At 64.5% G+C, this 56299-nt stretch carries 57 protein-coding genes and 1 pseudogene (2 of these 58 cut by a window edge); 27 read left to right on the top strand and 31 right to left on the bottom strand.

The features are described 5' to 3' along the window. The 12 genes from flgI to motA all read right to left on the bottom strand — a co-directional run. Positions 1 to 119, bottom strand: partial view of a flagellar basal body P-ring protein FlgI gene (flgI, locus tag GPL20_RS03760; protein WP_157327832.1) — the 5' end (the start) only. 1012 nt of this gene lie to the left of the window's left edge; the window shows 119 of its 1131 coding nt (coding positions 1-119); the start codon lies at positions 117 to 119; its stop codon lies off the left edge, out of view. Next, positions 116 to 592 carry a flagellar basal body P-ring formation chaperone FlgA gene (gene flgA, locus GPL20_RS03765; RefSeq protein WP_167532875.1) on the bottom strand — a complete coding sequence of 159 codons (477 nt, stop codon included), beginning with the start codon at positions 590 to 592 and terminating at the stop codon, positions 116 to 118. Before flgA ends, flgI begins: the two co-directional genes overlap by 4 nt. A 13-nt stretch (positions 593 to 605) precedes the next feature. Beyond that, a complete protein-coding gene (gene flgG / locus GPL20_RS03770; RefSeq protein ID WP_212473421.1) occupies positions 606 to 1394 on the bottom strand; it encodes a flagellar basal-body rod protein FlgG in 789 nt (262 codons plus the stop codon). 18 nt (positions 1395 to 1412) lie between these two features. Further along, the gene (gene fliE, locus GPL20_RS03775) at positions 1413 to 1739 is read right to left on the bottom strand and encodes a flagellar hook-basal body complex protein FliE (RefSeq protein ID WP_157327836.1); all 327 of its coding nucleotides are present in this window, start codon (positions 1737 to 1739) and stop codon (positions 1413 to 1415) included. 2 nt (positions 1740 to 1741) lie between these two features. After that, positions 1742 to 2158, bottom strand: coding sequence for a flagellar basal body rod protein FlgC (gene flgC, locus GPL20_RS03780; RefSeq protein ID WP_060735083.1), 417 nt, complete (start codon positions 2156 to 2158; stop codon positions 1742 to 1744). An 11-nt stretch (positions 2159 to 2169) separates the two neighbouring features. Then, positions 2170 to 2571, bottom strand: a complete 402-nt coding sequence (gene flgB / locus GPL20_RS03785) for a flagellar basal body rod protein FlgB (RefSeq protein WP_157327837.1) — start codon at positions 2569 to 2571, stop codon at positions 2170 to 2172. A gap of 64 nt (positions 2572 to 2635) precedes the next feature. Beyond that, positions 2636 to 3721 carry a flagellar biosynthesis protein FlhB gene (flhB, locus tag GPL20_RS03790; RefSeq protein WP_157327839.1) on the bottom strand — a complete coding sequence of 362 codons (1086 nt, stop codon included), beginning with the start codon at positions 3719 to 3721 and terminating at the stop codon, positions 2636 to 2638. 13 nt (positions 3722 to 3734) lie between these two features. Continuing rightward, a complete protein-coding gene (locus tag GPL20_RS03795; RefSeq protein WP_157327841.1) occupies positions 3735 to 4775 on the bottom strand; it encodes a flagellar motor switch protein FliG in 1041 nt (346 codons plus the stop codon). A 2-nt stretch (positions 4776 to 4777) separates the two neighbouring features. Next, a complete protein-coding gene (fliN, locus tag GPL20_RS03800) occupies positions 4778 to 5167 on the bottom strand; it encodes a flagellar motor switch protein FliN (RefSeq protein ID WP_157327843.1) in 390 nt (129 codons plus the stop codon). Between the two features lie 76 nt (positions 5168 to 5243). Next, a complete protein-coding gene (locus tag GPL20_RS03805) occupies positions 5244 to 5558 on the bottom strand; it encodes a hypothetical protein (RefSeq protein WP_157327844.1) in 315 nt (104 codons plus the stop codon). Continuing rightward, the gene (locus GPL20_RS03810) at positions 5539 to 6480 is read right to left on the bottom strand and encodes a flagellar motor switch protein FliM (protein WP_157327845.1); all 942 of its coding nucleotides are present in this window, start codon (positions 6478 to 6480) and stop codon (positions 5539 to 5541) included. Before GPL20_RS03810 ends, GPL20_RS03805 begins: the two co-directional genes overlap by 20 nt. Further along, complete coding sequence (gene motA, locus GPL20_RS03815; protein ID WP_167532876.1) at positions 6477 to 7373, bottom strand: flagellar motor stator protein MotA; 897 nt, start codon at positions 7371 to 7373, stop codon at positions 6477 to 6479. Before motA ends, GPL20_RS03810 begins: the two co-directional genes overlap by 4 nt. Before the next feature lie 142 nt (positions 7374 to 7515). Between motA and GPL20_RS03820 the strand changes: the two genes are divergently transcribed. From GPL20_RS03820 to GPL20_RS03845, 6 genes are all read left to right on the top strand, one after another. Continuing rightward, a complete protein-coding gene (locus GPL20_RS03820; protein WP_157327850.1) occupies positions 7516 to 8316 on the top strand; it encodes a DUF1217 domain-containing protein in 801 nt (266 codons plus the stop codon). Positions 8317 to 8319: 3 nt separating this feature from the next. Beyond that, complete coding sequence (flgF, locus tag GPL20_RS03825; protein ID WP_157327852.1) at positions 8320 to 9048, top strand: flagellar basal-body rod protein FlgF; 729 nt, start codon at positions 8320 to 8322, stop codon at positions 9046 to 9048. A 36-nt stretch (positions 9049 to 9084) separates the two neighbouring features. Then, entirely contained in the window at positions 9085 to 10410 is a 1326-nt protein-coding gene (fliI, locus tag GPL20_RS03830) for a flagellar protein export ATPase FliI (protein ID WP_157327854.1), read from the top strand. 594 nt (positions 10411 to 11004) lie between these two features. After that, positions 11005 to 11640 (top strand): MarR family winged helix-turn-helix transcriptional regulator, encoded by a 636-nt coding sequence (locus tag GPL20_RS03835; RefSeq protein WP_157327856.1) that lies wholly within the window; start codon positions 11005 to 11007, stop codon positions 11638 to 11640. A gap of 528 nt (positions 11641 to 12168) precedes the next feature. Continuing rightward, the gene (locus tag GPL20_RS03840; RefSeq protein WP_157327858.1) at positions 12169 to 13233 is read left to right on the top strand and encodes a ketopantoate reductase family protein; all 1065 of its coding nucleotides are present in this window, start codon (positions 12169 to 12171) and stop codon (positions 13231 to 13233) included. A 157-nt stretch (positions 13234 to 13390) separates the two neighbouring features. Then, positions 13391 to 14902: a helicase HerA domain-containing protein gene (locus GPL20_RS03845; protein ID WP_157327860.1), complete on the top strand. Its 1512-nt coding sequence runs from the start codon at positions 13391 to 13393 to the stop codon at positions 14900 to 14902. 28 nt (positions 14903 to 14930) lie between these two features. Here GPL20_RS03845 and GPL20_RS03850 read toward each other — a convergent pair whose 3' ends face one another. The 10 genes from GPL20_RS03850 to GPL20_RS03895 form a co-directional block, all read right to left on the bottom strand. Further along, the gene (locus GPL20_RS03850; protein WP_157327862.1) at positions 14931 to 16004 is read right to left on the bottom strand and encodes a HoxN/HupN/NixA family nickel/cobalt transporter; all 1074 of its coding nucleotides are present in this window, start codon (positions 16002 to 16004) and stop codon (positions 14931 to 14933) included. A gap of 99 nt (positions 16005 to 16103) precedes the next feature. Beyond that, positions 16104 to 16844 (bottom strand): ABC transporter ATP-binding protein, encoded by a 741-nt coding sequence (locus tag GPL20_RS03855; RefSeq protein ID WP_157327864.1) that lies wholly within the window; start codon positions 16842 to 16844, stop codon positions 16104 to 16106. Continuing rightward, the gene (locus tag GPL20_RS03860; protein WP_167532877.1) at positions 16841 to 17683 is read right to left on the bottom strand and encodes an ABC transporter ATP-binding protein; all 843 of its coding nucleotides are present in this window, start codon (positions 17681 to 17683) and stop codon (positions 16841 to 16843) included. The genes GPL20_RS03855 and GPL20_RS03860 overlap by 4 nt, the downstream gene beginning before the upstream one ends. After that, positions 17683 to 19506, bottom strand: a complete 1824-nt coding sequence (locus GPL20_RS03865; RefSeq protein WP_254125849.1) for an ABC transporter permease — start codon at positions 19504 to 19506, stop codon at positions 17683 to 17685. Before GPL20_RS03865 ends, GPL20_RS03860 begins: the two co-directional genes overlap by 1 nt. Before the next feature lie 48 nt (positions 19507 to 19554). After that, entirely contained in the window at positions 19555 to 20712 is a 1158-nt protein-coding gene (locus tag GPL20_RS03870; RefSeq protein WP_157327866.1) for an ABC transporter substrate-binding protein, read from the bottom strand. 59 nt (positions 20713 to 20771) lie between these two features. Next, positions 20772 to 21350 (bottom strand): alkylhydroperoxidase domain protein, encoded by a 579-nt coding sequence (locus GPL20_RS03875; protein WP_157327868.1) that lies wholly within the window; start codon positions 21348 to 21350, stop codon positions 20772 to 20774. A gap of 14 nt (positions 21351 to 21364) precedes the next feature. Next, positions 21365 to 21964, bottom strand: a complete 600-nt coding sequence (locus GPL20_RS03880) for a CMD domain protein (RefSeq protein ID WP_167532878.1) — start codon at positions 21962 to 21964, stop codon at positions 21365 to 21367. Positions 21965 to 21996: 32 nt separating this feature from the next. Continuing rightward, a complete protein-coding gene (locus GPL20_RS03885; protein WP_157327871.1) occupies positions 21997 to 23031 on the bottom strand; it encodes a putative FMN-dependent luciferase-like monooxygenase in 1035 nt (344 codons plus the stop codon). A 134-nt stretch (positions 23032 to 23165) separates the two neighbouring features. Then, on the bottom strand, positions 23166 to 23948 hold the full coding sequence (locus tag GPL20_RS03890; RefSeq protein WP_157327873.1) for a MetQ/NlpA family ABC transporter substrate-binding protein: 783 nt from the start codon (positions 23946 to 23948) through the stop codon (positions 23166 to 23168). Positions 23949 to 24139: 191 nt separating this feature from the next. Then, a complete protein-coding gene (locus GPL20_RS03895; protein ID WP_157327875.1) occupies positions 24140 to 25585 on the bottom strand; it encodes an MATE family efflux transporter in 1446 nt (481 codons plus the stop codon). A 146-nt stretch (positions 25586 to 25731) separates the two neighbouring features. Here GPL20_RS03895 and GPL20_RS03900 point away from each other — a divergent pair, with 146 nt between their 5' ends. From GPL20_RS03900 to GPL20_RS03910, 3 genes and pseudogenes are all read left to right on the top strand, one after another. Continuing rightward, entirely contained in the window at positions 25732 to 26310 is a 579-nt protein-coding gene (locus tag GPL20_RS03900; RefSeq protein WP_157327877.1) for a TetR family transcriptional regulator, read from the top strand. A gap of 112 nt (positions 26311 to 26422) precedes the next feature. Continuing rightward, positions 26423 to 26539, top strand: a pseudogene (locus GPL20_RS03905) (helix-turn-helix domain-containing protein); the annotation flags it as partial. 55 nt (positions 26540 to 26594) lie between these two features. Beyond that, positions 26595 to 28382, top strand: coding sequence for a peptide ABC transporter substrate-binding protein (locus tag GPL20_RS03910; RefSeq protein ID WP_157327879.1), 1788 nt, complete (start codon positions 26595 to 26597; stop codon positions 28380 to 28382). Positions 28383 to 28835: 453 nt separating this feature from the next. Here the strand turns inward: GPL20_RS03910 and GPL20_RS03915 are convergent, their stop codons facing one another. Further along, positions 28836 to 28997, bottom strand: coding sequence for a DUF2934 domain-containing protein (locus GPL20_RS03915; protein WP_157327881.1), 162 nt, complete (start codon positions 28995 to 28997; stop codon positions 28836 to 28838). A 412-nt stretch (positions 28998 to 29409) separates the two neighbouring features. Between GPL20_RS03915 and GPL20_RS03920 the strand changes: the two genes are divergently transcribed. The 11 genes from GPL20_RS03920 to GPL20_RS03970 all read left to right on the top strand — a co-directional run bounded on the left by GPL20_RS03920 (position 29410) and on the right by GPL20_RS03970 (position 39512). Next, positions 29410 to 29910 carry a DUF992 domain-containing protein gene (locus GPL20_RS03920; protein WP_309143235.1) on the top strand — a complete coding sequence of 167 codons (501 nt, stop codon included), beginning with the start codon at positions 29410 to 29412 and terminating at the stop codon, positions 29908 to 29910. 115 nt (positions 29911 to 30025) lie between these two features. Continuing rightward, positions 30026 to 31147 carry a baeRF11 domain-containing protein gene (locus tag GPL20_RS03925; protein ID WP_157327883.1) on the top strand — a complete coding sequence of 374 codons (1122 nt, stop codon included), beginning with the start codon at positions 30026 to 30028 and terminating at the stop codon, positions 31145 to 31147. A 163-nt stretch (positions 31148 to 31310) separates the two neighbouring features. Beyond that, positions 31311 to 31613: an urease subunit gamma gene (locus GPL20_RS03930; protein ID WP_157327885.1), complete on the top strand. Its 303-nt coding sequence runs from the start codon at positions 31311 to 31313 to the stop codon at positions 31611 to 31613. A gap of 20 nt (positions 31614 to 31633) precedes the next feature. After that, positions 31634 to 32071: an urease subunit beta gene (locus GPL20_RS03935; RefSeq protein WP_157327887.1), complete on the top strand. Its 438-nt coding sequence runs from the start codon at positions 31634 to 31636 to the stop codon at positions 32069 to 32071. 33 nt (positions 32072 to 32104) lie between these two features. Further along, the gene (locus GPL20_RS03940; RefSeq protein WP_157327890.1) at positions 32105 to 33826 is read left to right on the top strand and encodes an urease subunit alpha; all 1722 of its coding nucleotides are present in this window, start codon (positions 32105 to 32107) and stop codon (positions 33824 to 33826) included. A gap of 10 nt (positions 33827 to 33836) precedes the next feature. Next, complete coding sequence (locus GPL20_RS03945) at positions 33837 to 34526, top strand: urease accessory protein UreE (RefSeq protein ID WP_254125847.1); 690 nt, start codon at positions 33837 to 33839, stop codon at positions 34524 to 34526. Next, on the top strand, positions 34510 to 35229 hold the full coding sequence (locus tag GPL20_RS03950) for an urease accessory protein UreF (RefSeq protein ID WP_157327892.1): 720 nt from the start codon (positions 34510 to 34512) through the stop codon (positions 35227 to 35229). The genes GPL20_RS03945 and GPL20_RS03950 overlap by 17 nt, the downstream gene beginning before the upstream one ends. Positions 35230 to 35248: 19 nt before the next feature. After that, a complete protein-coding gene (gene ureG, locus GPL20_RS03955) occupies positions 35249 to 35890 on the top strand; it encodes an urease accessory protein UreG (protein WP_157327894.1) in 642 nt (213 codons plus the stop codon). Next, positions 35887 to 36837 (top strand): urease accessory protein UreD, encoded by a 951-nt coding sequence (locus GPL20_RS03960; RefSeq protein WP_157327896.1) that lies wholly within the window; start codon positions 35887 to 35889, stop codon positions 36835 to 36837. The genes ureG and GPL20_RS03960 overlap by 4 nt, the downstream gene beginning before the upstream one ends. 164 nt (positions 36838 to 37001) lie before the next feature. Next, positions 37002 to 38018 carry an urea transporter gene (gene yut, locus GPL20_RS03965; RefSeq protein WP_157327898.1) on the top strand — a complete coding sequence of 339 codons (1017 nt, stop codon included), beginning with the start codon at positions 37002 to 37004 and terminating at the stop codon, positions 38016 to 38018. A 48-nt stretch (positions 38019 to 38066) separates the two neighbouring features. Continuing rightward, on the top strand, positions 38067 to 39512 hold the full coding sequence (locus tag GPL20_RS03970) for a GntP family permease (RefSeq protein WP_157327899.1): 1446 nt from the start codon (positions 38067 to 38069) through the stop codon (positions 39510 to 39512). 30 nt (positions 39513 to 39542) lie between these two features. Here GPL20_RS03970 and GPL20_RS03975 read toward each other — a convergent pair whose 3' ends face one another. Together GPL20_RS03975 and GPL20_RS03980 are read right to left on the bottom strand one after the other, a co-directional pair. Beyond that, positions 39543 to 40697 carry an OpgC domain-containing protein gene (locus GPL20_RS03975; protein ID WP_157328211.1) on the bottom strand — a complete coding sequence of 385 codons (1155 nt, stop codon included), beginning with the start codon at positions 40695 to 40697 and terminating at the stop codon, positions 39543 to 39545. Between the two features lie 1079 nt (positions 40698 to 41776). Continuing rightward, on the bottom strand, positions 41777 to 43129 hold the full coding sequence (locus GPL20_RS03980) for a ferredoxin reductase family protein (RefSeq protein ID WP_157327902.1): 1353 nt from the start codon (positions 43127 to 43129) through the stop codon (positions 41777 to 41779). A gap of 472 nt (positions 43130 to 43601) precedes the next feature. Here GPL20_RS03980 and GPL20_RS03985 point away from each other — a divergent pair, with 472 nt between their 5' ends. The 6 genes from GPL20_RS03985 to GPL20_RS04010 are packed head-to-tail and all read left to right on the top strand — an operon-like array spanning position 43602 to position 47726. Beyond that, entirely contained in the window at positions 43602 to 44123 is a 522-nt protein-coding gene (locus tag GPL20_RS03985; protein ID WP_157327904.1) for a Na+/H+ antiporter subunit E, read from the top strand. Further along, positions 44116 to 44397: an MrpF/PhaF family protein gene (locus GPL20_RS03990; protein WP_157327905.1), complete on the top strand. Its 282-nt coding sequence runs from the start codon at positions 44116 to 44118 to the stop codon at positions 44395 to 44397. The genes GPL20_RS03985 and GPL20_RS03990 overlap by 8 nt, the downstream gene beginning before the upstream one ends. 17 nt (positions 44398 to 44414) lie before the next feature. Then, positions 44415 to 44687 (top strand): monovalent cation/H(+) antiporter subunit G, encoded by a 273-nt coding sequence (locus GPL20_RS03995; RefSeq protein ID WP_309143234.1) that lies wholly within the window; start codon positions 44415 to 44417, stop codon positions 44685 to 44687. Next, positions 44684 to 45628: an MnhB domain-containing protein gene (locus GPL20_RS04000; RefSeq protein ID WP_157327909.1), complete on the top strand. Its 945-nt coding sequence runs from the start codon at positions 44684 to 44686 to the stop codon at positions 45626 to 45628. Before GPL20_RS03995 ends, GPL20_RS04000 begins: the two co-directional genes overlap by 4 nt. Further along, a complete protein-coding gene (locus GPL20_RS04005; RefSeq protein ID WP_157327911.1) occupies positions 45625 to 45969 on the top strand; it encodes an NADH-quinone oxidoreductase subunit K in 345 nt (114 codons plus the stop codon). Before GPL20_RS04000 ends, GPL20_RS04005 begins: the two co-directional genes overlap by 4 nt. Then, positions 45969 to 47726 carry a complex I subunit 5 family protein gene (locus GPL20_RS04010; protein WP_157327913.1) on the top strand — a complete coding sequence of 586 codons (1758 nt, stop codon included), beginning with the start codon at positions 45969 to 45971 and terminating at the stop codon, positions 47724 to 47726. The genes GPL20_RS04005 and GPL20_RS04010 overlap by 1 nt, the downstream gene beginning before the upstream one ends. Before the next feature lie 659 nt (positions 47727 to 48385). On the opposite strand, the gene GPL20_RS04020 is transcribed toward GPL20_RS04010, so the two are convergent. From GPL20_RS04020 to GPL20_RS04040, 5 genes are all read right to left on the bottom strand, one after another. Beyond that, positions 48386 to 50278 (bottom strand): TRAP transporter large permease, encoded by a 1893-nt coding sequence (locus GPL20_RS04020; protein WP_157327915.1) that lies wholly within the window; start codon positions 50276 to 50278, stop codon positions 48386 to 48388. Beyond that, positions 50275 to 51300, bottom strand: a complete 1026-nt coding sequence (locus GPL20_RS04025; protein WP_157327917.1) for a TRAP transporter substrate-binding protein — start codon at positions 51298 to 51300, stop codon at positions 50275 to 50277. Before GPL20_RS04025 ends, GPL20_RS04020 begins: the two co-directional genes overlap by 4 nt. Before the next feature lie 175 nt (positions 51301 to 51475). Continuing rightward, positions 51476 to 52486 carry a transketolase family protein gene (locus GPL20_RS04030; protein ID WP_205751135.1) on the bottom strand — a complete coding sequence of 337 codons (1011 nt, stop codon included), beginning with the start codon at positions 52484 to 52486 and terminating at the stop codon, positions 51476 to 51478. Then, positions 52483 to 53322: a transketolase gene (locus GPL20_RS04035; RefSeq protein WP_157327920.1), complete on the bottom strand. Its 840-nt coding sequence runs from the start codon at positions 53320 to 53322 to the stop codon at positions 52483 to 52485. The genes GPL20_RS04030 and GPL20_RS04035 overlap by 4 nt, the downstream gene beginning before the upstream one ends. A 24-nt stretch (positions 53323 to 53346) precedes the next feature. Continuing rightward, positions 53347 to 54096: an SDR family NAD(P)-dependent oxidoreductase gene (locus GPL20_RS04040; RefSeq protein ID WP_157327922.1), complete on the bottom strand. Its 750-nt coding sequence runs from the start codon at positions 54094 to 54096 to the stop codon at positions 53347 to 53349. A gap of 108 nt (positions 54097 to 54204) precedes the next feature. On the opposite strand from GPL20_RS04040, the gene GPL20_RS04045 reads away from it, so the two are divergent. Next, complete coding sequence (locus tag GPL20_RS04045) at positions 54205 to 55101, top strand: LysR substrate-binding domain-containing protein (protein WP_157327924.1); 897 nt, start codon at positions 54205 to 54207, stop codon at positions 55099 to 55101. Positions 55102 to 55736: 635 nt separating this feature from the next. Here the strand turns inward: GPL20_RS04045 and GPL20_RS04050 are convergent. Then, positions 55737 to 56299: the 3' portion of a terpene synthase family protein gene (locus tag GPL20_RS04050; protein WP_157327927.1), read on the bottom strand. 319 nt of this gene lie beyond the right edge of the window; the window shows 563 of its 882 coding nt (coding positions 320-882); the start codon falls outside the window, past its right edge; the stop codon is at positions 55737 to 55739.

Genomic DNA, 56299 nt, shown 5'->3' on the forward strand with positions numbered 1-56299 from the left:
TAGCCGACGATCTGGTTTTCACGCAGTCCCTTGATGTCCGCGATGTCCTTGATGCGGACGGCGGCCTGGGCGCTGGCGGCGGAAACGAGGAGAACGAGCGCAAGCAGGACTCTGGTCATGATCCGTCCACGACCTTGACGGTGCCATCCGGCTGGACGACGCCCCTGATGATCACGCCGGTGTCGGTGTTTCGCACCGGAATGAGCGCACCGGCCGCGCCCGATTGCATCGCTGAGCCGTAAGTGACGATCGACAGGCCGCTGTCTTCCACCACGACCTTGACCATGGCGCCGCGGGCGACCGTCCACGGATCCTCCACCGAATTGGTCGGGATCGGCTGGCCCGGCAACAGCGCGCGCCGCGCCATGCGGCCGACCAGGATCTGGCGTGCTTCGACGAACATGGCCACGCCGAGCAGATTCGGCGCGAAGGCGCGCTCGGTGATCATGTCGTCCCGGATCAGCTCGCCGGCGCGGATCGACACCGCCGGCACGGGAAGCCGCTTCTCCTCGGCCGCAGCGGCCTGCGCCGAGCCGAGAACCAGCAGCACGGCGGCCAACCCGCGCACGATCAGGCCCACCCTGTTCAACATGGATACACCGAAGCTAGCGAAGGCCCTTCGAGACCGTCGAAGCCATCTCATCCGACGCCTGGATGACCTTGGCATTCATTTCGTAGGCACGCTGGGCGGAGATCAACTCGGTGATTTCCTTGACGGGATCGACGTTCGAGGCTTCGAGATAGCGCTGGTTGATCTTGCCATAGCCGGCGTCGCCCGGCAGGCCGACCACCGGCGTGCCGGACGCCGTGGTCTCGCGATAGAGATTGCTCCCCAGCGGTTCGAGGCCCGCCTCGTTGGCGAAATTGGCGAGATTGAGCTGGCCGATCTGCCGCGGGTTTATTTCCGTGTCCAGCTTGGCGAACACCTGGCCGGTCTGGTTGACCGTGACCTCGACGGTTCCCTGCGGCACCGTGATCGCGGGATCCAGCAGATAGCCGTCGATCGTGACGAGCTGACCGTTGGCATTGGTGTTGAACGAGCCCGCGCGGGTGTATTGCACCTCGTTGTTGGGGCCGAGCACCTGAAACCAGCCCCGGCCGTTGATCGCGAGATCGTAGGGATTGCCGGTCTGCGTCAGCGCGCCCTGGATGTGCAGCTTGCGGATGGCCGCCGACTTGACGCCGAGGCCGAGATTGGCGCCCTCCGGGATCGGCGAGGAGCCGTTGACGTTCGCGACGCCCTGCATGCGGTCCATCTGGTAGAACAGATCGGTGAATTCCGCGCGCGCGCGCTTGTAGGACGTCGAGTTGATGTTGGCGATGTTGTTCGCGATGACTTCGATGTTGGTCTGCTGGGCATTCATGCCCGTGGCCGCGATGGCGAGCGATTTCACGATCGGCACTCCTTCAGATCAAATCGACATACGAACGACTTCTTGGTAGGCCTGCACGACCTTGTCGCGAACCGCGACCGCCGTCTGCAAGGCCTGCTCGGCCGACATCAGCGCTTCCACGACGCGCCGCGTCGATTCCTTGCCCTGCATCGCCGAGATCGACGCCGCCTCGCCCGCCTTCAGCGTGCCGATCGCGTCCGTCGTCACCTGCTTCATCACCGAATCGAAGCCGACCTCGTCGCCGGACTGGATTGCGGTCGCAGCAGGCGAGATCGCCTGCGCCTCGGTCGCGCGGGTTGCCGCCTGGCCTGCGGAAATCGCCGTGGATGAAATCGCCTCAAGCATTGTCAGCTCCTCAGCAGATCGATGGTCATGCCCAGCATCGACCTCACCTGTTTCACGACCTGGAGATTGGCCTCATAGGACCGGTTGACTTCGCGCATGTCCGCCATCTCGATCATCATGTTGACGTTGGGCAGCTTGACGTAGCCGGCCTTGTCGGCGGCGGGATGCCCCGGGTCGTACTCCACGCGGTACGGCGTGGTGTCGACCCCGATCTCCTTGACTTTCGCCAGCTGCGCGCCCGAGGCACGGTCCATGGCGGCATCGAAGGTGATGGTCTTGCGCTGATACGGGTCGGCCCCGGCAGTGCGCCCCGTCGACGTCGCGTTGGCGAGGTTTTCGGAGACGATGCGCATGCGCGTCGATTGCGCTTCGAGCCCGGAGCTTGCGACCGTCAATGACGACTGTAGAGAGTCCAGCATATCAATTCACCTCAGGCCTTTGCGCTCGACAGGACCATGCGGTGAAACGACCGCACGATCGCCGAGTTCATCGAATAGTCGCGACTGACGTCGCTGCCCTTGATCATCTCCTGCTCGAGGCTGACCGAGTTGCCGGAGTGAACCACTTCCCAGCTGTCCTTCTTGGCGGTCGCCCGCGTATCGGTCTCGGCCGGCGAAAGCTGCAAATGCGAGGGCGACGTCGTCGCAAGCCTGACCGGCATGCCGTCGAGCACCTTGTTGAAGGGCTCGACGTCGCGCGCCCTGAAGCCCGGCGTGTTGGCATTGGCGACGTTGGTGGCGATGGTCGACTGACGAAGCTCGAGATACCGCGCCTGCGACGATGCGAGTTCGAAGAGATAAAGCGGTCCCACGACAGCCCCATTCTGGTCCATTCGGGAGGAGCTTAGGGCCGCAAGCTTTCGTCAGGCTGATGCAGCAGACGCCGTCCTCCGAAATCTACGGAACGTTCTCGGGTCGCGAAGTCTGCTTCGACTGCAGGAAGTAGATGATCTCGGCGACCGGCCGGAAGAATTCCGCCGGAATCACCTGATCGACCTGGACCGCCTCGTAGAGCGCGCGCGCCAGCGCCTTGTTCTCGATCACCGGAATCCGGTTCTGCTCGGCGACCTCGCGAATCTTCAGCGCGATCACGTCCATGCCCTTGGCCACCACGAGCGGCGCGGCATTCTCCTCGCGCTTGTAGCGCAGCGCGATCGCGAAATGCGTCGGGTTCGCGATCACCAGCGTGGCGCGCGCGGCGGAGGCGATCATCCGCTGCCGCGAGCGGTCGCGCGCCAGCGAGCGCAGGCGCGCCTTGACCAGCGGATCGCCCTCGGCCTGCTTGTGCTCGTCCTTGATCTCCTGCCGCGTCATGCGCAGCTCGCGCCGCCAGTGGAAGCGCGCCCAGGCGAGATCGATCGCGACCAGGACGATGGTCGCGATGCAGATCGCCGAGACGATCCGCATCGCGATGTTCAGGATCATCTCCGGCAGCGCGACAGGATCGGTGTACATCGCCTCGAACGCCTTCGCTTCCGACGAGCGCAGCACGAAGGCGACGACGGCGGTCACCGAAGCGAGCTTGAACAGCGACTTGGCGAACTCGACGAGTCCCTGCGTGCCGAAGAGCCGGTTCCAGCCGCTGATCGGAGATATCCGCGAGAGGTCCGGCTTGATGCGATCGAGCACCAGGCGCGGCGCATTTTGCAGTAGCGAGGCGGCGAGGCCAAACACCATCAGAATGACAACCAGCGGCACCAGGAATCGCAGCGACTGAAGTCCCACCACGGTGAGCAGGTTCTGCGCGTCCGCGCCGGTGCTAAGGGGGAAGCCCTCGGGATCGTCGAGAAAGCTCGTCAGCGTCGGCGTCAATTGCTGCACGCCTTGCCCGATCAGGAAGGCCTGGATCACCATCAGCGCTGCCATCGAGGCGAAGATGGAAGCCTCCCGAGAGACCGGAATTTTGCCCTGTTCGAGCGCATCACGGACTTTCTTCTCGGTCGGTTCTTCTGTTTTGCTCTCCTGATCGGATGTTTCTGCCATGCCCGTTCAGCGGTCAGCGGAAGACCAGCTCATCCTCCTGCTCGGGGTTGAGCTCGATTTCACCCTTCTCGGCAAGGTCGAGCGCGAGGTCGGTGATCACGCGCCGCGCCTCCAGCACGTCGCGCTGGTTCGACGGCTCGCCGATGGCGAGCTCGTGCTCGACGACGCGACGGACGCGCGAGGCGACCGACGACAGGATCAGCTCGCGGAATTGCTTGTCGGTTCCCTTCAGCGCGATGACGATGCGATCGGTCGGCACCTGGTCGAAGATCATGGTACGCGCCTTCGGCGTCAAATTGACCACGTCGTCGAAGGTGAACAGCAGCTCCTTCAGCACTTCGGCCGATTTCGGCCGCTTCTCCGACAGGCTCTTGAGCATGTCCTCGATATGGCCGCGCTCCATCTTGTTGATGATGTCGGCGACGCGAGCGTAGGTGTCGGCGCCGAGGTTGCGGGCGAAGTTCAGCGTCAAATCCTCGTGCAGCGTCTTCTCGAGGACCTTCATGGCGTCGTCGACGATCGGCTTGAGGCTGAGCACGCGCCGCATCAGCTCGTTGCGCAGGCTCGACGGCAGCTGGCTCATGACCTTGGCCGCGCAGGACGGCTTGACCTTGGACAAGATCAGCGCCGCGGTTTGCGGATGCTCCTTGGAGAGGTACGTCGCCAGCGAGTTTTCCGACACCGACGAAACGCGGTCCCACACCGACCGGCTCGAATTGCCGAGCAGGTCCGACATGATTGCCGTAACCTGGTCTGCGGGGAGCACGTCGCCGAGCACGGCTTCCAGGCCACCGAGGGTGCCGAGGATGTTGGCTCCCATCGAGAACTGCTGGGCGAACTCCTCGACGATCGACTCGAGTTCCTGCGCCGTGATCGGCCGCAGCTCGGCCGCGGCCTTGGTGACGATGCGGATATCCTGCGGCTCGAACTGTGCGAGCACGCTCGCGGCCGCCTGGCGGCCCATGGCCAGCAGCAGCGCCGCAACCTTTTCCGTTCCGCCCAGCGTGGCAACGCCTCGCTGCTTGATGGGGGCGATGCCGACCTGTGCCGCCATGGTCAGGTATCACCCTGCCCCAGCGGACCCACGATTTCCGTCAGCGAGACGCCGAAGCGGGAATTGTCCTCTTCGACGACGACCACCTCGCCGCGGGCAACGATGCGGCCGTTGACCACGACGTCGACAGGTTCGCCGACCCTGTGATCGAGCGGAACCACCGCGCCGCGCCCGAGCTTCATCAGGTTCGCCACGGGAATGGTCGCCGACCCAAGCACCACCTGCATGGTGACGGGAATGCGCAGGATGGCATCGACATTGGCGAACTTGCCGGTTTCCTCCGCCGTGCGCGCGGCAATCTCTGCCAGCCGCTCCAGCGGAGATGCGTCGGAATGCCCCTCGTCGGATGCCGATGCTCGAGTGGCAGACTCATAGTCGAAGGATTGCGCCATTTGGTATCGCCTCTTGGTATTTCCGCTCCCGGAGCGCCGCGGCGTTCCGATCGTATTGTCTTAGCCGGCTTGGCCTTCAATGCTTGTTCACCTCGGCGCCGCCTGCGGCCGCGGCGGGCCCGAGCCCGGCCCTCGCATCGAGCGCCGCGATCGCCTCGTGGGCCTGATCGATCTTTGTGCTCAGCACGTTGGCGAGCCGTCCGAGATTTGCAGTGGAATCGTGCGCCGCGGTGATGACCGTATCGAAGGCCCCCGCCGTCTCGTGGACGATGGTGGAGAATTCGCCCTGATAGCTGCGCAGGCGCGCCAACTCGCGGTGCATCTTGGTCACCCGCATGCTGGTGAAGGCCAGCGCGATCAGCAGCACGGCATCAACGAGATAGGATATCATCGACGAACTCCCGTTTCTGATCGACGGGATCGGCCACCTGCATGGCGTAATAGCCATCGAGCTGGCCGATCTGACACCAGAACAGCACCTGGTTGTTGCTTTCGAGACGGGCGAGCGAGCGCGGCGTGGCTTCGAGCTCAAGCACCTGCCCGACCTTGAACTTCACGACGTCGCCAAGCGATATCATCTTCTCGTCGAGCACCGCGCTCAGCGTCACCTCGGTGCGGTGAACCTCGCTCTCCATCTGCTCGCGCCAGCGCGGATCGGCCGCGCGGCCGTCGCTGACGACGACGTGCGCGAGCTTCTGCCTGAGCGGGTTGAGCGCGGAGTGCGGAATGATGAGGAACATCTGGCCGCCGCGATAGAGCGCCTGCAGCATGATGTTCGCGCAGATCGACATGTTGCCGCTCCGCCCGATCGCCAGCGACGCCATGGCGGTCTCGACCCGCTCCACACGGAAGGTGACGTTGGAGGTGCCGGCGAAGGCGGATTGCAGCGCCTTGGCGAACCGCTCGAACAGCGCCTGGACCAGGCGGATCTCGATGTTCGAGAAGGCGCGCTCGACATCGAGCGGCGGTTCGGCGCCGTCGGACCCGAACATCGCCTCGACCATCGTGAACACGAAGTCGCGGTCGAGCATGATGATGACGCGGGAGTCCCATTGCTCGGCATAGAGCACGGCGGCGACCGCATTGGCCTCGTAGTCCTTGACGATGTCGCCGACGCGGTCGTTGGTGATGCCGTTGACCGAGAAATAGCACGGCGTTCCGGCCATCGGCTGAAGGCTGTCGGTGCACGATGCCGCCATGCGATCGAAGATCACATTGAGCATCGGCATGCGTTCGATCGATATGCCGGCGGCGTCCAGCAGGTAGTTCGGCAGCTGCTTCCGCTGATCGACGTCGAGGTCTTCCATCATCATGCGCGGGCAGCCTTCGGTTCAGCCTCGGTCGCGACCGGCTTGGGACCCGCAATCGTCTCGTTCTCGACGACGTCGATCGACGGCCGCTCGCCGCTCGCGATCATCTTGCGGCCGTGCTCGACGGCGATCTGCGGCATGGCGCCGTTCATGAACGCCAACAGCGTCTGCTTGACGATGATGTAGGGCCGGCACTTCTTCTCGCGCGTCATCTTGATCTTCAGCGCGAAGGGCGAAATGATGCCGTAGGACAGGAATATGCCGGCGAAGGTGCCGACCAGGGCCGCGCCGATGAAGCCGCCCAGCAGCTTCGGCGACTGGTCGAGCGCTCCCATGGCCTTGATGACGCCGAGCACCGCCGCGACGATGCCGAGCGCCGGCAGCGCCTCGGACACCGTCACCAGCGAATGGTAGGGCGTCAGCTTGCTCTTCACGATGGTGTGGATCTCCTCGTCCATCAGCGCTTCGATCTCGTGCGTGCGCGCATTGCCCATGATGATGAGGCGGACATAGTCGCAGATGAACTGCAGCAGCGCCGGGTCCCCCAGCACACTCGGGAACGCCTTGAAGATCTCGGAGGACGCGGGGTCGTCGATATGCGCCTCGACCTCGTTGCGGCCCTTGCCGCGCAGCTCGCGCATCAGGGCATGGAGCGCCCCGAGCAGGTCGAGATAATAGCGCTCACTGGGCACCGCGCCGGTGATGGCCTGCATGCAGGCAATTCCGGTGTCCACGACGGTCTTCCACGGATTGGCCACGATGAAGGTGCCGACCGCGGTGCCCATGATGATCACGAACTCCCACGGCTGCATGAGAACGGCCAGATGCCCGCCCATGGCGGCAAATCCGCCGAGCAGCGCCGCCACCGTGATGAAAATCCCCACGAAACTGAGCAACGCGCCACTCCATCGCCGATCCCATCGGGAATATCTAGTCGGCGACGCTTGCGCGAAGCTGGCTTCGGCCTCGCCAGCCCCGCGCAAGCAATTCGCGGCAGCTTGAGACGATGCCGCAACAGCGGCCAGAGGGACGCGCGTCATGCTATCCACCATCGCGGATTACACCAGACTGACCAAGGACATGGGCAAGTCGCTGACGCAGGTCGCGACGCAGCCGGATGTCAGCCGCGAGACCGACTACTTCCTCAGCCATATCGGCAACGTGAAGACCATCGACGACTTCCTGAAGGACTATCGCCTCTACTCCTACGCGATGAAGGCCTACGGCCTCAGCGACATGACCTATGCCAAGGCGTTCATGCGCAAGGTGCTGACCGAGGGTGTCGCCGACAGCAAGAGCTTCGCCAACAAGCTGACCGACACCCGCTACCGGCAATTCGCCGCCGCCTTCAACTTCGCCGCCCTCGGCGACAAGGCGACCCAGACCGCCGCCGCCACGACCGGCACGGCGACCCAATACGTCACGCAGACGATGGAGGAGAAGGCCGGCGACCAGAACGAGGGCCTGCGGCTGGCGCTCTATTTCACCCGCAAGGCCTCCACGGTCACCACCGCCTACCAGATCCTCGCCGACAAGGCGCTGACGCAGGTGGTTCAGGCCGCGCTCGGCCTGCCCTCGACGATCAGCTCGGCCGACATCGATGCCCAGGCCAAGTTGATCACGGACAAGATCGAGCTCACCGATTTCCAGGACCCGGCCAAGGTCACCAAATTCGTGCAGCGCTTTGCCGCGATGTGGGATGCGACCCAGGCGCAGAACGACATCAACAATGGCAACTCGACCAACCCCGCGCTGGTCCTGATCGGCGGCGCCTCGTCGATCGCCGGCATGGATACCGACATGCTTTCCAAGCTTCAGTCCATCCGGTTCGGGAAATAAGTCATGCAATCGGCTCTCTATGTGGGATTGTCGGCGCAGGTCGCCCTCGAAAAGCGCCTCCAGACGATCGCCAACAACGTCGCCAACGTCAACACGGCCGCGTTCCGCACCGACGTGGTGAAGTTCGAGACCGTGCTGTCCAAGGCGGGGGCGAACCCGGTCGCCTTCTCCTCGCCTGGCGACAACATCATCTCCCGCGAGATGGGCAACATCACCGAGAGCGGCAACCCGCTCGACGTTGCCGTGGTCGGCCAGGGCTGGATCGCCTTCGCCGGTCCGAACGGCACGGTCTATACCCGTGACGGCCGCCTCCAGATCGCTCCCAACGGCGATCTCCAGACGGTGTCCGGCTTCCCCGTCATCGACGCCGGCGGCGCGCAGATCACGCTCGACCCGAACGGCGGACCGATCTCGATCGCGCGCAGCGGCGCGATCACCCAGGACAACAACGAGATCGGCACCATCGGTCTGTTCAACATTCCCGCGGACGCCAATCTCGATCGCTACGGCAATTCCGGCGTCACGCCCGACCGGCCTGCGACCGCCATCGCCGATTTCTCCCGCGACGGCTTCAAGCAGGGCTATGTCGAGGGCTCCGGCGCCAATCCGATGATGGAATTGACCAAGCTGATTGCGGCCTCGCGCGCCTTCGACGGCACCAATTCGATGATCGAGGGCACCGAGAGCTCGCTCCAGAACGCAATCCGGACGCTGGGCGAGCCGGGCAAGTAGGCTGCGCCTCGTGCGCAATGAGGGTGGACGGTTTCCTTGAACGCTCTTCGGCAACTCGAATGGGCGCTGCTGGAGCTTCAGCAGAGCACGCCCCTGGCAAGCGTCAGCGGCGCGATCTCCGAGATCGCGCCGACGCATTTCCGCGTCTCCGGCCTGTCGCGCTTCGTCAGGCTCGGCGAGCTCATCGGGGTCAATTCGGCCGGCAAGCCCCAGATCGGCGAGGTGGTGCGGATCGACAGCGACGGCATCGTCGCCAAGCCGTTCGACCGTCAGTTCGCCGGCGGCCTGGGCTCGGTTGCGTACCGGATGCCGCCCTTGTCCTTTGCGCCCGATCCGAGCTGGAAGGGCCGTGTCATCAACGCGCTCGGGGCGCCGCTGGACGGACAGGGCCCTCTCAAGCCCGGATCGCGGGCCGTCTCCGCCGAGGCGGAGGCGCCTTCGGCCATGAAGCGCGCGCGCGTGCACAAGCCGCTGCGCACCGGCGTCCGCGTCATCGACCTGTTCGCCCCTGTCTGCGCCGGCCAGCGCGTCGGCATCTTTGCCGGCTCCGGCGTCGGCAAGTCGACACTGCTTGCGATGCTCGCCCGCAGCCAGGGCTTTGACACCGTCGTGCTGGCCCTGGTCGGCGAGCGCGGCCGCGAGGTGCGCGAGTTCATCGAGGACGTGCTGGGCACCGACCGTCATCGCGCCGTCACGATCGTATCGACGGGAGACGAAAGCCCGATGATGCGGCGGCTGGCGCCGAAGACGGCGATGGCGGTCGCCGAATATTTCCGCGACCGGGGCGAATCGGTCCTGCTCATGGTCGATTCGATCACCCGTTTCGCCCACGCCGCCCGCGAGGTCGCCCTCGCGGCCGGCGAGCCCGCGGTCGCCCGCGGCTACGCACCGACGGTCTTCACCGATCTGCCGCGTCTTCTGGAGCGCGCCGGCCCCGGTGAGGAGGGATCCGGGACGATCACCGGGATCTTCTCCGTGCTGGTCGACGGCGACGACCACAACGAGCCGATCGCCGACACCATCCGCAGCACGCTGGATGGGCACATCGTGCTCTCCAGGCACATCGCCGACCAGGCGCGATATCCGGCCGTGGACGTTCTGGCCTCGGTTTCCCGCCTCGCCCATAACGTCTGGGATCCCGAAGAGCGCGAATTGGTGAGCAAGCTGCGCGCCATGATCGCCAAATACGAGGACACCCGCGACCTTCGCCTGATGGGCGGATATCAGTCCGGACGTGATTCGAGCCTCGACCAGGCGGTCGACATGGTTCCGAGAATCTACAGCGCGATGAGACAAGACGCCTCGGCACCGCCGAGCGCCGACCCGTTTCGCGAGCTGAGGGACATGCTCAAGGGCGACTAGCAAGGTCGGACGACGCGGGGCGGCCCCGCCGTCAGCGCATCACCCCTTCGGATGAGGATCGAGCGCCCCGGGGCCAAGGCCACCGACCGCGATACTGCGACCACAACCAGAACAACTGCCGCGTGTAATTCCTGTGAGTTCCCCTGGCGATTCCCGGATGGATCGCACAAGTTGTGGATGACTTGTCGTTGCACGACGTCATCATGCACAAGCTTCGATCAGTTTGCATCAACGACAGACAACGACGTCAGTGCAATCAAACCGTCGTATAGTTGCGCGCATGCTGTATCCGGAACAGCGTATTGCTGTTCACCATCATGTGTTCTGAAGCGCGAGATTGTCTTGAACATTACATTCGCATGCGACGACATCCAGTCTTCCAAGCGTCTCTACTTGATTTTGTTGAGAAGCTCATTCATCGTTTCGATGGATATAAGAAACGTCTGCTTGTGACTTGAACTCAGGGGCTTCGGTTGAACAACTCCGATCCATCGTCAGCTGGTGACGGCAACTCGGGCTCCCGTGCGACGACGACGCGATGGGTATGCCAGCAGCGACGCAGCCTCTCGCTGCGGACGGGGGCGAGGTAGTTCCATGCCATTGGCACGCGAAGCCGTCGAGCTGCTGGTTCAGGCGGCGAGAGCCTGGTATTTCGAAGGCAATCAGCATGGATTGCGCGATCGGGAATGGATGGCGCTGCGCTTTCTCGGCCGCGCCAACAGGTTTTCGCGCACGCCGTCCGCGCTGGCCGGATTCATCGGCGCGACCAGGGCGACTGCGTCGCAGATCGTGAAGACGCTGGAGAGCAAGTCGTTCCTGGTGCGAAAACCCTCGCACGAGGACAAGCGTTCCGTCGTGCTCCACGTCACCGCGCAGGGCGCGAAATGCCTGAGCCAGCACGACCCGATCAATCACGTGGTGAATGCGGTCACGTCGCTTGGCACCGACGAATGCATCAGGCTGCGCGACTCGCTGCGGGAGGTCCTCAATCACCTCGACGCGGCCCATCAGCGGCTCGACGCCAGCATCTGCCGGGACTGCATGTTCCTCGCGGAACGCAGCCCGAGCACCGGCAAGGGACGCACGACCGCCGAATTCATGTGCCGGCTGTACCGCGCGCCGGTGTCGCTCGAGGAGACGGAACTCCTCTGCACGAGTTTTGAGCGCACCCGCGACCGCCCGAAGATCGAGGAGCATCTCGACCGGGCGCGCGTGGCGAGCCAGGGGTGATGCTCAGTGAGATCGGGCCCCGGCTCCGCATGGACCGCTGACGAAGCGTCGGGGCACGAGAGCGGAGTGTGGTACCCCGCCGCTTCCACACCGTCATTGCGAGCGCAGCGAAGCAATCCAGGGTCTTTCCGCGGAGACAGTCTGGATTGCTTCGCTGCGCTCGCAATGACGGAGTATGAGGCAGCAGCGATGCTCTTCCAGCTCGCATTTTGAACCGCAGACACATGACCGCCCCTCAAGGGTGAGCCGGGATGGGCGACACATACGCTATTTCCGAATTTCGGTAAAGCGGAATATTTTCGTGTGCCGCGCTTGACACCGGCAGGCGCCGAGACCGTCTGCTGTTTTGCCCGTCGGGCAATGCCAGGTCCCGTAGCCGGATGTGCAGGCCCCGGGAACAGGCCCGGCTACGCCTTGTATGCATTATCCCAGTTGCCATTGCCGGGCAGTTCGGCTTTACATGCCGGCAACGCACCCTCGGACAACGCCGGGGCAAAAAAACCTCATCATTTTTCACAGGGACGGAATATGGCGCGCAACATATTGATTCTCGGAGCTTCTTACGGGTCCCTGCTAGGCACGAAACTCCTGATGGCGGGGCATAACGTGACCCTGGTCTGCCGCGCCAAGACCGCGGAGTTGATCAACCGCGATGGTACCGAGGTGCGCATCAAGTTGCGCGACGAGGCCGCACACCGGGCGATCTTCTCGCGCGACCTGCCCGGCAAGCTCGACGCCGTGACGCCGGCCAATGTCGACCTATCCCGCTACGACATGGTCGGCCTTGCGATGCAGGAGCCGCAATACACCAACCACACGGTCCGCGTTCTCATGGTCAAGATCGCCGCGGCGAAGCTGCCGTGCCTGTCGATCATGAACATGCCGCCGCTGCCTTATCTGAAGCGAATCCCCTCGCTCGCGGGCATGGACCTCGAGGAGGCGTACACCAATGCGCAGGTGTGGGAGCGGTTCGAGCCGGGGCTGGTGACGCTGTGCTCGCCCGACCCGCAGGCGTTCCGTCCGCCGGAGGAGGCCGCGAACGTGCTTCATGTCGGCCTGCCCACCAACTTCAAGGCCTCGGCCTTCGCCGACGAGAAGCACAACAAGGTGCTGCGCGAGCTCGAAGCCGACATCGACGCGGTAACGCTCGACGGCCACGACGTGCCGGTGAAGCTGAAAGTGTTCGACTCATTGTTCGTGCCGCTGGCGAAATGGTCGATGCTGCTCACCGGCAACTACCGCTGCATCACGCCCAACGAACCGCAGTCGATCCGCGACGCCGTGCACGGCGATCTCAAGCGCTCGCAGACGATCTACGACCATGTCGATGCGATCGCCCGCCGTCTCGGCGCCGACCCGCAGGATCAGGTGCCGTTCGCGAAATATGCCAAGGCCGCCGAAAGCCTGCTCAAGCCGTCATCGGCCGCGCGCGCGGTCGCCAGCGGCGCGCCCTTCATCGAGCGCGTCGATCTCCTGGTGAAGCTGATCTCGCATCAGCTCGGCGTGCCCAACGCCGAGATCGACCGCACCGTCGAGACGGTGGACCAGAAGCTGAACGAGAAGATCGTGCAGGGCGGATCCGGCGCCCAGTGAGACGGCCCGCCGGCGCAACGATCCATCTTCTACGGTTGTCGAATCGCGCCTGAAAATCGGCCGTGGGCAACACGGCGTGATTTGCGCGGTGGCGCTCGACGCGCCCCGGCCGGGTTGATAAGCCCCTGTCCGCGAATGATGGGGACTTGAGTCGGGCATGACGGTTGCGATCGAGATGGGGCAGACCACGGCAGGCGCCGCGGCCGCCATGGACCTCGAGGAACTGCTGGCGACCCGCCTCCTGGTGCAGGGCAATTCGGGCTCCGGCAAATCGCATCTCTTGCGGCGACTCCTGGAACAGAGCGCGCCCTGGGTGCAGCAGGCCATCATCGACCCCGAAGGCGATTTCGTCACGCTGGCCGAGCGCTTCGGCCATCTCGTGATCGAGGCCGAAGACCACACCGAGCGCGGCCTTCAGGTGGCGGGCGAGCGCGCGCGGCTGCATCGCGTCTCCACCGTGCTCAATCTCGAAGGCCTGGATGCCGAGAACCAGATGCGGCGCGCCGCGGCGTTTCTCGGCGGGATGTTCGACGTCGACCGCGACCATTGGTACCCGATGCTGGTTGTCGTGGACGAGGCGCAGCTGTTCGCGCCGGCAGTCGCCGGTGAAGTCTCGGACGAAGCGCGAAAGCTCTCGCTCGGCGCCATGACCAATCTGATGTGCCGCGGCCGCAAGCGCGGACTGGCCGGGATCATCGCGACGCAGCGGCTGGCAAAACTCGCCAAGAACGTCGCGGCGGAAGCTTCCAATTTCCTGATGGGGCGGACGTTCCTCGACATCGACATGGCGCGCGCCGCCGATCTGCTCGGCATGGAGCGGCGGCAGGCGGAAGCCTTTCGCGATCTCGAGCGCGGGCAGTTCATGGCGCTGGGACCTGCGCTGTCGCGACGTCCCCTGCGCTTGAACATCGGCCCGACCGACACCAGTCCGCGCAATTCGACGCCACGGCTGCTGCCGCTGCCGGAAGCGACGCTGGAAGATGCGCGCGCCGTGATCCTGGCCGCGCCGCCGCCCGATGCCAGCCGGCCGCAGCGCCGGCCCGCGCCTGACCTGCTCGAACAGCTCCGCGCCGCGAAGGCCGCCACGCCGGAGATCCGGCCCGAAACGGTCGAGGTGCCGGTGAGCGCCGAGGAGCTGGCGGAGCGACGCGAGCGCGTCGACCGAACCCTTCGCGCCGTGCTGGCCGAGCCCGATGCCGGCTTCCGCGCCATCGGCGTGCTCTACCAGGAGTTCGTGGTTCGCTGCCGCATCGAGGGCCTTGGCTCTGCGGTGCCCGACCTCAACGAATTCCGCCGCATGCTGACGCATGCGCGCGCCGGGCTCGGCACCGACCTCGCCGAGGACGACGCCTGGCAGGACGTCTCGCTGCGCGCCTCGATCCTGCCCGACGACATGCAGGGCGTGTTCATGATGATCGCGCGCGCGGCGAAGGAAGGCTGGCCGTGCCCCGGCGACGCAGCGATCGCGCGGGCCTATGGCTCGCACTCGCTGCGCCGCGCGCAGCGCCTGCTCGGCTACATGGAGGAGCAGGGCCTGATCGTCTGCCAGCTCGACGGCGGCGGCCGCAGGATCGTGACGCTGGTGGAGCTCGCCTGGGCGACCGCGCCGGGCGATCCCAATGGCGACGATTTGCCGGCGGAGCAGGTGGCGAGCGCGGCTTCGGCCTGATCCGAGGGATCTGGACCGGGCTCGTTACTCACACCGCCTCCGTGGCGTCGCCCATGAGCGCATCCGGCGCACGCCGCCGCCGGGATGCGAACATGCGGCGATGGAGCACGAGCGAGATCAACCAGGCGAGCGCGAACAGCGCAATCACGACAAAGCCGACATTCGCCAGCGACGCATTGAGAGCGTCGGCCAGCGCCCACACGCCGCCGGAGAGACCGAGGCGGTCGGCGATCAGCCCGAGCGCCTCGATGCCGCCGATGAACAACGCGACCGCGACGGACGCCCCGGTGATCGTGAGATTGTACCAGAGCTTTCGCAGGGGATCGACGAAGGCCCAGCGATAGGCGCTCACCATCAGCGCCGCGTTGGCGGTGTCGACCAGCGCCATGCCGGCGGCGAACAGCGCCGGGAAGACCAGCACATGCGCAAGCGACACGCCGCGCGCGGCTTCCGTGGCCGAGATGCCGAGCAGCCCGACCTCGGTCGCGGTATCGAAGCCGAGGCCGAACAGCAGACCGAGCGGATACATGTGCCAGGGCCTCGTCACCAGACGGAACATCGGGCCGAGCAGGCGCGCCAGGACGCCGCGATTGGCGAGCAGCGCATCGAGCGCTTCGGCGTCGTGAACGCCATGCTGACGCGCCATGCGAAACGTCCGCCACAGGCCGGCGAAGATGGCGAGGTTGATGGCTGCGATCATAAGCAGAAACAGCGCCGAGACCGACGTACCGATCAGGCCGCCAATCTCCTTGAGCAGGCTGTCACCGCCAAGGCTCACCACGCCGAGCGCCAGCAGCATGGTCGCGACGACGACGATCGTGGAATGGCCGAGCGCGAAATAGAGACCGGCGCTCCGCGGCGCGCCGCCCGTCTGCATCAGCTTGCGAACGACATTGTCGATGGCGGCGATATGATCGGCATCGACGGCGTGGCGGAGGCCGAATACCCAGGCCAGCAGCGCCGTCGCCATCACCGTCGGCCGGTCGCCGAACAGTGCGAAGGCGAAAGCCCACGCGGCGATGTTGGCGGCGATGAGCCCGCCGAACAGCAACGCCACTCCGGGCTCGACCGCCCGCAAAGACCATCTCGTCACGAAGTTCATTCCGACCGCCGCACGCCACCTCGCCAGCGGTATGATAATTCCACAGAATGATCACACTGGCCAGTGCAATTCCAGGCAGCCGAGACAGGTCTTGCGCAGCTATGCCGCCTCGGAACCGCCGAGATAGGCGTCGCGGACGCGGGGATCGTCCTTCAGCGCGCGCGCCGGGCCGGAGAGCACGATCCTGCCGGTCTGGAGCACGTAGGCCTCATGCGCGATCTCGAGCGCGAGGCTGGCATTCTGCTCGACCATGAACACCGACACGCCGTCCTGGTTGATGGTGCGGATCAGTTCCAGCACGCGGTCGACATAGAGCGGCGACAGGCCCATGGTCGGCTCGTCCATCACGATCATGCGCGGCCGGCTCATCAGCGCGCGGGCCATCGCCACCATCTGCTGCTCGCCGCCGGAGAGCGAGCCGGCACGCTGCGACAGCCGCTGGCCGAGCCTGGGGAACAGCGTGAGCATCCTGTCGAGATCCTGAGCCACCGCATCGCGGTCGTTGCGTACGAAGGCACCCATCAAAATGTTCTCGCGAACGCTCATGTCCGCGAACAGCCGCCGCGCTTCCGGCACCGAGGCAATGCCGCGGCGGACAACCTGCGGGGTGGTGAGGCCAAGCAGCGAGGCGCCGTCGAAGCTCACGTCGCCCGAGCGTGGTTTGACCAGGCCAAGAATGATCTTCATCGTCGTCGACTTGCCGCTGGCATTGCCGCCGAGCAGGCAGACGATGTGGCCGCGGCCGACCGATATCGACAGGTCGAAATGCACCTGGGCCTGGCCGTAGAAGGTGTTGACGCCCGAGAGCGCGAGTAGCGGTTCAGGCGAGGAAGTCGTCATGCCGCGCTCTCCTGCTCTGTCGTCAGGCCGTGGCCGAGATAGGCCTCGATCACCTTGGGATCGTTGCGGACCGCCTCACCTGGCCCCTCCGCGATCTTCCTGCCTTCGTCCATGACGATGACGCGGTCGGACAGGCGCATCACCATCTCCAGCTTGTGCTCGATCAGCAGGATGGTCAGCCCCTCCACCTTCAGCTCGGCGACGAGGCCCTGCATCTCCGCGGTCTCGGTCGGATTCATGCCGGCGGTCGGCTCGTCCAGCAGCAAGAGGCGCGGCTTGAGCGCGAGCGCGCGCGCGATCTCGACGCGGCGGCGGTTGGCGTAGGAGAGGCTGTAGGCCGGCTGGTCGATCCGCGGCAGCAATCGCTCGCCGAAGCGCGCGAGAATGGCTTTCACCTCTTCCCGCAGCCGCTCCTCCTCGGCCCTGACGCTGGCGGGACGCAGCAGCGCCAGGCCCATTTCCAGCAGCGGGCCGATCACCGGCACGGCCGGCTTCACCGCACGCAGCCGCGTGTGGGCGCCGATCAGCACGTTGTCCATCACGCTGAGATTGCCGAAGACGCGGCCGAGCTGGAACGTGCGCGCAATGCCTTCGGCGGCGAGCCGTTCCGGTGACAGACCCGTGATGTCCTGTCCTTCGAAGCTGACAGCACCGGCATCGGGCCGATCGAGCCCGGTCACGAGATTGAACAGCGTCGTCTTGCCGGCGCCGTTCGGGCCGATGATGCTGATGAGCTCGCCCTTCGCGAGGTCGAGATCGATGACATCGACGGCGGTCAGGCCGCCGAAGCGGCGCGTCAGGCCGCGCAGGGACAGCATGGGGTCAAGCTGCTCCGCCATCAGATCGTCCCCAACAGGCCCTGCGGCCTGAACCGCACGAGCAGCAGCAGCACGATGCCGTAGATCAGGATGCGATACTCCGCCGCGAGCCGGAAGACTTCGGGCAGTCCGACCAGCGCGACCGATCCGACAATCGCACCGACGACGTTGCCGAGGCCGCCGAGGATCACCACAGTCAGCGCCAGGATGGATTGCTGCGTGTTGAAGGTCTCGTGGTTGATGTAGGAATAGAGATGCGCGGCGATGCCGCCGCTGACGCCGGCTGCGAACCCGCCGAAGATGAAGGCGAGCGACTTGTAGCGGTTGAGGCTGAGGCCGTAGGCGCGCGCGGCGATGTCGTCGTCGCGGATGGCGCGGAAGCTGCGGCCGAGATGCGAGCCGAGCAGGCGCGCCTGAAGCAGCGCAAGCACGACCATGACCGCGAGGCTGAACCAGTAGATCGACGTCGGGCTGATAAGGTCGTAGCCGAACAGCGACAACGGCGGGATGCCGGAGATGCCGATCGGGCCGCGCGTGACGCTTTCCCAGTTCAGGATCACCAGCGACACGATCTCGCCGATGGCGAGCGTCGCGATCGACACGTAATGCCCTCGCAGGCGGAACGACGGCGAGATCAGGAGCGTGCCCAGTGCCGCGCTCATCAGGCCGCCGCCGATGATCGCGAGGCCGACCGGGACGGAGAGCGTCAGCGACAGCAACGCGGAGGTATAGGCGCCGATCGCGAGCAGCGCCGCGTGGCCGAGCGAGACCTGGCCGATCGTGCCCGCAACCAGCGTCAGGCTGAGCGCGAGCATGCCGAGCAGCCAGGCGTTGATCAGGGTCTGGAGCACGTAGAAGGACACCGGGAACAGCGGCAGGATCGCGAAGCCGCCGGCCGCAACCAGCAAAGCCCATCGCGGGATGCGCACGGGACGGCTCGGCGCAATGAAGGTGCCGGTGAGCGGCTCGGGCGGCGCCTGCCGTGCGCTGGCGAACAGCCCGTTCGGCCGCAGCACGAGCACGACGACCAGCAGCAGGAACGCAAACAGGTTACGGTAGCTGGTGCCGAACACGGCGACGCCATAGCTCTCCACCAGTCCCAGCAGCAGGCTGCCGATGACAGCACCGGGCACGTTGCCGGCGCCGCCGACCACTTCGGCGACGACGCCCTTGAGCGTTGCCTGGAGGCTCATCGCGGTGTCGATCTGGTTGTAGTACATGCCGACCAGCATGCCCGAGACGCCGCCGAGCGCGGCGGCGATGCCGAACACGGCTTGATTGACACGGTTGACATCGACGCCCATCTGCATCGCGGCGTCGCGGTCCTGCGCAGTGGCGCGGACGGCCCAGCCGAGCTTGCTGTAGCGCAGGAACACGAACAGCAAGAGCGCGCTGGTGATGCCGACGCCGGCGATCAACAGATCAAGCGGGCCGATCGTCCCGTTACCGACCTGGAAGCGGACGTCCGGCAACTGGCTCGGCAGCGCGCGCGGATTGGGCGAGAAGGTCAGCATCACCAGCTGATCGAGCACGAAGCTGATGCCGATCGTCGCCAGCAGCGGCGCGATGCGTACCGAGTTCTGGAGCGGCCGCAGGCCGAACCGCTCGATGATCAGCCCGACCAGCGCGGCAGCGACAGCGACCACGAGGATGGTGAGCGGCAGCGGCGTATGCAGCTGCACCACCGCGACCCAGCCGATATAGGCGCCGACGAGATAGATCGAGCCCTGCGCAAAGTTAATCAGCCGGCTGACGCCGAAGATCAGCGCGAGCCCGACCGCAACCAGGGCGTAGACATTGCCGACGATCAGCCCGTTGATCGTGTAGTCGAGCCAGGAAGACACGCAGCGTTCCTAATGAAGGGAGGAAGGGCCTTGGCAACCACCATCATGTCAGGTCGGCTTGCCGTCCCAGAGCGCGAACTGGCCCTTGCGCACGACGAGCTCGGCGTTCATGGCGCCCTTGACGCGGCGGCTCTCGACGTCGAACGTCGCCGCGCCGAAGATGACGCTGGAGACGTCCTTCACTTTCGCGAAGGCGTCGCGGATGGCGCGGCGGTCGGTGCCGCCGATCTTCACGACGGCGGCCGCCATGTTCATGGCGTCATAGGAATAGGCGTTGAAGGCGTCGGGCTCCTGCCCGCCATACTTCGCCTTGAAGCCCGCGATGAATTTCTTCACCTCGGGCCTGGGATCCTGGGGGAAGTAGCGCGTGCCGAGATGCACGTCCTCGACGGCCTCGCCGCCGAGCTCCAGGAACTTCGGCGAGTAGACCGAGCTCGCCGCGCAGATCGTCTGCTTGAGGCCGACCTGGCGGGCCTGGCGCGCGATCAGCGCGCCGTCGGAATAATAGGAGATCAGGATCAACCCGTCCGGATTGGCGTCGCGCACCCGCACCAGCGTGGAGCGGAAGTCGCGCTCCTCTGCGATGTAGCCCTCGGTCACCGCGACCTCGGCGCCGTATTCCTTCGCGGCCTTGACGAAATAGTCGCGGCTGGTGCGGCCCCAATCGGTGTTGAGGTGCAGCACGGCAAGCTTCTTCAGGCCGAGACGCCTGACGGCATATGACGCCAGCAGCGGCTGCTCGTCGGCCTGGCTCACCGACGTGCTCCACATGAAGTCGCCGCCCTTGGTGAAGTCGGGATGCGAGTTGGTGAAGCCGAACTGCACGAGGCCGCCGCGCTGATAGATCGGCGAGGCCGCCATCGACGCCGGGCTGGAGAAGTCGCCGAGCTCCATGACGATCCGCGGATCGGAGACGAACTTCTGGGCGATCGCCACCGACTGGCGCGGATCGCTCTGGCTGTCCTCGAACTGGTAGGCGAGCTTGCGGCCGTTGATGCCGCCGGCCGCCTGGATCTCGTCGAGCGCGAGATCAAAGCCCTGCTTCCACTGCGTGCCATATTGCGCGTTCGGCCCGGTCAGGGGACCGCTGACGCCGAGCAGGATCGGCTCGGAGGACTGCGCGAAGGCGGCGCGCGAGAACGCCGCTCCCGCCATCATGGCGGCAAGCGAGCCTTTGACCAGGGACCGACGATCGATGTTGCTCATGCACGGCTCCATCCACTCAATGTTGAAACAAGCAGCAATTCTTGTGCCGGTGAGATTGCCTATTTCGAGGGCTCGCCGAGCGACAGCATCAGTCGGTTCGCCCAGTTGAAGAACGAGGCGCCATTGATGACGTCGACGATCTCCGCATCGTCGAGACCGGCGCGGCGCAGCTCCGCGATATTGTCGGGTCCGAACGCGATCGGCGTCGCCGCCAGCGCCACCGACGCCTTGACGACGGCATTCCAGCGCTCGCCGAGATCGGCCCCGACGCCCTCGTCGAGCATGCGCTGCACGTCGTCGCGGCGCTTGGAATAGGTGCTGGCAAACCGCGCATGCACGGAGGCGCAGTAGATGCAGCCGTTGTAGCGCGAGGTCGCAGCCGCCGCGAGCTCGCGCTCGGCGCGCGGCAGGCCGTCGGCGACATTGTAGAAGATGTCCTTGTCGGTCTTGGTGCGGGCTTCCAGCACCTCGGGATCGCGCACCAGCAGGCGGAAATATTCCGACTTGGCGCGGGCGCGATCGACCAGGCCATTGAAATGCCGCTCGGTCAATTCGACCTCGGGCAGCGGATCGATCCATGACACCCAGCCGAGTTCGTCCTGGGTGAAGACGACGGGCGGATTGACGGTGGCGCTCATGTTACGGCCTCTTCTTATGCGTTCGTTGCGGCGAGCGTGCGCAAGCCGCTGACGACGCGCAGCTGGAACGACAGGAACGCGACGAGCTGGGAGAACGTGACGATGCCGGTGTTCGACCAGCCGGCGGCGAGCAGCGCCTTCATGTCGGAAGACGCCGCATCGCGTGGCCGGAACACCAGCAGATGCGCATGCTCGAACGCCGCAACGAGCCGGGCACCGAGGACCGCCTTGCGCTCCGCACTCACACGATAGATCAGGCCGGCCTTGTTCTCGATCGACAGCGGCCCGGCCGGAAAGGCGCCGTAGGGGCCGGAGGTCTTGCCCCGTTCGATCTCGGCCGTGATCGCCTCGATCAGCGCCGCGCCATCCGCGTTCGCTGCAAGCTTCTCGCGATAGAACGCCGCGACGGGGGACTCGCCATGGAGCCCGGTCACGAAGGCCGCGACCGCGGCGCGCTCGGCGAGCGAAAACTCGCCGGCGTCGATCGGCTCGAACAGCGAGAGATAGCTCTTCTGCGCGTTCTCGCGCGCTTGCAGGCGACGCGCGCGGATGGTGTCCAGCGCCGATCCCGGTTCGATCCCGGCGAGCGTGTCGATGATATCCTTCGTACTCATCAGTCAGCCTCGTGCAACGCCATCATGTTGATCTAGCCTGCCAGCGCGACATCGGGCGCCGTCCGGGTCCAGCCCAGCGCCGGCGCGACCTTGTCCGCGACCAGCTCGATCGAGCGCAGGATATGGGGATGCGGCGCATCGACCGAATGTGCCTGGAACACGAGGTCGGTCACCCGCTCCAGCGTGGCATCCGTGCGGAGCGAGGCGATGACCTCGTCGGCCGCGCCGACATGCGTGTCGAACGCCGTGATCATCTCCTCCAGCGTCTCGCCCGGCTTGGCATGACCGCCCTTCATGAATTGCGGCAGCGCGCGCCGCAATCCGATGTCTGCGAGGCGCATCGCCTCACGATGGTCGTCGGCGACGAAGACACTGCGCGAGGCCATGATGCGGGGCTCGCATCCCGGCGGCAGTGCTGCGAGATAGGCGTCGATGATCGGATTCTGGATCTCGGCCAGTGTCGCGCGCGGCGCCTCCTTCGGCCGCGGCTGGGTGCGCGACAACAGCAGGCCGTCGCCGGCCTTGCCGGCCCGGGCGCCGCCCGCAACCGAGAATGTCGCCTGCCAGATGCGCTTGTCCAATTCCGGCCGTTGCGGATAGAGCGTGTCACCGCCATCAAGAGGCTTGCCGACCAGCGCGATGCGAACGACCTCCAGATTGCGGGCAAAGATCTCGTTGCGCAGGGCGCTGTCGAGGCCGAAGGCGGCAAAAGCCGACGGGTTGCCGCCGGTGCCGACGCCGAGCTCGAAGCGTCCGCTGCAAAGGAGATCGAGCACCGCGGCGTCCTCCGCCACGCGCACCGGGTTCTCCAGCGGCAAGGTGACGATGCCGGTGCCGAGGCGGATGCGGGAGGTCTGCGCCGCAACGTAGCCGAGGAACGTAAACGGCGACGGCAGGCCGCCCTCGCGCTCGTGGAAATGATGCTGCGCGATCCACGCGGAATCGAGGCCCGCCTGTTCGGCGCGCACGATCTGCTCGGCCGCGAAACGGTATCGCTCGGCCGGCGGGGCCTCGTCGAGCAGCCGCGTGAAGAACCCCAGTCGTTTCAGGTTTGCAAAGCGTTTCATACGACCCCTGTCGCGCGAGGATGGGCCCCGATGATGTCGGTTGCCGCAGCTCCAGACAAGCGGGCATTGCGCAAGGCTGCCCGCCGGGATCGCCCCTTCGCTGGACGACGTTGGACTTTGGCTAGGCAGACTGCCTACCAGCTCGGCAGCACCGCGCCCTTGAACTTGGTCAGGACGAACTCCTTGACCTCCGGCGTGTGGTAGCTGTCCACGAGGGTCTTGACCCAGGGCTTGTCCTTATCGGCGGCGCGAACGGCGATCAGGTTGACATAGGGGCCCTTCGGGTCTTCGCGCAGGATCGGGTCCTTGACCGGATCGAGGCCCGCCTGGGTTGCATAATTGGTGTTGATCGCGGCGGCGTCGACATCGTCGAGCGCGCGCGGCGCCTGCGCCGCGTCGACCTCGATGAATTTCAGCTTCTTGGGATTCTCGGTGATGTCGAGCACCGTCGGCTTGAAGCCGACACCGTCCTTCAGCTTGATCACGCCCTTGTCGCGCAGGAGCAGCAGCACGCGGCCGCCATTGGTCGGATCGTTCGGGATCGAGACCTTGCCGCCTTCCGGAATATCGGCGAAAGCCTTGTGCTTCTTCGAATAGACGCCGATCGGAAAATTCACGGTCAGTCCGACGGCTTCGATCTTGTAGCCGCGGTCGGCCTTCTGGTTGTCCAGATAAGGCTGGTTCTGGAACGAATTGGCCTGGATCTCGCCGGCGTCGAGCGCGGCGTTCGGCACCACGTAATCGGAGAACTCGATGAGCTGGATGTCGAGGCCCTGCTTGGCGGCGATCGGCTTCACCGCTTCCAGGATCTGCGCGTGCGGCCCCGGCGTCACGCCGATCTTGATGGTCTCGGCTGAAGCTGCGGCCGACCAGGCGGCGAGCACGGTTGAGAGGATCAGGGCGGAACGAAACGACATCGTGGTCTCCGTAGGTCTTTGGCAATGCTGGAACCGTATTCGCTTCTCCGCCGGGCGAAATCAATGAAATGGAAATCCATATTGACTGCCTGTTGCGGGCGCACGTTCTCCATTCGGCGCCAAACGGAAAACGAATTTCACGGCGGCGACAACACCATCCGCAAGCGTAGCCAGCATCCATTGATGCCGGTCTACTCCGAGCGCCACGTCGCCGGCGACAGCATGATCAGGACGCAGATCGCGGCATAGGCGGCAAGCGACACCGTCACCATCGTGGCAAGTCCCGCCATGCCTGCGCCGAAGCTCGCCACCGCGATCCAGCCGCCGCCGGCCGCGATCATGATGCGCGCGACGGACGAGACCAGCGGTCCCATGGCGCGGCCCGTGCCTTGGGCGGCGAAGGACGTGACGAAGCCGAAGCCGAGCGCGGCGTAGGCCGGCGCGACGATGCGCAGATAGGTCATGCCCTCGCTGACCACCTCGGCATCGTGGCTGAACAGGTTGAGCCACGCCGTCGGAAAAATGGCGACCAGCGCGCCGATCGTGCCGGTCATGATCATGCCGACGACACCGCTGATCCAGCCGATCCTGCGTGCGCGCGCCGTCTGGCCCGCGCCCATGTTGACGCCGACCATGGTGAGTGTCGCCGTGCTGATGCCGAACAAGAGCGGGATCATGATGTAGTCGAGCCGCGAGGCGATGCCGTAGCCGGCGAGCGCCGAAGTGCCGAACAGGCCGACCGCGCCGGTCACGAGGATGACGGTGAGGTTGGTCAGCACCGCGTTGAACGCGGTGGGGATGCCGACCTTCAGCATGTCGCCGAAGATTCTCGCGCGCAATGGCACGATGTGCAGCCTCAGCCCGGACGCGCCGGAGCACATGTAACGCAGCAGGAACAGCATCGCCGCGCTGTAATAGAGGCCGAAGGCGACACCGGCGCCGCCGATGCCGAGCCGCGGGATCGGGCCCAAGCCGAAGATCAGCGCCGGCGATACCGGGATGGTCACGATGGCGCCGACCAGCGTCACCAGCGCGGGCACCTTGACATTGCCGGAGCCACGCAGCGCCGCCGCCTGGAGGTTGACGATCCATACCGGGATCGCACCGGCGAACAGATAATTGGAATAGGTGATCGCCGCCGCGAGCGCGCCGCCCTGGCCGCCGAGGATCCGATAGAGCCAGGGCCCGCCGAGGATCACGCCGAGCGTGAACGCGCCGCCGGCGAGGATGGCGAGCATGACGGCATGAAACAGCGCCGCCTCCGCGTCATCGCGGCGGCCAGCGCCGACCGCACGCGCCACCGAGGACGCGACGCCAGAGCCGAACCCGCCATTCGACATCATGGTCATCAGCATAAAGATCGGGAACACCAGCGCAGCGCCCGCCAGCGCATCGGTGCCGAGGAAGCCGACATAATAGGCCTCCGCGATGTTGACGGCGGTCTGCGCCACCAGCACGGTCACGGTCGGCAGCGCCAGCCTGAGCAGTGTCGGCAGAATCGGCGCGGTCAGGAGCGCGGCACGCCTTTGCTCGGCCGCGCCTGGGACGGCGGGCGCCGCCTGGTGCAGCGGAGCCGCGGCGCGGGCCGCGATCTGCGCGGCGGGCAAGGCCGGTACGGCGGCATCCTCGACTGACATGCGATCGATCCTGTGATCCCGGAGGGCCACCACCGATCGGCCGCCCATTGCATTATGCTCATAATGTAATATTATGATCGTAATGCAATAGCCCGGGTCTCACGATTTTGTGGCCGGGGCGGAAAGCCAGGTCGCAGGAGGCGGAATTGGCGCGCTACGACAAGGGACACCGAGATACGACACGCCGGCACATCCTCGACATCGCCTCGACGCAATTCCGTGAGAGCGGCATCGCTGCGGTGGGGCTCGCCGCCATCATGTCGGAGGCGGGCCTCACCAATGGCGCCTTCTACACGCATTTCTCCTCCAAGGAGGATCTGGTGCGCGCCGTGCTGCTGGACGCGCTGGAGCGGCGCGAACAGCGGCACAAGGACAATCTCGAGAACGGCGTCGCGCTCGAGACCACGATCCGCGACTACCTCTCCCCGCGCCATCGCGACCGCGCGGCAACGGGCTGCCCGACCGCAGCCCTCGCCGCCGAGATCGCCCGGCATCCGAAGGCGACGCGCGATGCCTTCACCGGAAAGATCTCCGACATCATCGCATTGATGGCGGCGCAGATGCCGCAAGGTTCGGCCGCGGAGCGGCGGCGCCGTGCGATCTCGGTCTACGCCACCATGGTCGGCGCGCTGCAATTGTCGCGCGCGGTGAACGACACGCAATTGTCCGAGGAGATCCTGGCGGACGCGGCGAAGGCGGCAATGCACCTTGCCGGGGAGCCGTGATACGGGCGACGGCACGCGCCATCGCGGATGTTCATGCCGACAAAGCCCTCCGCCAGAACGGCGCGGGAGACCTTGTCGAGGGCGACACCCGGATTGACTGACGGAAAACCGCGAGGTCGCGCTGAAGTGGGGCTTTACCCACATGGGCCGTTTTGCTGCATTGTACCGCTCCGCCTTTGGCCTGTACCCTTCCGATACGGTCCGGCAGGCGCGAGGCCCGATATCCTGAGTTCGAGCGCGGTAAGCAGCCGGCGACGACTTTATCTTGAGGTGGAGGTCATCCGATGAACGAAGACGAAATCCGCAAGGCCATCGCGGAGGTGAAGCAAGGCACGCTGTCGCGACGCTCGTTCATCCGGACCATGGCTGCGATCGGGATCGCAGCGCCTGCCGCGAGCCAGATCCTGGCCTGGAACGACGTGGCGATGGCGGACGCCACGCTGCCCTACAAGCCGACCAAGGCCGGCGGCGGCGGCCCGCTCAAGATCCTGCTCTGGCAGGCCCCCACCCTGCTCAATCCGCACTTCGCGCTCGGCACCAAGGATCAGATCGCCACGCGCATCTTCTTCGAACCGCTCGCCGGCTGGGACAAGGAAGGCAATCTCATCCCCTGCCTCGCCGCCGAGGTTCCGACCAAGGCGAACGGCGGCCTCGCGGCGGACGGCATGAGCGTGACCTGGAAGCTGAAACAGGGCGTGAAGTGGCATGACGGCAAGCCCTTCACTGCCGACGACGTCGTCTTCACCTGGCAATACGCTGCCGATCTTGCGACCGCGGCCTACACCACCGGGTCGTACAAGGACCTCAAGGTCGAGAAGATCGACGACCACACCGTCAAGCTGCTCTTCAAGAGCCCGACGCCGTTCTGGGCCGACCCCTTCGTCGGCTCGGTCGGCCAGATCCTGCCAAAGCATCATTTCGGCGATTATGTCGGCGCCAAGTCGCGCGAGGCACCTGGCAATCTGAAGCCGGTCGGCACCGGCCCGTACAAATTCGTCGAGTTCAAGCCGGGCGACATGATCCGCGCCGAGCGCAACCCCGACTATCACGTCAAGAACCAGCCGCATTTCGACACGCTCGAGGTCAAGGGCGGCGGCGACGCGGTCTCCGCGGCCCGCGCCGTACTCCAGACCGGCGAATACGACTATGCCTGGAATCTGCTGGTGGAGGAGGAGGTCCTCAAGCGCATGGAGGCCAGCGGCAAAGGCAAGGTCGATGTCACGCCCTCCGGCAACGTCGAGTTCATCATCCTCAACACGACGGACCCCTGGACCGAGGTCGACGGCGAGCGCTCCAGCGTCAAGACCAAGCACCCGACGCTGTCCGACCCGGCCGTTCGCCGGGCGATCAACCTCCTGATCGACCGCGAGTCGATCCAGAAGTTCATCTACGGCCGCGGCGGCATCGCGACGGCGAGCTTCGTCAACCAGCCCCCGCAGTTCAAGTCGAGCAAGCTGAAATACGAGTTCGACGTCGACAAGGCGAACAAGATCCTCGACGAGGCCGGCTGGAAGAAGGGCGGGGACGGCATCCGCGAGAAGGACGGCAAGAAGCTCAAATTTGTCTTCCAGACCTCGACCAACGCCCCGCGCCAGAAGACGCAGGCCATCATCAAGCAGGCCTGCCAGAAGGCCGGCATCGAGATCGAGCTCAAGTCGGTCACCGCATCGGTGTACTTCTCCTCTGACGTCGGCAACCCCGACACCTACTCGAAATTCTATGCCGACATGGAGATGTACAACACGACGCAGCCGCAGCCCGATCCGGAGCGGTTCCTGAACCAGTGCGTGTCGTGGGAGATCGCCAACAAGGACAACAAGTGGCTGGGCCGCAACATTTCGCGCTGGTCCGATCCCGAGGTCGACAAGGCCTACAAGGCCGCGCAGAACGAGCTCGATCCGGTCAAGCGCGCCGCGCTGCTGATCAAGGTCGACGAGACCTTCTGCGAGGCCAACGTGTTCCTGCCGCTGCTCTCGCGCAACATCGTCGGCGGCGGCGCCAACAGCCTCATGGCCGACATCTCCGGGTGGGACGTCACGACGTGGAATCTGGCGAGCTGGTATCGGATCTGAGGGGAATCCAGTACACCGCAGCCTCTCGGTTCAATCACAACCGCCTGTGGATACCGGATCGCCCGCCCCAGTGCGCAAGTGCGCACAAGGCGGGCGATGACAGCGAGTGGGCGGCTGCAGACACACCTTCGCATCCTCGCGACTTTGCGCGAATTCGAACGTGCCGCGCGCCGTTCGCCTGCGCGATGTGGAATAGGAGTAGGCAAAAGTCATCAAGCTTCCCCGCAGCGAAGCATGATCAGTTTCGCAAATGCTCGCCCCTTTCGACATCACTTTTGCAGTGTGTGATTCAGGTCACAGCAGAATCAGGTGTCTCCGCCTAGAAAGAATGGGCATGGCCGCAAACAAGGTAACGGCGGTACGCACGAGGCTGGAGAGCCGATCAACAGCTACGGACTTCTTGAAGCCGCCAGGGTGAAGCACTCGGCGGCTCTTTCTTTATCGCCCTGCGAGTCACAGCGTGTCCGGCGTCCGCGTCGGGTTCGACTTGTCCTCGTTGCGCAGCTCCTGCTCGGCCGCGCGCCAAAACTCCTCCTCGCGGCCTTCCGGCTTGCCGGCTTGCTCCCAGAGTCGGTGGGCGCGTTCTCTGATGTCCTGCTCGGTCGGCTCAGGCATTGCATCTCCTGCTGTGAAGCACGGCCCCATCCTGGGGGGTATGGGGGGCTTGGAGACGGGGCCGTGCAGACCAGCCATCGGCGGCGATGCTGGCCCGCGGAATCAAGCCGCGGTCATGCGCAAGAGTTCCTGTCGTCGGCAATTTGGCGCGCCATCCAGACCAGGACAACGAACGGTCATACGCAGCAGGTCGGAAATGCGGAACGCGACCGGACAATGTCAGCACGGCTAACAAATTTCGCGTTCTCGATGGCGATGGTCTGACACTCTGTCAGCAGCATCGCTGACGGTATCGGCCGACGCAATCGTGGACAGTTGGGATTCCCGAAAGCGCGTTGGCGGCATCCCGGGGGATTCCCAGTCCTCGATCAGGCAATCACCCGATGCCCCGGGTTCGGTCAGGGGCGCATCGTTGCCGCGCAAGTTCATGTCGAGGTCAGACATGCGAACGATACCACTGTTTGGTACCCTGTGCGCGTTCGCCATTGCCTGCGCCGCGATTACGCCGGCGCGTGCCGAGGCATTCCGGGTCGGCCGGCTCCTGTGCGCGACCAGCCCAAGGATCGGCTTCCTCGCCGGATCGACGCAATCGTTGCGCTGCACGTTTTACCGGAGAGGGGCGTCTCGACATTACATCTACGAAGGCCGGATCAGGCGCATCGGCTTCGATCTCGGCGTCACCGGAAGCGGCGTCCTGTCCTGGGCCGTCTTCGCCAGAAACTCACAAATCCGCCCGGGGACCATGCGCGGGACCTATGTCGGGGCCAGCGGCAATATCGCGTTGGGCCCGGGCCTCGGCGCCAACGTCCTGATCGGAGGATCTCGCCGAAGCGTCGCCCTGCAGCCCCTTTCCATCGAGCGCGCGGTTGGGATCAATCTGGCGGCGACGGTGACCCATCTGACGTTGCGGTGACGCGGGCAGCGAGCGCCGCTTCGATGGGACGCTTTGAAGTGGTTGCAAATTTCAGGGGCTGCGAGTGCCGCAGGCTCCTATGGTTCGGATACCCCAGACGAGACGGAGTTCTGTCATGCTCTACCTCGATATTCCCACCACTGCGGACTTGAAGTCGCTCATCTCCCACCGCGATGACATCTGCCTTTCGATCTATCTGCGAACCTCGCCGGTGACGCAGGAGACCGCAGGCGATCGGATCGAACTGAAGAATCTCGCGAAGCAAGGCATCCAGCAGCTCGAAGCCGCGGGCGTCGACAAGCGCCACGTCGCTGCATTGGCCGAACATCTGGACGATCTCATCGACGATGACGAGTTCTGGCGATTTCAGGCACGTAGCCTCGCGGTGCTGGCGACGCCCGACAACATCCTGACGTTTCGCCTTCCCAACGCGCTGGAGCCGGTCGTCGAGGTGTCCGACCGCTTCTTTCTGAAACCGCTGCTGCGGGCCGTTACGTTTCCCCACACCTGTTATGTGCTGGCGCTGTCGGAAGGAACAGTCCGCGTGATCGAGGTTCCCTCCGATCTGCCCGCGACGCCCGTCAGGGTCGAAGGCATGCCGAAGGATGCGGCCAGTGCGGTGGGGCGCTCGACGCTGAACGATCGTTCTCCGAGCGGCCGCATCCAGGGCACCGAAGGGCAGAAAGTCAGGCTGCGCCAGTTCGCACGACAGGTGGACAGCTCGCTGCGCGCACTGCTTGCCGGCACCGATATTCCCCTGGTGCTGGCGGCGCTCCAGCCTCTCGCCTCGATCTATCGATCCGTAAATACCTATGCTCGCCTGGCACCGACAGGGATCGACGGCAGTCCCGATTCACTGACCGATGCCGAACTTGCGGCGCGTGCCCGCTCAGTGCTCGATAGTCTCTATCGTGACGAGATCGCGGCCTTCGCCAAACGCTTCGATCTCCGCGAGAACCAGGGGCGCGCGACCACCGATATCGCCCAGGCGGCTCGCGCAGCTACCTATGGTGCGGTTGAAACGCTGCTGGTGGACATTGATGAGGTCGTACCCGGAAAGGTGTCCGAGGTGGATGGCAGAGTGACGTTCGCCGACAAAGGGGGCGCCGGCACCTACGGCGTGGTCGACGAAATCGCGGGGCGGGTCCTGCACGCGGGCGGCCACGTTCTCGGTGTTCGCAAGACCGACATCCCAGGAGGCAAGTCACTCGCTGCCGTGTTGCGCTATCCCCTGTAGGCCGCGCGACAACCATTCCATCAGGTCATTTCCGACATGAAACAGAGGGAAACCCTGATTGACGCATCCGGGGGCGGCGCCCCTAATGCAGGGAGCGGTGCTCACGCAAGTCCACTCGTGCACCTGCTGTTCCGCAAGAGCAGACAAGGCTCGGGAGGATCACATGCAGCTCACTCCGAGAGAGTTCGACAAGCTGCTTGTCTACATGCTGGCCGACGTTGCGCTCAAGCGAAGGGCCAAAGGGCTCAAGCTCAATTATCCGGAAGCCGTCGCCGTCATATCGGCGGTCGCCCTTGATGGCGCACGTGCCGGGAAGACAATCGAAGACGTTACCAATGAGGCGCGTACCGTCCTGACGAAAGCCGATGTGATGGATGGAGTCGCCGATCTCATTCCGATGGTGCAGATCGAGGCGGTGTTCACCGACGGCAGCCGCCTGGTCACGGTGCATACGCCAATCCAGTGAGTGCGTCATAGGAGGTTGACATGGCTGGACCAAAAGCGGGCCCCGCTGTTGCCGCCGACATCGACCCGGCGACGGCTGACGTGCCGGTCGGCGGTTACGTGTGCAGTCCGGCAGCGATCACATTCGATGCCGATCGCCCGGTGACGACGCTCAAGGTCCGCAATACCGGAGACCGGCCGGTGCAAGTGGGGTCGCACTTCCACTTCTTCGAGGTCAATCCTGCGCTGGAATTCGATCGCGCTTCGGCCTTCGGGCTGCACCTGAACATTCCGTCCTCCACGGCAACGCGGTTTGAACCCGGCGACGAACGCGAGGTTCAACTCGTGCCCTATGGCGGCAAGCGCGCCGTCTATGGCTTCAACAATCTCGTCGATGGTCCCACCGCCGGTGGGGACGCCGCCGCGGTCAAATCCAAGGCGGTGGCACAGGCGGCGCAGCGAGGTTTTCGCTCGTCATAAACGAAGGCGTGCAACGCAGGTCTGAGGGTCACCATGGCTACCATCTCTCGGCAGGAATATGTCGGCCTCTTCGGCCCGACGACGGGTGATCGCATCCGCCTCGGCGATACGGGCCTGTTCGTCGAGATCGAGCGCGACCTGCGCGGCGGCTACGGCGATGAAATCGTCTTCGGCGGCGGCAAGAGCATGCGCGAGGGCATGGGCATCGACAATCAGCTGACGCGGGCGGCTGGCGCTCCCGACCTCGTCATCACCAACGTGACCGTGATCGACGCGGTGCTGGGTGTGGTGAAGGCGGATGTGGGCATCAGGGATGGCCGCATCTGTGCGATCGGCAAGGCCGGCAACCCGCAGACAATGGATCGGGTAACGCCCGGCCTGGAGGTCGGCCTCGCCACCGACGCCATCTCGGGCTCGCATCTGATCCTGACGGCCGCCGGGATCGACACGCACATTCATTTCATTTCTCCGCAGCAGGCGGAGGCGGCGCTCTCCAATGGCACCACGACGTTGATCGGCGGCGGCACGGGCCCTTCGGACGGCTCCAACGCGACGACGGTGACGTCGGGTCCCGGGAACATCAAGATGATGTTGCGCGCATTCGAGAACTGGCCAATCAACGTCGGCATTCTCGGCAAGGGGCACGGACACGGCAAGGCGGCTCTGATCGAGCAGATCGAGGCCGGCGCGGTTGGCGTGAAGTGCCACGAGGATTGGGGCACCACCCCGGCGGTGCTTCGGTCCGCGCTCACCGTCGCCGACGAGACGGACACCCAGGTGTGCATCCATACCGACACGTTGAACGAATCCGGTTTCGTCGATGATTCGATCGCGGCGTTCGAGGGCAGGACGGTTCATTCGTTCCATACCGAAGGGTCCGGCGGTGGTCATGCACCGGATATCATCAAGATCGCCGGCCTTCCCAACGTCCTGCCGTCTTCGACCAACCCCACGCTCCCCTACGGCATCAATTCGCAGGCCGAGCTCTATGACATGATCATGGTGTGCCACCACCTCAGCCCCGACATCCCGTCGGATGTCGCATTCACCGAGAGCCGCATCCGCGCCGAAACCATCGCCGCGGAAAACGTGCTTCAGGACCTCGGCGTCATCTCGATGTTCTCGAGCGATTCGCAGGCCATGGGACGCATCGGGGAATGCTGGCTGCGTTGCATCCAGACCGCCGATGCGATGAAGACCGGGCGCGGCAAGCTGCCGGAGGACGCGGCGGGCAACGACAATTTCCGGGTGCTGCGTTACGTCGCCAAGATCACGATCAACCCGGCGATCGCGCACGGCCTTGCCGACGTGCTGGGCTCGGTCGAGGTCGGCAAGATCGCCGACCTCGTGCTGTGGGAGCCCGGGTTCTTCGGCGCAAAGCCCAAGATCGTCATCAAGAATGGCTTCATCAGCTGGGCCGTGATGGGCGATCCGAACGCGTCGCTGCCGACGCCGCAGCCCACCTATTATCGGCCCATGTTCGGTGCCTACGGCGATGCGCTGGCGGCCAACTGTATCACGTTCGTCTCCGGCGCCGCGCATGCCGCCGGGATCAAGGAGCAGCTGGGGCTCCGCCGGCAGGTGATGCCGGTGAGAAACGTGCGCAGGATCGGCAAGCGCGACATGATCCGAAATACCGGCACGCCCAACATTGAAGTGAGCCCGGAGACCTTCGCAGTGACCGTCGACGGAAAGCACGCGACCGTGCCGCCCCTGAAGACGATCTCGCTGAACCAGAAATATTTCTTCAGCTGAGGAGTGCACGGTGATCCTCATCAAGACCGTTCTGGGCAATATCGACGAGCCTGCATGGGCCGCGCGTCTTGCCACCGCCAGTATCGACCTGATGGAAATCGACCAATGGGAAGCGCAGAAGAGCCGCTTCCGCAAGACGACCGCGAACGGGGCAGAGCTTGCCGTTTCGGTCGACCGCGGCACGCACATCCGCGACGGCGACGTGCTGGTCTGGGATGCGCAGGGTCTCGCGGCGATCGTCGTACGCATCGAGCTGCGTGACGTGATGATCGTGCATCTGGATGGCCTGGCGAGGCTCGCTCCCGACGTCGCCATGCGCACCTGCGTCGAACTGGGCCACGCGATGGGAAATCAGCATTGGCCGGCGCTGGTCAAGGACAACGTCGTCTATGTTCCGCTCACCGTCGATCGCAAGGTCATGACGTCCGTGATGAATACCTACCGTTTCGAGGTGATTCGTTACGAGTTCGTGCCCGGTCGCGAGGTTGTTCCTTACCTGGCTCCACATGAATCACGCCGGCTCTTCGGTGGCGCCGAAGGCCCGGTGCACTCCCATACACATGAGGACTACGCCGGTATCGACGAGACTGGACGTGCATACGGACACCCGCCGTTGCATGTCCACGCCCATTCGGGAGCCGGCTCCCACGAACACACATCGCCGGCCATGACCGGTTCCGCGCATGATCATCGAGAATGACGCCGACAACGCATCCAGAACCGCCGCCCTGCTCGCGCGGGCCCTGCAGTTTGGCGATTCGATGTTCCCGATCGGCGCATTCTCGTTTTCGTCCGGCCTGGAATCCGCCATTCAGAAAAGCGTCGTCATCGATGCGGCGACGCTCGGCGCGTTCACGCGCACCGCGGTCGAGCAGGCGGCGCGCGGCGACGGCATCGCGCTGATCGCCGCACATCGCGCGGCAGCTGCCGGCGACCTCGATGCTCTCACGCGCGTGGATTCGCAGGTCTATGCGCGCAAGCTTTCGGACGAGGCCCGGGCGATGTCGGTCCGCATGGGCAAGAAGTTCACCGAGATGGGTGTGGAGGTGGTCGGCGCACCGCTGCTTCATGCCTGGCGCCACCGCATTGAAACGTCCGTTACCCCCGGTTGCTATCCCGTGGCACTGGCAGTCAATTTCGCCGCGCAGGGCCTGCCCGCCCGCCAGGCATTCGTCGTGCACCAGTACGGTGTTGCGGCAACGATCCTCGGGGCAGCCTTGCGGCTGATGAAGGTCAGCCACGTCGAGACACAGAAGATTCTGTACGTGCTCTCCGGGCAATCGGACGGGATGTACGCGACGGCCGCCGCGGCACGGTTGTCGGACATGGCAGGCTTTGCGCCGCTCACGGAAATCCTGGCCGCCGTCCACACGCGCGCGCATGTGCGCCTGTTCATGAGTTGACGTGAATGGAGCTCCTTGAATGTCGAAGAATATCACGCGCATCGGCATCGGCGGCCCGGTCGGGTCGGGCAAAACCGCGATCGTGGAAGCCATCACACCGCGTTTGCTCGATCTGGGCATCAAGGTGCTCATCATCACCAATGACGTCGTAACGACCGAAGACGCCAAGCACGTTCAGCGAACCCTCAAGGGCGTTCTGCTCCAGGAACGCATCATCGGCGTCGAGACCGGGGCCTGCCCTCATACCGCGGTGCGCGAAGACCCCAGCATGAACCTCGCCGCAGTCGAGGATATGGAGCGGCGGTTTCCGGACAGCGATGTCGTGCTGATCGAAAGCGGAGGCGACAACCTGACGCTGACCTTCTCGCCGGCTCTGGTCGACTATTTCATCTATGTGATCGATGTCGCCGCCGGCGACAAGATTCCCCGCAAGAACGGACCCGGGATCACGCATTCCGACATCCTCGTCATCAACAAGACCGATCTTGCACCCCATGTCGGGGCCAGTCTTGACGTGATGAAGCAGGATTCGAGGATGATGCGCGGCAGCAAGCCGTTCCTCTTCACGAACTGCAAGACCGGGGAAGGCATTCCGCAGTTGGTCGCCCTGATCGAGCGCGAGTTTCTGTTCGACATCAATCCACGGGCCCGATCAGCATGATACCGGCGGCCTTCCCTCCCTGGGCCCGCGCCGAATCGCTCGGCGCCTCGATGCCGGAGTTCGCCTCCTTCCAGGATGAGCCGCTGCAGATGAGGAGTGGCTCTGTCGGCAAGACGGGCTTCCTGCGTCTGGGCTTCGAGCGCCGCTCTCTCCGGACGATCCTGGCGACGCTGGAGCGCCGCGCGCCCTACATGGTGCAGCGCGCGCTGCATTGTGACGAGGAAATGCCCGGCCTCGCCTGCGTGTTCCTCATCACCACCACGGGCTGCGTACTGCAGGGAGACAGGCTCGCTCTGGACGTCGCCCTCGGTCCGTGCGCGCAGGCGCATCTCACCTCGCAGTCGGCAACCAAGATTCACGCGATGGATGCCAACTACGCGGCGCAAAGCCAGACGATTACGCTTGCCGACGACGCATATCTGGAATTTCTTCCCGATCCGGTGATCCCGCACCGGCACGCGCGGTTTCTCAGTGACACACAGATCTCCGTTGCTCCGTCGGCGACCCTCCTCCTTTCGGAAATCATCCAGCCGGGCCGCAAGCACCATCATCCAGACGAGTGCTTCGGTGCGACCGTGCTGTCGCTATCAACGTCGGCTGTGCGGCCCGATGGTCGGGCCCTGTTCGCGGAGAGGCTGGTGGTCGAGCCGCGGCGATATGCAATGCGGCAGACCGGCGCGATGGACTCCTTCGACGTGTTCGCCAACGTGATCCTGTGCGCTCCCAAGGACAAGGCCGAGCGCATCCACGAGCGCGTGGGGGCCGATGTGAATTTCGCGGATGGCGTGGCGTTCGGCGCCTGTCGTCTGCCCAACGATGCCGGCCTGATCTTCAAGGTGTTGGGCCGCGAAACCGCGCAGGTGAAGGCCAAGGTTCGCGAGTTCTGGGAGATCGTTCGCAGGGAGATCATCGGCGCCGCGTTACCTCCGCGCTATCTATGGCGCTAAAGCGCGATGAGATGAGGATGAATCATCATCGCGCTTCAGGTTGTTGTTTGAGCATGATCTCCGCGCAAACGCGTTCCGCGTTTGTCGCGAGGGAAAACCGCTTCGCACTTTTCCGGATCATGCTCTAGCCCAGCGCGGGTGCCGGCAAGTTGGAGGAGGCAGCTATGGAACAGATCCTGGCAAAGTGGGAGAGCCTCGCCGCATCGTCAGGCGCATTGCGGTTCCTGGACATCAATTTGCGCAGCATTGGGCAAGTCATGTTTCAGAACAACCCGCTGACCGGGATCCTTTTCCTTGCCGCGATCGCCTGGGGGTCCTATGCGGCCGGCGCCCCCCGCGTGGCAATTGCGGGCGTCGTCGCGGTCGTCGTCGCAAACCTGGTCGCGGAGCTGCTTCACGTCGAGACCGAGTCGCTCCATGCCGGGCTCTACGGCTTCAACGGCATCCTCGTCGGCCTTGCGCTGGCGACGTTCCTGGCTCCCGGAGCGCTGCTTTGGGTGTACGTCATGCTGGGGGCGGCCGTATCCGTCGTCGTGATGCTGGGGACGACCAACGTCGTCAAGCCATGGGGTGGCGCTCTCACATTTCCGTTCGTGATCACGACATGGCTTCTCTTGCTGGCCACGTATGGATTTTCCGGCCTTGCGGGAACGGCCCTGCCGACCGGCAACGTTGTGACCGCATTCCAGCCCTACCAGGGAAGTCCGCTCCAGCTCATCGAGCTCACCCAGGGCGTGTTCCTCAGCATCTCGCAAGTCTTCCTGAAGGCCAGCAGCGTCGCGGCGCTGCTCCTGCTCGTCGGGCTCGCCGTAAGCTCGCTCGCGAGCGCCGCCTTCGCTCTTGGAGGTGCGATACTGGCTGTGCTGACGGCCCATCTTTTCGGCGCCGAGAGTGACCTGATCACCGGCGGCCTCCTTGGATTCAGCCCGGTCCTGACGGCGATCGCGCTCGGGACCGTCTTCTATCAGCCGAGCTGGCGCGTCGTGGTCTACACGGCCCTCGCCACGGTGTTCACGGTGATCGTGCAGGCGGCCTTGAACGTCGCGCTGACGCCGTTCGCCATTCCGGCTCTGACAGCGCCGTTCGTGCTGGTGACGTGGCTGTTCCTGTTGCCGCGGCAACGCCTGGAGGGAGCGCCTGCCGTCGCCCGCGACAACGAAAGGCCTGCGGCCGTAGCTTGATCCTCATCATGGTCGTTCGGCAGCGTGAGTTATCGAAGGAATTGAACGATGGGACTCATCGGGATCTTGCTTGGCCTGGCCCTGCTGATGTGGCTCGCATACCGGGGGGTGAGTGTCCTGCTGGTCTCCCCACTGGCGGCGCTCATTGCAGCCGTGTTCTCGGGCGAACCGCTGCTCGCCCACTGGACGCAGACGTTCATGAGCGGGGCGGCGCGGTTCGTCGCGCAGTGGTTTCCCATGTTCATGCTGGGCGGGTTGTTCGGAAAGCTCATGGGCGACAGTGGCTCGATCAGCTCCATCGCGCGGTATCTGACCGACAAGTTGGGAACCAGCCGCACGGTGCTCGCGGTGGTGATCGCGTCGGCCATCGTGACTTACGGCGGGGTGAGTGTGTTCGTCGCATTCTTTGTGCTGGTGCCCATGGCCCACGAGATGTTCCGGGCCGCGGACGTCCCGCGCCGGTTGTTGCCGGCAACCGTCGGACTTGGTGCATTCACGTTCACCATGTCAGTGATGCCGGGCACCCCTTCGGTCAACAACGCCATTCCGATGCCGTACTTCGGCACCACCACCTTCGCGGCGCCCGGGCTGAGCATCATCGCATCGGCTATCATCTTCGTCTTCGGCATGTGGTGGCTCGGCCGGGTTGAGGCGGCGGCGCGCAAGGCCGGTGAAGGCTATGGTGGCGAGGCGGAGACCGCTCCGGTCGTCAGCGAGATGGTTCGCGAGCAGGCAGCGCCCGCGGGCGACTTCGACCCGGCCGAATTGCCGCATGGCAAGCAGGCCGAGCGCGGGCCCTCCTTTGCTGTGGCCGTGCTGCCCATCGTCGTCGTGATCGTCACGAATTTCCTGATGTCGCTCATCGTATTCCCGAGGCTCGATTTCTCGTTTTTGTCCGAGGAGCAGTGGGGCGGTACGACGATCGGGGCCGTGTCCGGCGTCTGGTCGGTTATCGTGGCGCTCGCGGCGGCAAACCTGACCGTCCTTTTCCTCAACCTGCGACGCCTGCCGTCCCTCCGCGAAAGTCTCGACGCGGGTGCGAATTCGGCAGCCTTGCCCATGCTCATGATCGCCAGTCTTGTCGGCTTCGGCGCGGTCGTCGCCGCGTTGCCGGCATTCACGACGGTGCGCGACGCGGTCTTCGGGATTGCCGGAGGACCGCTGGTCTCATTGTCCGTCTCCATGAATGTGCTGGCAGGGCTGACCGGTACGGCCTCCGGCGGTATGGCGATCGTTCTCAATGCGTTTGGCGACGACTTCTTGCGTCTTGGCGCGGAGCATCACATCGCCCCCGAATTGATGCATCGCATAACAACGATGAGTGCCGGTACCCTTGACGCCCTTCCCCACAACGGCACGGTGCTGCTGCTGTTGCAGATCAGCGGCCTCACTCATCGCGAAAGCTATCTCGACATGGTGATGACCGTGATCGTCAGTTGCATTATCGCACTCGTCGCGGTCCTCATCCTGGGGTCGGTTTTTGGATCGTTTTGACCGCTGTGGTTCGAAAGTCGAAGCACACGCTCAGCCGCCGATCCCGGGCGCAGGCAAGGGAGGCGACTTTGGCTTGTCGGCCTTCTTGGACCAAGAGCGGTAGTAAGCGACTGCGGTCAACAACGCGACGCCGGCAACGCTCACTGCAATCTGCATCCAGATCGCGCCGGAGATCTCGACGAGGATGACGTGAGCCCCGACCGCGAGGAAGACACCGACACAGAAGACTTCGAGCGATTGTTGGCCGCACTTGATCAGCGGTTGAAAGATCGGCCAGTCGAAGCCCGGCCAGTCACGCGGCAGGCACCGGGTGATGAAAAAGGCAAGAACGATGAAATGGACAAGACGGTAGGGTGCCAGGTTGGTCTTGTCGTTGGGATTGAATGCATCGTAGAGCCATGTCGGCATCAGCTCGGCGATCTCCGGAAATCGCCCCGCCATCGTCATGACGAGCGCAAACAGCAAGTAGGCGCCGCCGAGCCAAAGCAACGCGCGCGACCGGATCAATGGCTTCGCCAGGGTCGAGCCGCCGAGTGCGAACCATCCGCCGAATATGAAGAGAAACTGCCAGCAGAACGGATTGAAGTACCAGTATCCCGTCGGGAATGCGGCCAGATTCCAACCGAAATGGCGTGCCGCGAGGTACAGAAGGAATGAGGCCGCGAGCGTCAGGTTCGGCAGCCGCAACATGATCCAGAGAACCGGCGGAAAGGCGGCCATCAGCAGGATATAGAGAGGCAGCACGTCCATGTTGACGGGTTTGAACGCGAGGATCAGTCCCTGATAGAGGGTTTCTGCCGGATCGGCCATGAATCCGGCAACGTTGAACTCATGCTCGAGATTTGGATCGCCGTAGCGGTGCGCAAGATATCCGATCTCGGCGATGTACATCACGAGCAGGACAATGTGCGCCACGTAGATTTGCCACGCTCGCCTGATGAGACGAGTTCCTCCGATGACGAAGCCTCGCCCAAGCATAATGCGCGCATAGACGAATGAGGCCGTATAGCCGGAGATGAAGACGAACAGATCGGCCGCATCGCTGAACCCGAAATTGCGCGGGGTGAGCCAGTTCACCACGTTGTTCGGTATATGGTCGAGGTAGATCGCCCAGTTGGCGAAACCGCGCAGCAGATCGAGGCGATAGTCGCGGCCCTTCGGCGGCAGTTGCGCTCGGATTCTCATCATGCTGCCACCCGATCGACCTCGCAGGCTGTTGCAGTTCGCGGAGGGCTCTGGCTCCGGATCGGCGGGCTGACCGGCAGCAAGCCGACCGATCATACTGATCGCAGCCGGCAGGGGTGATCCAACAAAACCCCGAGATTTACTGGCGAATGTACCAACGTCGCCGTGGCCGCTCGGGTTGCCATCATGCCAGCCTGGGCGCCAACGCGCCGCATCGCAGATGGGATCTCGTCATCCGTTCATCCCATGGGAATATTCCGCCCCGTCGCTCGGGGGTTTCATCCGATGCCGGAGCCATCGGCCCGAAGCTACCATTCCCGCGCGTGCCGATCGAACGATCATCGCGCACATCAGGAGCACGGCATGACGGCGGCCTATGACAGCGGATGCACATCGAAGCTCTGGGTCCTCCTCCGCTGTGGGTCCGCATGCTCCCCTGGCATCATGCTGGCTGGTCTTCGCGCTTCAGTCCGTGCGGAAGACTGCGTAGCAAATAGGAGAAAACAATGAGCGCTCTCACCCGTCGCGCCGTTCTGCAAAATGCCGTCGCGGCCGCTGCTGTCGGCGCCATAGGCGCTCGTCTCATCGAGGCGGCAGATGCGATGCCGGTTGCTTCTGATCTTGGACAAGTCGCGAAGCAGTCGGACCTCGTGGTGGAGGCGCAGTGGTGGGGATCGCAACCTGGTCCTGGCTGGGGGTGGGGTCCCGCTCCAGGCTGGGGGCGACCGTCGCCGGTCAGCCGCCGCTGGGCTTGCTGGTGGCATCGCGGCCGCCGCCATTGCGGGTGGCGAACGGACGTTGTGAGGGCACCGCCGGCTCCCGGCTGGGGAAGTCCCGGCTGGGGTGGCACTCCCGGCTGGGGAGCCAGTCCCGGATGGGGCTGGGGTCCCGCGCCAGGCTGGGGTCGACCAACGCCGGTCAGGCGCCGCCGCTGGGTTTGCTGGTGGCATCGCGGCCGTCGTCTTTGCGGATGGCGGTAGGAGGCTGTCGCTACCCACGCAAGCCATCGGCGGCAGATTTGTCACGACAGTGTGTGTCGATCTGGAGCGTGACGCCGGTGATGCCGCTCTACGGCGGCATCACCGCATCGCGAAGAACTCCTGATGGAAACGCCATTTGACAGGAAAATCGTGCGCGGCGAAGTCTCGTTTCAGCGCTTCACCGAATCCCGCCGGACCACAGAACCAGATGCTCGCCTCGCGCCACTGCGGTACGGCGCGGCGGACGCGTTCGCCGGTCAAGTGTCCATCGCGGGCATCGATCAGAACATGCAGGCGGACATCGGCAGATCTGGCGTCGGCGGCCAGTTTGCCGAGCGCTTCCTCGTCGACATCGGCGGTGCTGTGAAACAGATCGACCATCTGCGCCTCAGGCCAATCGGGAGCTTCCTTCTGCATGGCCATGTGTTTCATACGCGCGACAAAAGGCGTGATGCCGATGCCACCTCCGATCCAGATCTGGTGCGGACAGTCATCATCGAAGGTGAAGCAGCCGTAAGGCCCTTCCAGCGTAACCTCCTGTCCGGCGCGCAGCGTCTTGCGCAAGCGGCTGGTGTGGTCGCCCAGTTCCTTGGTGATGAATGTAATTCCGGGGTTCTCGGCGTGCCAGTTGGAGGCGATGGTGTAAGGATGCGCGCCCTCCGAGGCGTCCGACGTGGCAAAAGCGAACTGGCCCGGCTTGTGGCCCGGCCATCCATGCGGCACTTCGATTTTGGACTCGAGAGCCCTGACACCGGGATAATATTGCAACAAGACGATTCTGCCCTTGACCTGCCGGCTGGCGCCCACCCGGCGCAAAAGGACAACAACGCTCGCCCACGTGCCAGAGGCAAGCAGCACCGCCATCACCCAGCCAAGCGGCGACGTCCAGTAGCTGAACCTGATCAGCACGACGGCGTGAAAGACCAGGACCAGATAAGCGAGGGCGAGAAGCCGGTGTGTCTTGTAGAAGAGCCGGTAGGGAAAATACTGGATCAGCGCCAGCACGATGAGCACCACGGCGGCATAGAACGCCCACTCGCCCAGGCTTTCTGCCGATCCGCGCAGATCCGCAAAAAACGCTGCGATGGGATTCTCGATGGGAGGCCTTGCCCCACGCGTCGGCCGCTCCAGCAAGCCCCAGCCCACCGCCCATTTCGGACCGTTGGCCCAGAGCCAATGGACGACGGCAACAACAAGGGCTGTGATGCCCAGCCATTTGTGCAGGCGATACATCTTGTCGAGGCCGCCCAGCCACGATTCCGGCCAGCGCGGCCGCAGAGCCAGGATCATCGCAACGCTCATGCATCCGATTGCCAGAATGCCGCTCAACTGCACCATCGCTCCACGAAGAGCAAAGAACGTGGCTGACTGAAATACGGAAGGCTCGGCAATCAGCCACAGCACGACCAGGATCGCGAGGATTGCCCAGAATGAGCGTTTAAGGTTCCGCATGCTACGTCGGTGCTCACCTGCATCGGTTCGAATACCACTGCGGAGTTCGGTTGCGCTCTGCCCTGCCGCTGACGTCCGAGCGCATAGAGCGGATTGAGTCCGCAGGACGAAGGCGACCACAGCGAGCTGAAGGTACCATCGGCGCGCTGCGGAGTTATCCGACCAAACCCTCGGAGTTCGCGGATGGATTTACCTGTGACCGACCAACAGGCTTATGACACAAAGCGGGCTGGCCGATGGACCGGGGCCCGGTCATCAACATCGGTAAATCTAGCCGATACGGCCGGATAGAATCGTGGTTTGTCAGGGTTCGGCCCCAGTAGATTCCTCGGCCGCGATCAGGCAATCACCCAATATTCCCAGCTTCGCCCGACAGCGCATGATGCAATCGTTCGTCGTTGCAGCGCGCACGGCTGGTTCAGGATACGGCTAAGCCGGGCGAGCTGATCCGCCGGCGACGGAGAAGGCCGACATGACGGGACCCTCAGGCGACCAAGATGCGCGCGCGGGCATCACCAACGTTGGAATGTGGTCGCGTGCGGTCTCGCGAGCAGCAATGTTCCTCTGCCTCTGGCTCGTGCTGGCCGGGGCCAGGCCCGCGGATATCCCCGCCGCGGCCGCCGCTGTGGTCGCAGCAACTTGGGCAAGCCTGTACCTGCTGAAGCCGAGCGCATCGCGGCGTTCGCCTGTTGCCATTGCCCGACTGGCAGTGCTTTTCCTGTACCATTCCATCGTCGCCGGATGGGATGTTGCAAGACGGGCGCTCGATCCCCGACTGCCGCTGCATCCGGGATTTGTGGCCTATCCGACCCGTCTTCCGCACGGGGTGCGACGTAACGTGTTCACGACGCTCACCAGCCTCCTGCCGGGAACGGTGCCAACCGGGGAGAGAAATGGACACATCCTCTATCATTGCCTCGACGTCGATCAGCCCGTGCTTGCCGACCTTGCCGCCGAGGAAGCGGCCCTGGTTCGAGCCCTCTACAATGAGTGATTTTCTGACCGCGTCGGTCGGCTTCATTTTGGCGATGCTCGCGCTGGGGCTGGTATCGATCCTGCGCGGCCCGGGAGATGCCGATCGAATGATGTCGGCGCAGTTGATCGGCACCGGGGGCATCGCTGCATTGCTGCTGCTCGGCACGGTCACCGGCGTGCCGGCTGCGGTCGACGTGGCGCTGATCCTGGCATTGCTCGCGACCTTTGCGTCCATCGCGTTCGTCAAGAAAGGGCTTTCGCGCCTCGAAGTCGATTCAACGGACGGCACATGAGCTACGCGGGTGACATCGTGACGATCGCGAGCGTATCGGCGGGTGCGTTCTTCTTTCTGGCCGGCACCGTCGGCCTGCTTCGCTTCCCTGACACCCTGACCCGTCTGCACGCGCTCACCAAGGCGGACAATCTCGGCCTGGGCTTCGTCGTGCTCGGATTGCTCCCGCAGGCAGCAAGCCTGCGCGACGGATTGAAATTGATCAGCATCTGGTTGCTGGCGCTGCTGGCAGGCGCAACCGTCTCTCAATTGATCGCGCGTAGCGCGCGCCAGGGCGGACCGGCCAGATGAGCATCACAACGGTCTTCGAGAGCGTGCTCGCCGCTCTGGTGCTGGGCCTCGCGCTCTGGACGATCGCGGTGCGCGAGACCTATTCGGCAACGGTCGGCTTTGTCGCCTATGGACTAATGGTTGCGCTCATCTGGGTGGGGCTCGACGCCATCGACGTCGCGCTGACGGAGGCCGCAATCGGCGGGGGCCTGGGCGGCATCGTGCTGCTGGGCGCCGCCGCCCGGCTGCGGGACACCGAGTCGACGGCCGCGGAGACGCCAAACCGGATGGTGCGTCTCGGCGCCGCTGCACTCTCCGCGGCGATCGCTGCCGCGCTCGCGATCGCGATTCTGCTCTTGCCGGATGCCGCACCAACGCTCGCGCCGGCAGCCGTCGCCAACGCCGCGGCGACAGGCCTCGCCAACCCCGTGACCAACGTGCTGATGGCGTTCCGCGGAATGGACACCGCGCTCGAGAAGGTCGTGCTCTTGCTCGCCATCGTCGGTGTCTGGTCGCTCGCCTCGGATCAGGCCTGGGGCGGCCGCCCGGGACCGCACCACGAAGCCGACCCGAACGGCGTTCTCGCGTTTCTCGCGCGTCTGCTGCCGCCTGTCGGTATCGTCATCGGCGTCTACATCCTGTGGACCGGAGCCGATCATCCAGGCGGTGCATTTCAGGGCGGCGCGGTTCTCGCGTCGATGTGGCTCCTGGTCATCATGGCGGGATTGGCGGACACGCCGCCGGCGAGCAGCCGACGGCTACGGCTTGTCCTGGTGGCCGGGCCCGGCCTGTTCTTCCTCGTTGGTCTCGGCGGCCTCTGCTTTGGCGCGGCGTTCCTTGCCTATCCGATCGCGCACGCCAAGCCGCTGATTCTGGGCATCGAGACGGCGATGCTGCTGACGATCGCGGCCACGCTCGCCCTGCTCCTCGCCGGCGCACCGGAACGGAGCGTACCGCGATGAGCGCCGTGACAGTGTTCGGATTGACTGCGGCTGCCGCGGTCGGATTGGGGCTGTACGGCCTGATCACGAACCCGCAACCGCTTCGCAAACTCCTCGCGTTCAATCTGCTCGGCAGCGGCGTGTTCCTCCTCTTCGGCATCATCGGACGGCGGGGCGCCGCGGCGGGCTTTGGCAACGATCCGGTGCCACAGGCCCTGGTGATTACCGGGATCGTCGTCGCGTTCGCCGCGACCGCCCTGGCGATCGCCCTGTTGCTGAGGCTGTTCCGGACCGCCGGCTCCACGACGCTACGCAGCGACGCGCCACGCATGGGCCGGGGCGCCGATGCCCCCGGTGGCTGATGCTGCCCCCTGCCCCCATGTCGGCGACGACCGCGGGCGGCTTCCTGCTGGTGCTGTCGATTGTCTTGCCGGTCGCAGGCGTGCTTCTGGCCTTCGCTCTCGGCGACCGCTACGTCCGGCTGGTTGCCTTCACCATCATGCCGTTGGGCCTGGCGATCGCCGCAGCGCTCGTGCTGGCACTGCCACGGGGCGGAGGCCACCTCGTCTATCTGCTCGGCGCCTGGCCGCCACCGCTCGGCGTCGCGCTGCATGCCGACGGATTGTCGGCCGTGATGATTGCAGCGACGGCAGTCGTGATCCCAGCCGTGGCTGTCTATGCCGCACCCGAATTTCGTCCGGCAGCGGCGGCGCGCGCGCCGGCCGCATTCTGGATGCTGCTGCTGGCGATATGGGGAGCGCTGAACGCGATCTTCGTCGGCGGAGACCTCTTCACCCTCTACGTCGCGCTGGAACTGCTGACATTCGCCACGGTGCCGCTGGTCTCGCTCGATGGCCGTGCGGAGACGCTTCAGGCGGCATTGCGATATCTGCTCTTCGCGCTGCTGGGGTCGGTGCTCTATCTCGCGGGCACGGCCCTGCTCTATGGTCTCTATGGCGCACTCGACATCGTGCTGTTGTCACGTCGCGCCGATGCGCAGCTGGGCACGCTCATCGCCGCGGCCTTGATGACGACGGGTCTTCTCGCCAAGACCGCGCTGTTTCCGTTGCACCTTTGGCTGCCGCCCGCTCACGCCGGCGCACCGGCAGCGGCGAGCGCAATCCTGTCCGGCCTGGTCGTGAAGGGCTCCCTCTTCATCGTCATCCGGCTCTGGTTCGACGTCATGCGCGGCCTGCCCGGCTTCGCTGCCGCGCACGTGCTCGGCGCGCTAGGGGCCACGGCAATCATATTCGGCAGCGTTGTCGCGCTGCGTCAGGAACGCCTCAAGCTCCTGATCGCATATTCGACACTGGCGCAGATCGGATATCTGTTCCTGATGTTTCCGCTCGCTTTCGATGTCTCGGGGGACCTCAAGCGTGGCGGCGCCTTGGCCGGTGGGGTGCTGCAGGCGATCTCACATGCCACAGCGAAGGCGGCGATGTTCATGGCCGCCGGATCCATCTATGCGGGGCTCGGCCACGATCGCATCACCGGGCTAAACGGCGTTGCGCGCGCTCAGCCCTTGAGCGTCCTGACTTTCGCACTGGGCGGCGTCGCATTGATGGGCGTACCGCCGAGCGGAGCCTCCCTCGCCAAGGACCTGTTGCTACAGGCGGCGGCGGAGACGGAACAATGGTGGTGGACGATCCTGCTCCAGGCCGGCGGCGTGCTGACGGCCGCCTATGTCGTCCTGGTCCTGGCTCATGCGCTGGCACCGCCGGACAAGCCGATTGCGCTCCGCGGCGCCGTGCCGCGCATTTGCGATCTGGCAGCACTCGTACTCGCGCTGTGCTCCCTGTTGCTCGGCCTGATGCCTTGGGCCTCCTATCTGCCGATCCCGCAAGGTGGGATGTCGAACCCGCTCGGCATCGATGCACTGTCCAAGCTGCTGCTGCCTGTGCTGGGAGGCACGGTGCTCGCGATCCTGCTGAGCCCGTGGCCGCACCCGCTCGCCTTGAATGCGGTCGAGAGAATGATCGCCCCTCTGCGGCGCGCCTGCCTTGGCTTCGGCCGTCTTGTCGAAGCGGTTGACGACGTCCTGCGCCAATGGCCGGCGGCGAGCATGTCGCTTCTGCTGGTGGCGCTGCTGCTCGGCACATTGATGTTCGCTGGTGCCTGAGGGATCGGCTTGGGTTCCCGAGCAGACGCGATGCGGTGAATCCGAACGCCTCGAGATCGCAGCTTTTTGAGCGAATTTGCTACGGCGCAAGCGCGCGACATGGCTGCGCGCACAAATCACTGATTTCACTGGATTTTTGGTAGCGGGGGAGCGCTACCGCCTTTCCCCACACCTACCAAACCTACGATATCTCATCCATTCCTTAGCATGAGGCAGTTCTTGAGCCCGAAGGTTTCGGTCCCGACAACCACCTCTACGCCAACGCATCCTTCACCGGCGAGATCTATCGATATGACGTGCTTGGCGAGGCAGCGCCGAAACGCGTCGTCTTCGGCGCAGCCAGATTCCAATCCGGACTTCAAAGGGCCGGACGGGATGGCCTTCGGAACGGACGGTCGGCTCTGTTGCACGGTCTACAACCAGAGAACGTTACGGTGCTCGACCGGCGGGCGAGGTCGCCGATCCGCTGATCCTGAATGGGCCTCAGCCAACGAACTGTGCCTTCACCCTCGGAGGCAAGAAGCTCCGGGTTACGGAGGTTGGCAAGGGCCAGGTCGAGCAGATCGATATGTTTTGCGCCGGCCTGCACCTGCACCTGCACCTGCCGAAATTCGTCTGAACAGGAGGCACGGGATTCTGCAAGCCTCCTTCCGAGCTCGTCAAAGGAAGCCGATCGACAGCCAGGGCACGGCTGCGACGATCAGGGTGCCGATCAGGAGCGCGATCATGTAGCCCACTATCGGCTTCATGCCCTCGTCCGGGTTGATGCGGCTGATGGCGCAGGCTGCGTAGTAGCCGACGCCGAATGGCGGCGCAAATAGGCCGATGCCCATGGCGAGGACGACCACCATCGCGTAGTGGACATCGTGCACCCCGACCTGCCGCGCGATCGGGAACAGCAGCGGACCGAACAGGACGATGGCGGGGATTCCCTCCAGCACGCTGCCGAGGATCACGAAAGTCACGATCGTCACGGCCAGGAAGACGGGGACCCCGCCGGGAAGGCTGGTCATGAATTTGGCCAGAGAGGCCGAAAATCCTGACTGGGTCAGCGCCCACGCCATGCCAGTCGCCGCGCCGATGATGAGCAGAATCGCCCCCGACAGCGAGGCCGTCTCGACCAGCATCGGATAGATACGGCGCCATTCGAACTGCCGGTAGATGAGCAGACCCGCGCAGGCCGAGTACAGGATGCCGATGGTCGAGACCTCCGTCGCGGTCGCGACGCCCTCGACCACCGCCGTCCGGATCACGAACGGCAGCGCGATGGCGGGAATCGCGACGACAAGCGCGCTGGCGATCTCGGACCCGCTCGCCCGCTTGACATGGGACAGGTCCTCACGGCGGTAACGCCACCACACGACGGCCGCGAGCATGGCCGCGAGCACCACGCCCGGCAGCAGGCCGCCCGTGAATAGCGCGGAGATCGAAACACCGGTGACCGAGCCGATCGTGATCAGAACCAGCGACGGCGGGATTGTCTCGGTCTGCGCGCCCGTCGCGGCCAGAAGCGCGACGAGATCGCCAGGCTTCGCGCCGCGCTGCCGCATCTCGGGAAACAGGACAGGAGCCACCGCAGCCATGTCCGCCGCCTTGGAACCGGAAATGCCCGAGACCAGATACATCGCCCCGACCAGCACGTAGTGCAATCCGCCGCGCACGTGAGCCAGGAGGCTGGCCAGGAAGCTGACCATGGCGCGCGCCATGCCAGTCATCTCGATCAGAAGGCCGAGAAAGACGAAGAGCGGCACGGCAAGGAGGATCAAGTGGCTCATGCCCTCATCCATTCGTCCGATCATCACCACGTCGGGCGTGTTGGTTGTCAGGGCGAGATAGCCGACGGTGGCGAGACCGAATGCGAACGCGATCGGCACGGCTGCAAAGACCATCGCGCCGACCAGGACGACGAAGAAGATCAGGAGATTCAGATTGCCGAGCGGCTTCAGCACCGGCGCCAGCAGAACGAACGTTCCGATGATGCCCGCGACAAGGGCGACGGAGGCCAGCAGACTGCGCAAGCTGGCAATGCGGATGAGCCGGAGAACGGCCGCGACCAGCATAAGTCCGATCCCGATCGGCAACGCCGCTGCACGCCAGGTATTGACGATCTCGAGCGCCGGCGTCGTGACGAAGGCCTCGTCGGCCGCAAATTCATAGGCCGGCCAGACAACGAGCGCAAGAAATGCCAGCGATGCCGCGGCCGCCACGACATCCAGGAACGCGCGAAACTCCGCGCTGAGAACGCCAACGATAGCCGTCATCCGCATGTGTTCGCCGCGCTGGAACGCGATCACTGAACCGAACATGGCTAGCCAGAGGAAAAGAATACCGGCAAGCTCGTCGGACCAGATGATTGGCGAGCGGAACACGTACCGACCCACGATTCCGGCAGACAGCACCGCAATCTCCGCCAGCACGAGCAATGCTGCCGGGACAGCCACAACATGACCAAGCACCGTGTTCGCCGTTATCACCCAACTGCGCCGGCCTGCCTGCTGGGCGCTGGCCGCCACACCGGCATCGACGTGAGGCGGATGGCTCACGTTGGTCATGATAACTGGCCCGCGGCTTTTTCGAGCTGCGACCATGCCTCCTCGCCAAACTTGGCTTTCCAGTCGGCGTAGAAGCTGGTTTTGGACAAGGCCTGGCGGAAAGCGGCGCGATCAACGTCGATGAATTTGAGGCCCTTGGCCGAAAGATCGGCGCGAAGTGACTGGCTGAGCTTCGCGATGTCGGCGCGCTGATCGACCGCGGAACGGTCGAGCTCGCGCGTCACGATCTCCTGCACGTCCTTCGGCAGGCGTTCGAAGGCGCGCTTGTTGCCAAGGATCCAGTAGCCGTCCCAGACGTGTCCGGTCAGGCTGCACGTGTTCTGCACCTCATAGAGGCGCGCGGTCGCGATGATCGGCAGCGGATTCCCCTGCCCGTCGACGACCTTGGTTTGCAACGCGGAGTAGACCTCGTTGAAGTTGATGGGCGTCGGCCCGGCGCCGAGCGCCTTGAACAGCGAGGTCAGCAGTGGGGCGGGCGGAACGCGGATCTGGAAGGTCTTCAGATCATCCGGCGTGCGGATCTCGCGGCCGGACGAGGTCACCTGGCGGAATCCGTTGTCCCAGGCCTTCGACACCGCCATGATCGGCGTCTTAGCAATCTGCGCCCGGATGTAAGTGCCGAGATCGCCGTCCATCGCCTTCCATACGCTGTCGTAGTCGGCAAACGCGAAGCCCGTGTTCACAATGCCGGCGCTCGGTACCAGGGTGGCAAGGATCGAGGACGATTGATTGAAGAATTCGACGCCGCCGCTGCGGACTTGAGTCATGAGCTCGGTGTCTGAGCCAAGCTGGTTGGCGGGGAACAGCCTGATCTCCAGGCGGCCGCTGGTCGCTTCCTTGATGCGGTCGATCGCTTCCTGCGCCCTTATATTCACCGGATGGGTCGGATCCTGTCCTGTAGCAAATTTGTAGACGAACTCGGCGGCTGATGCCGCGCGGGTCAGAGTCCCACAGAGTGGCACGGCCGTGGCCGCCATCAAGAGAGAACGGCGACTGATGCTTCCTAGCTTCGAGACAGTCATGTTTTCCTCCTGATCCGGTATTGACGTTGTGCCAGCTGCATCAGCATGCGCTCAGTTTCAGCTTTCCTCTTCGACAGCCGCGTTCAGGCAAGAGCCATCGCTCGCCTGCCGCAAAATGCAGCGGACGTAACTCTTCGGTCGGGCTTGGCCTGATTGGCGCTTTAGTGCCGGTGCGCTAGAGCCACAGCTTGATCTGCCTTGCGACCTCTGCGGTGGAAATCCCGTAGCGGTCGTGCAGTGTCGGAAGTGCGCCGGCGTCAAGAAACTCGTCCGGCAATGCAATCTGGCGGAAAGGCGGATGAACGCCTGAACGCATCAGAAGTGCGGCTATGGCCTCGCCAAGGCCGCCGATGGTGGTGTGATTTTCGGCCACGACGACCAGGCGGCCTGACTTGCCAGCTTCACGCAGTATCGTCTCGGCGTCGAGCGGCTTGATGGTCGGAACATGCAGCACCGCAGCATCGACGCGGTCGTTCTTCAGAGTTTGCAAGGCCTCGAGCGCACGCATGGTCATGATGCCGGACGAGATGATTAGAACGTCCTTCCCGTCGCGGATCAGCTTGGCTTTGCCCAACTCGAACTTGTAGTCGTACTCGTCCAGCACCACCGGTACCTGGCCACGAAGAAGGCGCATGTAAACGGGCCCCTGATGCGCTGCGATCCCAGGCACCAGCTGCTCGATTTCATGGGCGTCGCATGGGTCGATGACAGTCATGTTCGGCATGGCGCGGAAGAGCGCGAGATCCTCCGCGGCCTGATGGCTCGGGCCATAGCCCGAGGTCAGGCCGGGCAATGCGCACACGATCTTCACGTTGCGGTCTTCCTCCGCAATCGTCTGATGTATGAAATCGTAGGCACGGCGGGATGCGAACACGGCGTAAGTGGTCGCGAACGGCATGAAACCTTCGGCAGCAAGGCCCGAGGCGGCGCCGAACAGAAGCTGCTCCGCCATGCCCATCTGGTAATAGCGGTCCGGAAATTCCTTGGCGAAGATGTGTAGATCGGTGTATTTGCCGAGATCGGCCGTCATGCCGACCACATCGGGACGGCTGCGCGCGAGCTCGACCAGCGCATGGCCAAAGGGCGCTGGCTTCGTTTTCTGTCCCTCGGCCGCGATCGAGGCGATCATGGCTGAAGTGGTCGGGCGCGGCATGCCCGGCTGGGGCGCTGATCTGACGGTCTTCATGCCTGCCTCCCGGCTTCCAGCGCGGCAAGCGCGAGCTGCCATTCGTGCTGCTCGACGCGGATGAAATGGTTCTTCTCGCGCTGCTCCAGGAAGGGAACGCCCTTGCCCATCAGCGTGTCGGCGATAATCATCCGAGGCTTCGGCGCAGGATGAGACTTGGCGGCATCGAACGCGGCAACCACAGCATCGAGATCATTGCCGTCGATCCGCTGCACGAACCAGCCGAAAGCCTGAAGCTTCTCGACTAGCGGCTCGAACGCCATCACCTGCGTCGAAGGACCGTCCGCCTGCTGATTGTTGACGTCGACGATGCCGATCAGATTGTCGAGCTTGTAATGGCCCGCCGACTGGATGGCTTCCCAGACCGAGCCCTCGTCGAGCTCGCCGTCGGAGAACAACGTGTACACCCGCGCCTCGGATTTCTTGCGCTTCAGCCCCAGGCCGATGCCGACGGCGATGCTGAGCCCAAGCCCGAGCGAGCCCCCCGACATTTCCATTCCGGGCGTGTAGGAGGCCATGCCCGACATCGGCAGGCGGCTCTCGTCGCTGCCATAGGTTTCGAGTTCTTCCTCGGGGACGATCCCCGCCTCGATCAAAGCCGCGTAGAGAGCAATGGCATAGTGACCGTTGGAGAGCAGGAAACGGTCGCGCTCCTCCCATGACGGATCTTCCGGGCGGTAGCGCATCGTGTGAAAATATGCCACGGCGAGCACGTCGGAGATGTCCAGCGCCTGTGCGATATAGCCCTGGCCCTGAACCTCGCCCATGCGCAGCGCATTGCGGCGAATGTTGTAGGCGCGATCCGCCAGCTTGGGCGTGTTGGTCAGCGTTTCCATCGATCTGGATCCTATCTCGCCTGCTCAGTGGATGAGCATGCCGCCGTTGACGTCGATCACGGCACCGGTCACGTAGGCGGAGAGATCCGACGCCAGGAAGGTGTAGATGCCGGCAACGTCGTCTGCCGTGCCGAGACGATTGAGCGGAATGCCTTCCAGGATCTTCGCCCTCATCTCGTCGGTCAACTTGCCGGCGGTGATATCGGTGCCGATCAGGCCGGGCGTGACGCAGTTGACGCGGATGCCATCCGGGCCGAACTCGCGGGCCATCGCCTTGGCGAGACCCAGCACGCCGGCCTTCGCCGCCGAGTAATGCGGACCGCCAAAAATGCCGCCGCCCCGCTGAGCCGAGACCGACGACATGCATGCGATCGATCCGGACTTCCGTGCGTGCATGTGCGGGATCACGGCCTGGGAGAGGAACAGAACCCCTTTCAGATTAACGTCTTGGATGCGATCCCAATCCGCCGCCGTAATTTCCAGGAGCTTCACCGGCTGGGTGATGCCGGCGTTGTTGATGAGAATATCGATGCTTCCGAAGGATTCGATAACGAGAGCGACGGCCTGCTGGCAGGATGATTTGTCGGCGACATCGCATCGCAGCCCAATGTGGGACTTGCCAAGCGATGCCGCGGCGTCCCCCGCCGCGCTCGCGTCAATGTCGAGAATGGCGACCCGAGCGCCCTCGGCGGCAAACCGCCGTGCGGTGGCAAGCCCGATGCCGCGCGGCGATGCCGCGCCCGAAATGATGGCCGTCTTACCGCTGAGCAGCATCAGTTCCTCCCGCAAATTGTTTTTCCTTCAAGGCCAAGAATGAACCGCGGAGGCGCAACAGACAAACGCGCAGTTGTCACGGATCGATGAATCTGATTCACTTATGGAATGCTGTCGAATGTCCCGATATCGGCAATTCGCGCCTTTGAAGCCGCCGCTCGCACGGGATCATTTCGCGATGCGGCGAATGAGCTTCACCTGACGCCGAGTGCCGTCAGTCATGCCATCCGCAAGCTGGAGGACACACTTTGCACCGTCCTGTTCGAGCGCAGTGCGCGGTCCGTACGGCTCACGCCGGCTGGCGAAAATCTGATGCGCCACACGGGAGCGGCCTTCGATCAGCTTCGCCGTGGCCTTGAGGAAGTCGCTGCGCGCGGACCGCAATTGGTGCGCGTCCACTCCGCGCCAAGCTTTGCCGCGCAATGGCTGGCGCCGCGGCTTGCACAGTTTCTCGCCGCTTATCCGAAGCTCGAAGTCCGCCTGGCTGCGAGTACGGACTACGCGCGCTTCAGCAACGATGATTTTGATATCGACATCGTCTACGGTCCGCCGCGCGCCGAGGGCGTCGAGGTGGTTCCTCTCCCGGAGGAGACGGTCACTCCGCTCTGCTCGCCTGCCCTTGCAAAATCGATCAGGAAGCCCGCCGATCTCCTCGATCGCACGTTGATCCGCTCCGACGTGAAGCAGGTTCAGTGGCACCAATGGTTCACCGCCAACGGATTGGAGGCCCCTGCACTCCACGGCATGAGGTTCGATCGCAGCTTTCTCGCGATCGCGACAGCCGCGGAGGGATTGGGAGTAGCGTTGGAATCAACGCTTCTGGCCGAACGCGAACTGGCGAGCGGGCGATTAGTTGCGCCACTGGCAGGACGCGCCAACGATATCCGCTACGTCGGCCATCGTCTGATCTACCCCCGCGCCAGCCGACAGAGATCTGCGGTACGAGCCTTTGCAGATTGGCTCGTGGCGCAACTCGCTGGCAAGTCCGCAGGTTCCTCGCACTAAGACCGAAGTCAAGCCGAGCATCACCGCCCTCGAGCTGCGATGGTCGCGTCTTCAACGCATAGAAGTCGGCGCCAAAAGCAAACGGGCCTCCATACATGCTCGCAATCGTCCCATTCGCGCCCGTTATCCGAGGTGCTACCATCGGGAGTAGGCGATGGCAGAAGATCGTGTGGCGTGCAAAATCGTGCGATTGGTATCGGGCCCCACCAGCCAAACAAAATACGGTCCAATTTTACGCACGAGGCAATCTGTCAGGTCTGCAACGCGCTGAACTCTATAGTCCCGGAGACGTTTGGCGAACCTCGGTATCCGCGGCAAAGCGGCTGAACTCGCGAAAGATCGATGGCAGCGCATGTTCGTCGTCATCAAGCAAAGATCACGTCCATTGGCTATCCGGAAAGCAGCCGGTGCCTCGCGCCTCGACCGACTGTTGACCTCCGAAGGCAAAGGTCACACGGCGAATCGTGTCGCCGATCCAGCACGATGTCCAAATGGTCGTCCTTGCGCCAGCTCAGAGCGGTGTTGCTCCTGCTCGCTCCGTCCGTTGCCTCGGGCGACGGCGTTGCGTCGGACCGGACCGCGGCAGCGCGCGCACGCCGCCGCCCCCCGCGCGTTCAGGCCGGCGAACGCTGGCCTCACCCCGCAGAGTCGCTGCGGTACCGGCCGGCCGAGGTCTGGTAGTACCGCGCGCAGATGGCCACCATGGCCTCGATCAACGATCCCCACGGCGCCGGAAAGCGCTCTTCAGCCATCACCCGGTGCAGCATGCGCGTATAGCCGGCCAGCTCGTCGTTGAGGAACTCCACCGCAGGCATAGCTGGATAGCACTGCAGCAGCAGGATCGCCGCGTTGTCGGCCTCGCCGGCCGACCTGTCCACGTCCCGTCCGTGCAGATCGTTCTGCAGGCGTCCTATCGCGGAGATGAGCCGCAGGACCTGGCGAAACGCGGGACGCGCGCGCAAGGTTGCCATGTCCAGCCCCCACAGCAACGACAGGCAACAGAACACGTTCGCGTAGGCTATCGAATCGATGCCGTTGTGCAGGTACTCGGCGTAGGACCAGCGTTCCGGCCCTGCCGTCTGCGCGTGTCCGGCGCGCAGCGCCGCGCAGTAGCGCCGGGTATCCTCGAGCAGCTGAGCGTAGTCGCGACGGTCGTAGGCGAGCGCGGCCAGCGAAGCTCGCAGCACAGCGCAGCCCT

This window comes from Bradyrhizobium cajani (genome assembly GCF_009759665.1).
Classification (GTDB): Bacteria; Pseudomonadota; Alphaproteobacteria; order Rhizobiales; family Xanthobacteraceae; genus Bradyrhizobium; species Bradyrhizobium cajani.

Excerpts from the sequence above, each read along its gene's own strand:
- flgA (WP_167532875.1), bottom strand. The coding sequence starts at position 592 with ATGTTGAACAGGGTGGGCCTGATCGTGCGCGGGTTGGCCGCCGTGCTG.
- fliE (WP_157327836.1), bottom strand. The coding sequence starts at position 1,739 with ATGCTTGAGGCGATTTCATCCACGGCGATTTCCGCAGGCCAGGCGGCA.
- flgC (WP_060735083.1), bottom strand. The coding sequence starts at position 2,158 with ATGCTGGACTCTCTACAGTCGTCATTGACGGTCGCAAGCTCCGGGCTC.
- flgB (WP_157327837.1), bottom strand. The coding sequence starts at position 2,571 with ATGGACCAGAATGGGGCTGTCGTGGGACCGCTTTATCTCTTCGAACTC.
- flhB (WP_157327839.1), bottom strand. The coding sequence starts at position 3,721 with ATGGCAGAAACATCCGATCAGGAGAGCAAAACAGAAGAACCGACCGAG.
- GPL20_RS03795 (WP_157327841.1), bottom strand. The coding sequence starts at position 4,775 with ATGGCGGCACAGGTCGGCATCGCCCCCATCAAGCAGCGAGGCGTTGCC.
- fliN (WP_157327843.1), bottom strand. The coding sequence starts at position 5,167 with ATGGCGCAATCCTTCGACTATGAGTCTGCCACTCGAGCATCGGCATCC.
- GPL20_RS03805 (WP_157327844.1), bottom strand. The coding sequence starts at position 5,558 with ATGATATCCTATCTCGTTGATGCCGTGCTGCTGATCGCGCTGGCCTTC.
- GPL20_RS03810 (WP_157327845.1), bottom strand. The coding sequence starts at position 6,480 with ATGATGATGGAAGACCTCGACGTCGATCAGCGGAAGCAGCTGCCGAAC.
- GPL20_RS03820 (WP_157327850.1), top strand. The coding sequence starts at position 7,516 with ATGCTATCCACCATCGCGGATTACACCAGACTGACCAAGGACATGGGC.
- flgF (WP_157327852.1), top strand. The coding sequence starts at position 8,320 with ATGCAATCGGCTCTCTATGTGGGATTGTCGGCGCAGGTCGCCCTCGAA.
- GPL20_RS03835 (WP_157327856.1), top strand. The coding sequence starts at position 11,005 with ATGCCATTGGCACGCGAAGCCGTCGAGCTGCTGGTTCAGGCGGCGAGA.
- GPL20_RS03840 (WP_157327858.1), top strand. The coding sequence starts at position 12,169 with ATGGCGCGCAACATATTGATTCTCGGAGCTTCTTACGGGTCCCTGCTA.
- GPL20_RS03845 (WP_157327860.1), top strand. The coding sequence starts at position 13,391 with ATGACGGTTGCGATCGAGATGGGGCAGACCACGGCAGGCGCCGCGGCC.
- GPL20_RS03850 (WP_157327862.1), bottom strand. The coding sequence starts at position 16,004 with ATGAACTTCGTGACGAGATGGTCTTTGCGGGCGGTCGAGCCCGGAGTG.
- GPL20_RS03855 (WP_157327864.1), bottom strand. The coding sequence starts at position 16,844 with ATGACGACTTCCTCGCCTGAACCGCTACTCGCGCTCTCGGGCGTCAAC.
- GPL20_RS03860 (WP_167532877.1), bottom strand. The coding sequence starts at position 17,683 with ATGGCGGAGCAGCTTGACCCCATGCTGTCCCTGCGCGGCCTGACGCGC.
- GPL20_RS03870 (WP_157327866.1), bottom strand. The coding sequence starts at position 20,712 with ATGAGCAACATCGATCGTCGGTCCCTGGTCAAAGGCTCGCTTGCCGCC.
- GPL20_RS03875 (WP_157327868.1), bottom strand. The coding sequence starts at position 21,350 with ATGAGCGCCACCGTCAATCCGCCCGTCGTCTTCACCCAGGACGAACTC.
- GPL20_RS03880 (WP_167532878.1), bottom strand. The coding sequence starts at position 21,964 with ATGAGTACGAAGGATATCATCGACACGCTCGCCGGGATCGAACCGGGA.
- GPL20_RS03885 (WP_157327871.1), bottom strand. The coding sequence starts at position 23,031 with ATGAAACGCTTTGCAAACCTGAAACGACTGGGGTTCTTCACGCGGCTG.
- GPL20_RS03890 (WP_157327873.1), bottom strand. The coding sequence starts at position 23,948 with ATGTCGTTTCGTTCCGCCCTGATCCTCTCAACCGTGCTCGCCGCCTGG.
- GPL20_RS03895 (WP_157327875.1), bottom strand. The coding sequence starts at position 25,585 with ATGTCAGTCGAGGATGCCGCCGTACCGGCCTTGCCCGCCGCGCAGATC.
- GPL20_RS03910 (WP_157327879.1), top strand. The coding sequence starts at position 26,595 with ATGAACGAAGACGAAATCCGCAAGGCCATCGCGGAGGTGAAGCAAGGC.
- GPL20_RS03915 (WP_157327881.1), bottom strand. The coding sequence starts at position 28,997 with ATGCCTGAGCCGACCGAGCAGGACATCAGAGAACGCGCCCACCGACTC.
- GPL20_RS03925 (WP_157327883.1), top strand. The coding sequence starts at position 30,026 with ATGCTCTACCTCGATATTCCCACCACTGCGGACTTGAAGTCGCTCATC.
- GPL20_RS03930 (WP_157327885.1), top strand. The coding sequence starts at position 31,311 with ATGCAGCTCACTCCGAGAGAGTTCGACAAGCTGCTTGTCTACATGCTG.
- GPL20_RS03935 (WP_157327887.1), top strand. The coding sequence starts at position 31,634 with ATGGCTGGACCAAAAGCGGGCCCCGCTGTTGCCGCCGACATCGACCCG.
- GPL20_RS03940 (WP_157327890.1), top strand. The coding sequence starts at position 32,105 with ATGGCTACCATCTCTCGGCAGGAATATGTCGGCCTCTTCGGCCCGACG.
- GPL20_RS03950 (WP_157327892.1), top strand. The coding sequence starts at position 34,510 with ATGATCATCGAGAATGACGCCGACAACGCATCCAGAACCGCCGCCCTG.
- ureG (WP_157327894.1), top strand. The coding sequence starts at position 35,249 with ATGTCGAAGAATATCACGCGCATCGGCATCGGCGGCCCGGTCGGGTCG.
- GPL20_RS03960 (WP_157327896.1), top strand. The coding sequence starts at position 35,887 with ATGATACCGGCGGCCTTCCCTCCCTGGGCCCGCGCCGAATCGCTCGGC.
- yut (WP_157327898.1), top strand. The coding sequence starts at position 37,002 with ATGGAACAGATCCTGGCAAAGTGGGAGAGCCTCGCCGCATCGTCAGGC.
- GPL20_RS03970 (WP_157327899.1), top strand. The coding sequence starts at position 38,067 with ATGGGACTCATCGGGATCTTGCTTGGCCTGGCCCTGCTGATGTGGCTC.
- GPL20_RS03975 (WP_157328211.1), bottom strand. The coding sequence starts at position 40,697 with ATGAGAATCCGAGCGCAACTGCCGCCGAAGGGCCGCGACTATCGCCTC.
- GPL20_RS03980 (WP_157327902.1), bottom strand. The coding sequence starts at position 43,129 with ATGCGGAACCTTAAACGCTCATTCTGGGCAATCCTCGCGATCCTGGTC.
- GPL20_RS03985 (WP_157327904.1), top strand. The coding sequence starts at position 43,602 with ATGACGGGACCCTCAGGCGACCAAGATGCGCGCGCGGGCATCACCAAC.
- GPL20_RS03990 (WP_157327905.1), top strand. The coding sequence starts at position 44,116 with ATGAGTGATTTTCTGACCGCGTCGGTCGGCTTCATTTTGGCGATGCTC.
- GPL20_RS04000 (WP_157327909.1), top strand. The coding sequence starts at position 44,684 with ATGAGCATCACAACGGTCTTCGAGAGCGTGCTCGCCGCTCTGGTGCTG.
- GPL20_RS04005 (WP_157327911.1), top strand. The coding sequence starts at position 45,625 with ATGAGCGCCGTGACAGTGTTCGGATTGACTGCGGCTGCCGCGGTCGGA.
- GPL20_RS04010 (WP_157327913.1), top strand. The coding sequence starts at position 45,969 with ATGCTGCCCCCTGCCCCCATGTCGGCGACGACCGCGGGCGGCTTCCTG.
- GPL20_RS04020 (WP_157327915.1), bottom strand. The coding sequence starts at position 50,278 with ATGACCAACGTGAGCCATCCGCCTCACGTCGATGCCGGTGTGGCGGCC.
- GPL20_RS04025 (WP_157327917.1), bottom strand. The coding sequence starts at position 51,300 with ATGACTGTCTCGAAGCTAGGAAGCATCAGTCGCCGTTCTCTCTTGATG.
- GPL20_RS04030 (WP_205751135.1), bottom strand. The coding sequence starts at position 52,486 with ATGAAGACCGTCAGATCAGCGCCCCAGCCGGGCATGCCGCGCCCGACC.
- GPL20_RS04035 (WP_157327920.1), bottom strand. The coding sequence starts at position 53,322 with ATGGAAACGCTGACCAACACGCCCAAGCTGGCGGATCGCGCCTACAAC.
- GPL20_RS04040 (WP_157327922.1), bottom strand. The coding sequence starts at position 54,096 with ATGCTGCTCAGCGGTAAGACGGCCATCATTTCGGGCGCGGCATCGCCG.
- GPL20_RS04045 (WP_157327924.1), top strand. The coding sequence starts at position 54,205 with ATGCTGTCGAATGTCCCGATATCGGCAATTCGCGCCTTTGAAGCCGCC.